The sequence below is a fragment of the Nonomuraea sp. NPDC023979 genome (genome assembly GCF_040639085.1).
GTDB lineage: Bacteria > Actinomycetota > Actinomycetes > Streptosporangiales > Streptosporangiaceae > Nonomuraea > Nonomuraea ceibae.
Map to the genome: position 1 here is coordinate 56,249 of NZ_JBEZZG010000033.1, position 56,069 is coordinate 112,317.

General features: G+C 73.5%; 54 protein-coding genes and 1 riboswitch (1 of these 55 cut by a window edge). Of the genes, 35 read left to right on the plus strand and 19 right to left on the minus strand.

Annotated features, from left to right (window positions below; all coding sequences use genetic code 11):
• The 3 genes in view from AB0G11_RS38910 to AB0G11_RS38920 are tightly spaced (at most 33 nt apart) and all read right to left on the minus strand, a layout consistent with a single transcriptional unit that may run on beyond the window.
• Window positions 1-861, minus strand: partial view of a glycosyltransferase family 39 protein gene (locus tag AB0G11_RS38910; protein ID WP_357591666.1) — the 5' portion only. It extends 576 nt beyond the left edge of the window; only the first 861 of its 1,437 coding nucleotides appear in the window; its start codon is at window positions 859-861; its stop codon lies beyond the left edge, outside the window.
• 33 nt (window positions 862-894) lie between these two features.
• Window positions 895-1,479 carry a TetR/AcrR family transcriptional regulator gene (locus AB0G11_RS38915; protein WP_219513774.1) on the minus strand — a complete coding sequence of 195 codons (585 nt, stop codon included), beginning with the start codon at window positions 1,477-1,479 and terminating at the stop codon, window positions 895-897.
• Window positions 1,476-2,651 carry a cytochrome P450 gene (locus tag AB0G11_RS38920; protein WP_357591668.1) on the minus strand — a complete coding sequence of 392 codons (1,176 nt, stop codon included), beginning with the start codon at window positions 2,649-2,651 and terminating at the stop codon, window positions 1,476-1,478. Before AB0G11_RS38920 ends, AB0G11_RS38915 begins: the two co-directional genes overlap by 4 nt.
• A 220-nt stretch (window positions 2,652-2,871) precedes the next feature.
• On the opposite strand from AB0G11_RS38920, the gene AB0G11_RS38925 reads away from it, so the two are divergent.
• From AB0G11_RS38925 to thyX, 4 genes are all read left to right on the plus strand, one after another.
• The gene (locus AB0G11_RS38925) at window positions 2,872-4,998 is read left to right on the plus strand and encodes an anthranilate synthase component I (protein ID WP_357591670.1); all 2,127 of its coding nucleotides are present in this window, start codon (window positions 2,872-2,874) and stop codon (window positions 4,996-4,998) included.
• A 59-nt stretch (window positions 4,999-5,057) separates the two neighbouring features.
• On the plus strand, window positions 5,058-6,203 hold the full coding sequence (locus tag AB0G11_RS38930) for an amidohydrolase family protein (RefSeq protein WP_219513756.1): 1,146 nt from the start codon (window positions 5,058-5,060) through the stop codon (window positions 6,201-6,203).
• 874 nt (window positions 6,204-7,077) lie between these two features.
• Entirely contained in the window at window positions 7,078-9,687 is a 2,610-nt protein-coding gene (locus AB0G11_RS38935) for a M4 family metallopeptidase (RefSeq protein WP_357591672.1), read from the plus strand.
• A 100-nt stretch (window positions 9,688-9,787) separates the two neighbouring features.
• On the plus strand, window positions 9,788-10,498 hold the full coding sequence (thyX, locus tag AB0G11_RS38940; protein ID WP_219510481.1) for an FAD-dependent thymidylate synthase: 711 nt from the start codon (window positions 9,788-9,790) through the stop codon (window positions 10,496-10,498).
• 6 nt (window positions 10,499-10,504) lie between these two features.
• Here the strand turns inward: thyX and AB0G11_RS38945 are convergent, their stop codons facing one another.
• Window positions 10,505-10,813, minus strand: coding sequence for a hypothetical protein (locus AB0G11_RS38945; RefSeq protein ID WP_053174846.1), 309 nt, complete (start codon window positions 10,811-10,813; stop codon window positions 10,505-10,507).
• A gap of 3 nt (window positions 10,814-10,816) precedes the next feature.
• Window positions 10,817-11,896 carry an exo-alpha-sialidase gene (locus AB0G11_RS38950; RefSeq protein WP_357591673.1) on the minus strand — a complete coding sequence of 360 codons (1,080 nt, stop codon included), beginning with the start codon at window positions 11,894-11,896 and terminating at the stop codon, window positions 10,817-10,819.
• Between the two features lie 185 nt (window positions 11,897-12,081).
• Between AB0G11_RS38950 and AB0G11_RS38955 the strand changes: the two genes are divergently transcribed.
• Complete coding sequence (locus AB0G11_RS38955; RefSeq protein WP_357591675.1) at window positions 12,082-12,831, plus strand: helix-turn-helix transcriptional regulator; 750 nt, start codon at window positions 12,082-12,084, stop codon at window positions 12,829-12,831.
• Between the two features lie 3 nt (window positions 12,832-12,834).
• Here AB0G11_RS38955 and AB0G11_RS38960 read toward each other — a convergent pair whose 3' ends face one another.
• The gene (locus AB0G11_RS38960) at window positions 12,835-13,962 is read right to left on the minus strand and encodes a globin domain-containing protein (RefSeq protein WP_357591677.1); all 1,128 of its coding nucleotides are present in this window, start codon (window positions 13,960-13,962) and stop codon (window positions 12,835-12,837) included.
• A gap of 435 nt (window positions 13,963-14,397) precedes the next feature.
• On the opposite strand from AB0G11_RS38960, the gene AB0G11_RS38965 reads away from it, so the two are divergent.
• The 3 genes from AB0G11_RS38965 to AB0G11_RS38975 are packed head-to-tail and all read left to right on the plus strand — an operon-like array spanning window position 14,398 to window position 16,785.
• Window positions 14,398-15,084: a gamma-glutamyl-gamma-aminobutyrate hydrolase family protein gene (locus AB0G11_RS38965; protein ID WP_219510476.1), complete on the plus strand. Its 687-nt coding sequence runs from the start codon at window positions 14,398-14,400 to the stop codon at window positions 15,082-15,084.
• A 10-nt stretch (window positions 15,085-15,094) separates the two neighbouring features.
• The gene (locus AB0G11_RS38970; protein WP_219510475.1) at window positions 15,095-16,009 is read left to right on the plus strand and encodes an alpha/beta hydrolase; all 915 of its coding nucleotides are present in this window, start codon (window positions 15,095-15,097) and stop codon (window positions 16,007-16,009) included.
• Window positions 16,006-16,785 (plus strand): enoyl-CoA hydratase/isomerase family protein, encoded by a 780-nt coding sequence (locus tag AB0G11_RS38975; RefSeq protein ID WP_219510474.1) that lies wholly within the window; start codon window positions 16,006-16,008, stop codon window positions 16,783-16,785. Before AB0G11_RS38970 ends, AB0G11_RS38975 begins: the two co-directional genes overlap by 4 nt.
• Before the next feature lie 120 nt (window positions 16,786-16,905).
• Here the strand turns inward: AB0G11_RS38975 and AB0G11_RS38980 are convergent, their stop codons facing one another.
• Window positions 16,906-18,087 (minus strand): acyl-CoA dehydrogenase family protein, encoded by a 1,182-nt coding sequence (locus tag AB0G11_RS38980; RefSeq protein WP_219510473.1) that lies wholly within the window; start codon window positions 18,085-18,087, stop codon window positions 16,906-16,908.
• A complete protein-coding gene (locus AB0G11_RS38985; protein ID WP_219510472.1) occupies window positions 18,087-18,704 on the minus strand; it encodes a methyltransferase domain-containing protein in 618 nt (205 codons plus the stop codon). Before AB0G11_RS38985 ends, AB0G11_RS38980 begins: the two co-directional genes overlap by 1 nt.
• 128 nt (window positions 18,705-18,832) lie before the next feature.
• On the opposite strand from AB0G11_RS38985, the gene AB0G11_RS38990 reads away from it, so the two are divergent.
• From AB0G11_RS38990 to AB0G11_RS39050, 13 genes are all read left to right on the plus strand, one after another.
• Complete coding sequence (locus tag AB0G11_RS38990; protein WP_246646164.1) at window positions 18,833-20,434, plus strand: histidine kinase; 1,602 nt, start codon at window positions 18,833-18,835, stop codon at window positions 20,432-20,434.
• Window positions 20,431-21,129 carry a response regulator transcription factor gene (locus AB0G11_RS38995; protein ID WP_219510471.1) on the plus strand — a complete coding sequence of 233 codons (699 nt, stop codon included), beginning with the start codon at window positions 20,431-20,433 and terminating at the stop codon, window positions 21,127-21,129. Before AB0G11_RS38990 ends, AB0G11_RS38995 begins: the two co-directional genes overlap by 4 nt.
• Before the next feature lie 59 nt (window positions 21,130-21,188).
• On the plus strand, window positions 21,189-21,632 hold the full coding sequence (locus AB0G11_RS39000) for a hypothetical protein (RefSeq protein ID WP_246646163.1): 444 nt from the start codon (window positions 21,189-21,191) through the stop codon (window positions 21,630-21,632).
• A gap of 117 nt (window positions 21,633-21,749) precedes the next feature.
• On the plus strand, window positions 21,750-22,343 hold the full coding sequence (locus tag AB0G11_RS39005; RefSeq protein WP_219510470.1) for a phosphoribosylanthranilate isomerase: 594 nt from the start codon (window positions 21,750-21,752) through the stop codon (window positions 22,341-22,343).
• A 159-nt stretch (window positions 22,344-22,502) separates the two neighbouring features.
• Window positions 22,503-23,264 carry a GNAT family N-acetyltransferase gene (locus tag AB0G11_RS39010; RefSeq protein ID WP_357591679.1) on the plus strand — a complete coding sequence of 254 codons (762 nt, stop codon included), beginning with the start codon at window positions 22,503-22,505 and terminating at the stop codon, window positions 23,262-23,264.
• 376 nt (window positions 23,265-23,640) lie between these two features.
• On the plus strand, window positions 23,641-24,222 hold the full coding sequence (locus AB0G11_RS39015) for a CDP-alcohol phosphatidyltransferase family protein (protein WP_219510468.1): 582 nt from the start codon (window positions 23,641-23,643) through the stop codon (window positions 24,220-24,222).
• A 4-nt stretch (window positions 24,223-24,226) separates the two neighbouring features.
• A complete protein-coding gene (locus AB0G11_RS39020) occupies window positions 24,227-26,731 on the plus strand; it encodes a mannose-1-phosphate guanyltransferase (RefSeq protein WP_219510467.1) in 2,505 nt (834 codons plus the stop codon).
• A 237-nt stretch (window positions 26,732-26,968) separates the two neighbouring features.
• A complete protein-coding gene (locus AB0G11_RS39025) occupies window positions 26,969-27,481 on the plus strand; it encodes an FHA domain-containing protein (RefSeq protein WP_219510466.1) in 513 nt (170 codons plus the stop codon).
• 23 nt (window positions 27,482-27,504) lie between these two features.
• The gene (locus AB0G11_RS39030; protein WP_246646162.1) at window positions 27,505-28,131 is read left to right on the plus strand and encodes a MerR family transcriptional regulator; all 627 of its coding nucleotides are present in this window, start codon (window positions 27,505-27,507) and stop codon (window positions 28,129-28,131) included.
• Window positions 28,132-28,237: 106 nt separating this feature from the next.
• Entirely contained in the window at window positions 28,238-28,708 is a 471-nt protein-coding gene (locus AB0G11_RS39035; RefSeq protein WP_082310546.1) for a bifunctional nuclease family protein, read from the plus strand.
• Window positions 28,709-28,855: 147 nt separating this feature from the next.
• Window positions 28,856-29,476: a MerR family transcriptional regulator gene (locus AB0G11_RS39040; RefSeq protein ID WP_357591681.1), complete on the plus strand. Its 621-nt coding sequence runs from the start codon at window positions 28,856-28,858 to the stop codon at window positions 29,474-29,476.
• Between the two features lie 203 nt (window positions 29,477-29,679).
• Window positions 29,680-29,772: riboswitch (glycine riboswitch) on the plus strand.
• Between the two features lie 166 nt (window positions 29,773-29,938).
• Window positions 29,939-32,758, plus strand: a complete 2,820-nt coding sequence (gcvP, locus tag AB0G11_RS39045; protein ID WP_219510463.1) for an aminomethyl-transferring glycine dehydrogenase — start codon at window positions 29,939-29,941, stop codon at window positions 32,756-32,758.
• A 138-nt stretch (window positions 32,759-32,896) separates the two neighbouring features.
• Window positions 32,897-33,730, plus strand: a complete 834-nt coding sequence (locus AB0G11_RS39050; protein ID WP_219510461.1) for a tetratricopeptide repeat protein — start codon at window positions 32,897-32,899, stop codon at window positions 33,728-33,730.
• Window positions 33,731-33,941: 211 nt separating this feature from the next.
• Here the strand turns inward: AB0G11_RS39050 and AB0G11_RS39055 are convergent, their stop codons facing one another.
• Window positions 33,942-34,298, minus strand: a complete 357-nt coding sequence (locus AB0G11_RS39055; protein WP_357591683.1) for a hypothetical protein — start codon at window positions 34,296-34,298, stop codon at window positions 33,942-33,944.
• A gap of 82 nt (window positions 34,299-34,380) precedes the next feature.
• On the opposite strand from AB0G11_RS39055, the gene AB0G11_RS39060 reads away from it, so the two are divergent.
• The gene (locus tag AB0G11_RS39060; protein WP_219510458.1) at window positions 34,381-34,974 is read left to right on the plus strand and encodes an alpha/beta family hydrolase; all 594 of its coding nucleotides are present in this window, start codon (window positions 34,381-34,383) and stop codon (window positions 34,972-34,974) included.
• Window positions 34,975-35,023: 49 nt separating this feature from the next.
• Here the strand turns inward: AB0G11_RS39060 and AB0G11_RS39065 are convergent, their stop codons facing one another.
• The gene (locus AB0G11_RS39065; RefSeq protein WP_219510457.1) at window positions 35,024-35,221 is read right to left on the minus strand and encodes a DUF5999 family protein; all 198 of its coding nucleotides are present in this window, start codon (window positions 35,219-35,221) and stop codon (window positions 35,024-35,026) included.
• Window positions 35,222-35,419: 198 nt separating this feature from the next.
• On the minus strand, window positions 35,420-35,980 hold the full coding sequence (locus tag AB0G11_RS39070) for a TetR/AcrR family transcriptional regulator C-terminal domain-containing protein (protein ID WP_219510456.1): 561 nt from the start codon (window positions 35,978-35,980) through the stop codon (window positions 35,420-35,422).
• Window positions 35,981-36,110: 130 nt separating this feature from the next.
• On the opposite strand from AB0G11_RS39070, the gene AB0G11_RS39075 reads away from it, so the two are divergent.
• Window positions 36,111-36,509: a hypothetical protein gene (locus AB0G11_RS39075; RefSeq protein ID WP_219510455.1), complete on the plus strand. Its 399-nt coding sequence runs from the start codon at window positions 36,111-36,113 to the stop codon at window positions 36,507-36,509.
• Between the two features lie 63 nt (window positions 36,510-36,572).
• Here AB0G11_RS39075 and AB0G11_RS39080 read toward each other — a convergent pair whose 3' ends face one another.
• The 3 genes from AB0G11_RS39080 to AB0G11_RS39090 all read right to left on the minus strand — a co-directional run bounded on the left by AB0G11_RS39080 (window position 36,573) and on the right by AB0G11_RS39090 (window position 39,575).
• Window positions 36,573-37,886: an RNA polymerase sigma factor gene (locus AB0G11_RS39080; RefSeq protein ID WP_219510454.1), complete on the minus strand. Its 1,314-nt coding sequence runs from the start codon at window positions 37,884-37,886 to the stop codon at window positions 36,573-36,575.
• A gap of 152 nt (window positions 37,887-38,038) precedes the next feature.
• Window positions 38,039-38,383: a hypothetical protein gene (locus AB0G11_RS39085; protein ID WP_357591685.1), complete on the minus strand. Its 345-nt coding sequence runs from the start codon at window positions 38,381-38,383 to the stop codon at window positions 38,039-38,041.
• Between the two features lie 46 nt (window positions 38,384-38,429).
• Entirely contained in the window at window positions 38,430-39,575 is a 1,146-nt protein-coding gene (locus AB0G11_RS39090) for an AMP-binding protein (RefSeq protein ID WP_219510451.1), read from the minus strand.
• Window positions 39,576-39,623: 48 nt separating this feature from the next.
• On the opposite strand from AB0G11_RS39090, the gene AB0G11_RS39095 reads away from it, so the two are divergent.
• Both AB0G11_RS39095 and menD read left to right on the plus strand, forming a co-directional pair.
• A complete protein-coding gene (locus AB0G11_RS39095; RefSeq protein WP_308126022.1) occupies window positions 39,624-40,550 on the plus strand; it encodes an o-succinylbenzoate synthase in 927 nt (308 codons plus the stop codon).
• On the plus strand, window positions 40,547-42,211 hold the full coding sequence (gene menD, locus AB0G11_RS39100) for a 2-succinyl-5-enolpyruvyl-6-hydroxy-3-cyclohexene-1-carboxylic-acid synthase (RefSeq protein WP_219510449.1): 1,665 nt from the start codon (window positions 40,547-40,549) through the stop codon (window positions 42,209-42,211). The genes AB0G11_RS39095 and menD overlap by 4 nt, the downstream gene beginning before the upstream one ends.
• Before the next feature lie 50 nt (window positions 42,212-42,261).
• Here the strand turns inward: menD and AB0G11_RS39105 are convergent, their stop codons facing one another.
• From AB0G11_RS39105 to AB0G11_RS39120, 4 genes are all read right to left on the minus strand, one after another.
• On the minus strand, window positions 42,262-42,618 hold the full coding sequence (locus tag AB0G11_RS39105) for an STAS domain-containing protein (protein WP_357591687.1): 357 nt from the start codon (window positions 42,616-42,618) through the stop codon (window positions 42,262-42,264).
• A 106-nt stretch (window positions 42,619-42,724) separates the two neighbouring features.
• A complete protein-coding gene (locus AB0G11_RS39110) occupies window positions 42,725-43,465 on the minus strand; it encodes a GntR family transcriptional regulator (protein ID WP_357591689.1) in 741 nt (246 codons plus the stop codon).
• Window positions 43,466-43,475: 10 nt separating this feature from the next.
• Complete coding sequence (locus tag AB0G11_RS39115; RefSeq protein ID WP_357591691.1) at window positions 43,476-44,204, minus strand: HAD family hydrolase; 729 nt, start codon at window positions 44,202-44,204, stop codon at window positions 43,476-43,478.
• A gap of 4 nt (window positions 44,205-44,208) precedes the next feature.
• Window positions 44,209-44,874, minus strand: coding sequence for a GntR family transcriptional regulator (locus AB0G11_RS39120; RefSeq protein WP_246646161.1), 666 nt, complete (start codon window positions 44,872-44,874; stop codon window positions 44,209-44,211).
• A 58-nt stretch (window positions 44,875-44,932) separates the two neighbouring features.
• Here AB0G11_RS39120 and AB0G11_RS39125 point away from each other — a divergent pair, with 58 nt between their 5' ends.
• The gene (locus AB0G11_RS39125) at window positions 44,933-46,120 is read left to right on the plus strand and encodes a CoA transferase (RefSeq protein WP_219510444.1); all 1,188 of its coding nucleotides are present in this window, start codon (window positions 44,933-44,935) and stop codon (window positions 46,118-46,120) included.
• Complete coding sequence (locus tag AB0G11_RS39130) at window positions 46,117-46,971, plus strand: CoA ester lyase (RefSeq protein ID WP_357591693.1); 855 nt, start codon at window positions 46,117-46,119, stop codon at window positions 46,969-46,971. The genes AB0G11_RS39125 and AB0G11_RS39130 overlap by 4 nt, the downstream gene beginning before the upstream one ends.
• A gap of 13 nt (window positions 46,972-46,984) precedes the next feature.
• On the opposite strand, the gene AB0G11_RS39135 is transcribed toward AB0G11_RS39130, so the two are convergent.
• Window positions 46,985-47,617, minus strand: coding sequence for a TetR/AcrR family transcriptional regulator (locus tag AB0G11_RS39135; RefSeq protein WP_246646160.1), 633 nt, complete (start codon window positions 47,615-47,617; stop codon window positions 46,985-46,987).
• Between the two features lie 124 nt (window positions 47,618-47,741).
• Here AB0G11_RS39135 and AB0G11_RS39140 point away from each other — a divergent pair, with 124 nt between their 5' ends.
• The 8 genes from AB0G11_RS39140 (at window position 47,742) to AB0G11_RS39175 (ending at window position 55,918) form a co-directional block, all read left to right on the plus strand.
• Complete coding sequence (locus AB0G11_RS39140) at window positions 47,742-48,719, plus strand: sugar ABC transporter substrate-binding protein (RefSeq protein WP_357591695.1); 978 nt, start codon at window positions 47,742-47,744, stop codon at window positions 48,717-48,719.
• Window positions 48,716-49,738: an ABC transporter permease gene (locus AB0G11_RS39145; RefSeq protein ID WP_357591697.1), complete on the plus strand. Its 1,023-nt coding sequence runs from the start codon at window positions 48,716-48,718 to the stop codon at window positions 49,736-49,738. Before AB0G11_RS39140 ends, AB0G11_RS39145 begins: the two co-directional genes overlap by 4 nt.
• The gene (locus tag AB0G11_RS39150; RefSeq protein WP_219510438.1) at window positions 49,735-50,490 is read left to right on the plus strand and encodes an ATP-binding cassette domain-containing protein; all 756 of its coding nucleotides are present in this window, start codon (window positions 49,735-49,737) and stop codon (window positions 50,488-50,490) included. The genes AB0G11_RS39145 and AB0G11_RS39150 overlap by 4 nt, the downstream gene beginning before the upstream one ends.
• Window positions 50,491-50,573: 83 nt before the next feature.
• Window positions 50,574-50,942 (plus strand): nuclear transport factor 2 family protein, encoded by a 369-nt coding sequence (locus AB0G11_RS39155; protein WP_357591699.1) that lies wholly within the window; start codon window positions 50,574-50,576, stop codon window positions 50,940-50,942.
• A gap of 134 nt (window positions 50,943-51,076) precedes the next feature.
• Entirely contained in the window at window positions 51,077-52,384 is a 1,308-nt protein-coding gene (locus tag AB0G11_RS39160) for an MFS transporter (RefSeq protein ID WP_357591701.1), read from the plus strand.
• Window positions 52,381-53,304 (plus strand): hypothetical protein, encoded by a 924-nt coding sequence (locus AB0G11_RS39165; protein ID WP_357591703.1) that lies wholly within the window; start codon window positions 52,381-52,383, stop codon window positions 53,302-53,304. The genes AB0G11_RS39160 and AB0G11_RS39165 overlap by 4 nt, the downstream gene beginning before the upstream one ends.
• A complete protein-coding gene (locus AB0G11_RS39170) occupies window positions 53,301-54,365 on the plus strand; it encodes a DUF917 domain-containing protein (RefSeq protein ID WP_357591705.1) in 1,065 nt (354 codons plus the stop codon). The genes AB0G11_RS39165 and AB0G11_RS39170 overlap by 4 nt, the downstream gene beginning before the upstream one ends.
• Window positions 54,366-54,403: 38 nt before the next feature.
• Window positions 54,404-55,918, plus strand: a complete 1,515-nt coding sequence (locus AB0G11_RS39175; protein WP_219510432.1) for a helix-turn-helix domain-containing protein — start codon at window positions 54,404-54,406, stop codon at window positions 55,916-55,918.
• Window positions 55,919-56,069: the final 151 nt, after the last annotated feature.

Sequence of the window (56,069 nt, forward strand, 5' to 3'; positions counted from 1 at the left end):
GAACCGGCCGCCGCTGATCAGCGTCAGCCCCGCCGCCACCGGGTAGGCGACGGCCGGCGCCCGCACCCGCCGGTCACGCCACAGCCGCACGAACCCGAACGCCGCCATCACCGCGACCACCGGCCCGAACAGGACGACCTGCATGGGCACGAACAGCGCCCGCATCTCCGCGCCCTTGTTCTCGCTGAGCGCCGCCGCCATCTCCAGCTGCGGCCACCCGTGGGTGATCTGGTAGACCAGGTTCGGCGCCGCCAGCACGGCCGCCACCAGCGCGCCCGCCCACAGCCACGGGCTCGCCAGCACCCGGCGCGGCCCGGCCATGACCAGTCCGGCCGCCAGCCCCAGCACGAGCAGCACGATCAGGTGCTTGTTGTAGCTCGCCACCCCGATCACCGCGCCCGCCGCGAGCCACCAGCGCGGCTCCGCGCGCAGCAGCGCCCGCAGCGCGAACAGGATCGCGCCCGACCACAGCGCCAGGTCGAAGCTCAGCGTCAGCAGCACGTGCCCGGCGATGAGCGTGAACGCGCCGCCCGCCGTGCCCAGCGCCGCCATCGTCTGCGCCGCCGCCCCGCCGCCGAGCTCGCGGGCGATCAGCGCCACCAGCACCACCAGCAGCGCCACCGCCAGCGCGGGCGGCACCCGCAGCGCGGTCAGCGTGTCGCCGAACGCCCAGATGGCCAGCCGGGCCATCATCGGCGTCAGCGGCGGCTGGTCGACGTAGCCCCAGTCGGGGTGCTGTGACAGTACGCGGAAGTACAGCTCGTCACGGTGGTAGCCGTAGCCGCCGCTGACCGCCAGCAGAACGCCGGACAGCAGGACCGCGATCACGGTGATCGACCGCCACGCCAAGGGCCGCTCCATGACTGCCCAACCTAGATCCTTACGGCGCTCCTGTCAGGTGGTCCGGTATCCCACCTGTTCCAGCATGCCGACCAGATACGCCTTCATCTCGGCTGGTTCGCCGCCGTCGGGATGAAAGCCCAGGTGGTGCAGGATCGCCCCGTTGAGCAGTTGCTGGACGGCCGTCAGGTCGCGCTCGGGCGGCAGCCGCCCCGACTCGGCCGCCCGCCGCAGCGTCTCACGCACCGCCGAGGCCCGCAGGCCGCCGTTGGCCGCCAGGTAGGCCGACAGCAGCTCCGGGTAGTCGTCCACCGACCCGTACAGGCGGCGCAGCAGGCGGCGGTGGCGCGGCACCGACAGGTAGGCCGCCCAGTCGGTCAGCATGTGGTCGACGTCGCGCCACTCGGGCGGCGGCTCCTCGTCGTGGTGGGCCGCCACGATCGCCCGGACCAGCAGCTCGGTCTTGCCGGGGAAGCGCCGGTAGACCGTGGCCCGGGTGACGCCTGCCTGCTGGGCCACCCGTTCGATGCTCGTCTCGCCCGCGCCGCGCTCGATGAGCAGGTCGAGCGCGGCGGCGAGGATGGCGGCGTCGGCCTCCTGGCTGCGCGGCCGCCCGGCCGGCCGCTGGACGCCGCTCACTCCCACGTCACCGGGAGCGCGTGGACGCCGTAGATGAGCATGTCGGTGCGCAGCGGCACCCGCTCCGGGGCCACCGCCAGGCGCAGCCCGGGGAAGCGCTCGAACAGCGCCGGCAGGCCCGCCAGCAGCTCGACGCGGGCGAGCTGCTGGCCCAGGCACTGGTGGATGCCGTGCCCGAACGCCAGATGGCCGCCCGCCGCGCGGCCCAGGTCGAGCAGGTCGGGCTCGGCGAAGCGGAGCGGGTCGCGGTTGGCCGCCTGGATCGACACCGTCACCGTCTCCCCGGCCCTGATCGTGTGGCCGTCCAGCTCGACGTCCTCCAGCGCCACCCGCAGCAGGAACGGGATGACGCTCAGGTAGCGCAGCAGTTCCTCGACGACCTCCGCCGGGTTCGTGCGCAGTGCCCGCGCGCGTGCGGCATCGGGGTCGGACAGCAGCGCGAACACGCCGAGCGCGAGCTGGTTGGCGGTCGTGTCGAGCCCGGCGCCGAGCAGCGTGAAGCCGACGCCGGCCAGCTCGTCGTCGGTCAGGTCGCCGGCCGTCAGCCCGCTGAGCAGGTCGTCGGCCGGCGCCGCCCGCTTGGCCGTGACCAGCTCGCGCATCATCTCGCGCAGCTCCAGGTAGGCGGCGACCTGCTCCTCCCGCGTCACCTCCAGGCTGGACAGCGCGCGGGCCTGCCGCTGGAAGCGGTCGCGCCCGGAATCGGGCACGCCGAGCAGCTCGCAGATCACCAGGGCGGGCAGCGGCCCGGCGAACGCCGCCACCAGGTCGGCCTCCTTGCCGCCGGCCTCCATCGCGTCCAGCAGGCCGGTGGCGAGCTGCTCGGTGCGGCTGGTGAGCTGCCGCATGCGGCGCACGGTGAACTGGCCGGTGAGCAGGCGGCGGTAGCGGGTGTGGTCGGGCGGGTCCATGGAGGTGAACATGCCGGGCGGCGAGGGCTGTCCCGTCCCGCCGGCGGCCGGGCCGGGGACGGGGTGGTGGCGCAGCTCGGGCCGCGAGCTGAAGCGCGGGTCGGCCAGCACGGCGCGCGCCTGCGCGTGGCCGGTGACGAGCCAGCCCTCGTGGCCGTCGGGGTAGGCCAGCCGCGTGACGGGCCGCTCGGCGCGGATCTCCGCCAGCGCCTCGGGCGGGTCGAACGGGCTGGTCCGGGTGGTGGGCAGCGTGCCGATCATTCCAATACAGTACAACACTGTATTGTAAATGCAAGGCGTGTCGCATTGCGCGATCTTGATGGGACGGAGTAGCCTGTTCCCCATGCGAAATCGCGCCCGGCTTCAGTGGTGGCGCCGCTCCTAGGCGGCGCGGGATTCGCATACCTCAAACGGACGGCCGCCCCGGTTGGCGGCCTTTGTCGTGTTCGCCCCGGGGCTTGTGACATTCAAAGGGGCAGCAGTGGAGACGAGCGGATATACCACCGCCGGGGGCGTCGGCGTCGAGCGCGAAGTGCGCGAGGTGTCCGAGGACGCGCTCGAAGAGATCGTGACGGCCCTCGGCGAGCGGCGCGGCGGCGCCTTCTCCTCGGGCATGGACTACCCGGGCCGCTACAGCCGATGGGCCTTCGGCTACGTCGACCCCTGCCTGGAGCTCGTCGCCAAGGGCCGCGTCATCTCGGCCAGGGCGCTCAACGAGCGCGGCCGCGTCGTGCTGCCCGCCGTCGCCTCCTGCCTGCTCGCCGCGGGCAAGCCCGTCGAGGAGCCCACCGCCGACCTCGTCCAGGTGCACGTCCCCGAGTCGGAGGACCTGCTGCCCGAGGAGATGCGCAGCCGCCGCCCCACCGTCTTCACCGCCATCCGCGAGGTCATCGCCGCCTTCAAGGGCGACGACCCGCACCTCGGCCTCTACGGCGCCTTCGGCTACGACCTGGCCTTCCAGTTCGAGCCCATCAGGCAGCAGCTCGTCCGCCCCGACGACCAGCGCGACCTCGTCCTGCACCTGCCCGACCGGCTCGTCGTCATCGACCGGCAGCGCGAGACCTGCCGCGAGCTGCGCTACGAGTTCACCGTAGACGGCGCCACCACCCGCGGCCTGGAGCGCACCGGCGAGACCACGCCCGCCGTCGCCCCGGGCGAACTGCCCCCCGACCCCGTCAAGGGCGAGTACGCCAAGGTCGTCGCCGCCGCCAAGGAACGTTTCAAGCGCGGCGACCTGTTCGAGGTCGTGCCCGGCCAGATCTTCCACGCCACCTGCACCGACCCCGCCGCCTTCTACCGCGGCCTGCGCAAGAGCAACCCCGCCCCGTACGAGTTCATCATCAGCCTCGGCGAGGGCGAGCACCTCGTCGGCGCCTCACCCGAGATGTACGTGCGCGTCAGCGGCGACCGCGTCGAGACCTGCCCCATCTCCGGCACCATCGCCCGCGGCAGCAACCCGGTCGAGGACGCCGAGGCGATCCGCACCCTCCTGTCCAGCGTCAAGGAGGAGTCGGAGCTGACCATGTGCACCGACGTCGACCGCAACGACAAGTCGCGCATCTGCGTCCCCGGCACCGTCAACGTCATCGGCCGCCGCCAGATCGAGCTCTACTCCCGCCTCATCCACACGGTCGACCACATCGAGGGCAGGCTGCGCCCCGAGTTCGACGCGCTCGACGCCTTCCTCACCCACATGTGGGCCGTCACCGTCACCGGCGCGCCCAAGACCTGGGCCATGCAGTTCATCGAGGACCACGAGGCCACCACCCGCCGCTGGTACGGCGGCGCCATCGGCTTCATCGGCTTCGACGGCTCCATGAACACCGGCCTCACCCTGCGCACCGCCCAGATCAAGGACGGCATCGCCATCGTCAGGGCCGGCGCCACACTGCTGTTCGACTCCGACCCCGAGGCCGAGGAGCGCGAGACCGAGCTCAAGGCCAGCGCCCTGCTCGGCGCGCTCGCCGCCGTCAACCGGCCCGGCGCCGAACCGGTCGCCGAGCCCAGGCCGCAGCCGGGCCAGGGTATGAAGGTGCTGCTCGTCGACCACGAGGACTCCTTCGTCAACACCCTCGCCGACTACTTCCGGCAGGACGGCGCCGACGTCGTCACCCTGCGCCACGGCTTCCCGCCCGCCATGATCGACGAGATCGGGCCCGACCTCGTCGTGCTCTCGCCCGGCCCCGGCTGGCCCACCGACTTCGGCATATCGGCGCTGATCGACCAGATCTACGCGCGCGACCTGCCCGTCTTCGGCGTCTGCCTCGGCCTGCAGGCCATGGTCGAGCACGCCGGCGGCTCCCTCGAACTGCTCGACTACCCCGAGCACGGCAAGCGCGGCCGCGTCTCCCGGCTCGGCGGCAGCGCCCTGCTCGACGGGCTCCCCGAGGAGTTCACCGCGGCCCGCTACCACTCGCTGCACGCCAAGGTGCCCGGCGTCGTCGGCTTCACCGCCACCGCCGTCACCCCCGACGGCAACGTGATGGCCCTGGAGGACACCGCCAACCGCCGCTTCGCCGTCCAGTTCCACCCCGAGTCCATCCTCACCGCCGAAGGGGGCGCGGGCGCGAAGATCATCGCCAACGTGCTGCGGCTTTCCCGCAGGTGAGGCCCTTTCGTCGGTAAAACGTCCACGGGGGCGTGCGGAGAACGCCTAGAGTTCCCCGCATGCTCCCCGTAGACCTGCCGGACACGGTGCGTGAGGCCCTGCTCGCCCCGCTCGTCGACCACGCCTGCCACGGGGTGCGCCGCGACGAGCTGTCCCGGGCCCGCTTCGAGCTGCTGATCAACGACGACACCAGCCCAGCGCCGCCCGGCACCACCCACTTCGACACCCCCGCCGGCGCCGCCATCCGCCGCTGGTGCGCCCCCGTTCTCGGCCTCGAACCGCACGCCGCCCCCTCCCTCTACCTCGCCCGCCGGGCCGAGCTCGGGCCCGCCGAGGCCAACCGGCTGCTCCTGCGCGCCGCCGGCATCGTCGCCTTCCTCGTCGAGAGCGGCGCCGAGAACCTCGGCCTGCTCACCGCCGGCGAGATGGGCCGCGCCGGCGCCGCCGCCGCCGACGAGATCCTCCGCGTCGAACACGTCGAACAGGACGTCGCCGAGACCGCGAGCGTCGCCCTCGACTACCTCGACAGCCTCGCCGACGAGCTCGCCGCCCGCGCCGGCCGCGCCGTCGGGCTCAAGACGACCGCCGCCGCCCGCCTCGGCCTCGCCTTCGAACCCGCCCGGCCCAGCCGCGGCTCCGTCATCGCCGCCGCCAACCGCCGCCTGTCCGACCCCAAACAGCCGCTCACCGAGCCGGTGCTGCTGCGCCACCTGCTCTGGACCGCCGCCGACCTGGCCCGCGAACGCGGCCTGCCCCTGCAGTTCCACACCGGCGCCGCCGACGCCGGCACCCCCCTATGCGGTGCCGACCCGGCCGCGCTCACCGGCTTCATCCGAGCCCTCCAGCCCACCGGGGTGCCGATCGTCCTCCTCAACTGCTACCCCTACCAGCGGCACGCCGGCCACCTCGCGCACGTCTTCCCGCACGTCTACCTCGACGCCGGCCCCGCCCTCGCCCGCACCGCCTCCGGCTCCGGCCGCATCCTCGCCGACCTGCTCGAACTCGCCCCCTTCCACAAGATCCTGTACGGGTCGGGCACCCGGGGCGTCGCCGAGACCTGCCTGCTCTCGGCCGTCTACTTCCGCCTCGGCCTCGCCCGCGCCCTCAAGGAGCGCCTGGACGACGGCGAATGGAGCCCCGCCGACGCCGCCCGGATCGCCTCCATGATCGGCTCCGGCAACGCCCGCCGCATCTACCGCCTCTAACCCACCCCACCCGCCCCGAGGCCCCCAGCCCGAGGCCCTCCACCCCAGGCCCCGCCCGCCCCCAGGCCCCGGCCCCAGCCAGGGCCCCCGTCCCAGCCCCAGGGCCCCGCCGCGTCCGCCGCACCCCAGCCCGCCAGGCCACCCCCGGGGACCGCCTCGGGGGCACTTCTTCCACAGAGTCACCCCTCCCTCGACAACCAACGCCCGTCCCACGAGCGACCCCGGGGGCGCGCTCCCGGGGCACCGCCCCACGACGGTCCCGAGGTTGCCGCGCAATCCGCCCCGGTGCCCTTGGCGGGGCCCGCTCCCCGCGAAAGCCCGCCGCCGTGGAGGCGCGCCCCGCCCTGGAGGCGGCCCCCGCGGTGCGCCCGCTGCGGCCCCTCCGTGAGGGCCGCCTGCGGGGCCACTCCCGGGAGGGGGCTCGACGGGAAGGCCGCTCCCGTGGGGTAGGCCCACCCGTGAGGGCCCCAAGGCCGCCACAGGATGCGCCCACACCGGCCTTCGCGGCCCGCCCCCGCGAGAGGCTGCCGCCGTGAGGCGCGCGGGCTACCACCCCAGCGGGCCGCCCCGCGGTGCGCCCGCGCGGCCCCTCCGTGAGGGCCGCCTGCGAGCCGCGCCCGGAGGCGCGCCCGTCGGGGCCGGTGCCCATGAGAGGCGCCCGCGGGGGGCCTGCGCCCGTGAGGGGCGCCTGCGGGGGCCGCGCCCGTGAGGAAGCTGGGCGGGGAAGTGCGCTCCCGTGGGGGGTGCGGGTTCGGTGGGGCGGTTTGGTGAGGGGAATTTCCTGATTTGGGTGATCGAATCGTTATTTGTCTGATCGTCAAGGGCGCGGTCATGATCGAGGGCGCCAGACCCCTACGCCACACCTGGAGGTGTCGTGTCCTGGCGTCCCATCACTCTCCTGGCCGCGCTGACCGTCGCGCTGGCCGTACCCGGAACGGCGCACGCCGACGATCCGCCGCCGCCCGCGGTGGAGCCGCGCGCCGGCACCGAGGCTCCCGCCGAGGTGAGCGGGCTCGCCGAGCCCGCCGCGGCGGGGGACCCGGTGGCCGCGGCCAAGGCGCACCTGGCCGATCCGCGGTATCACCTGAATCCCACCGACCTGGTGCACTTACGCACGGTCAAGGATGGCAAGGACGAGACGGTCAGGTTCGCCCAGCGCTACCGGAACCTGCCGGTGCTGGGCGGCCAGTACCTGGTCCACTTCCGCACCGAGAACGGCGTGCGGACGGTCACCGGGGCGGGCGGCCGGTTCCTCACAGAGCTGAAGGTCGACCCGGTCCCCACGGTCGGCGCGGAGCTGGCCGGGCGGCTGGCGGTCGCCACGCTGGTCCGCGACCGGACGGACCGGCGGACGGTGAAGGCCGGCGCGGGCGAGCTGGTCGTGGTGCCGCGCGGCGCAGGCGTGCTGGCCTGGCGGGTGCCGCTCAGCGGTGTGACGGCCGGGCGCCCGTTCGTGCGCGACGCGTACGTGGACGCCCGTTCCGGCCGCCCGCTGTTCGCGGTGGACCGGCTGCACTTCGCGGCCCCCGAGGGGCCGGTGGAGGCGAGCGGCGCGACCTCGGACGGCCGCGAGGTGACGTTCCCCGCCTTCCGGCGCGCCGACGGCGCGCACGAGCTGCGTGACCGCTCCCGCCCGATGTGGAACGGGACGACCGGCGAGATCCTCACCTACGACGCCGCGGGCCGGGACGTCACCGAGTTCCTCGGCGGCGGCGTCCCCGCGGACGCGAAGCTCGCCGAGTCGGCCACCGCGCGGTTCGGCCCGCAGCACACCGCCAGCGGCGCGGTGGACGCCCACTGGGGCGCGGGCCAGGTGTACGCGTTCTACCGCGGCCTGGGCCGTGACGGGCTCGACGGCGCGGGCGGCAGCATGTACTCGGTCGTCAACGTCACCCTCGAGGGCCAGCCGTTCGCCAACGCGTTCTGGGACGGCACCAAGATGGTCTACGGCGGCGGCGGAGCCGACTACCACTCGTTCGCGGCGGGCTTGGACGTCGTCGGCCACGAGATGACCCACGGCGTCATCACCAACAGCGCCGACCTGGTCTACCTGGGCCAGTCGGGTGCGATGAACGAGGGCCTGGCCGACTACTTCGGCAACGCCGTGGAGGTCGACGCGCTCGGCATCCCCATGTCCGACCCGGACGCGAGCCTGCTGGGCGAGCGGCTGTGCAAGACTCTGCCGCCGGCCCAGTGCGCGATCCGCGACCTGGACGACGGCCGCGACGCCGCCGAGGACTACATCGGCGTGACCGTGAGCCTGGACGGCGGCGGCGTGCACCTCAACTCGACGATCTTCTCCGGCGCGCTGTGGGACATCCGGGAGAAGATCGGCGGAGCCAAGGCCGACAAGCTCGTCTACAAGGCGCTGACGGAGTACATGACGCCGCTGGACGAGTTCCTGGACGGCCGCCGCGCCGTGGAGTCGGCCGCCCGCGCGGCGGGCCTGCCGGCGCGTGACCGGCTGGCCGTGGCGCTGGCGTTCGACCGGCACGGCATCAAGCCGGGCTGGGACCGGCGCATCCGCACCGACAGCCGCGTCGTCGCCGACGGGCTGACGGAGGCGTTCTTCGCCCCGGACCTGGCCGGCGGCCGCTACGTGGTGATGAACAACAGCGCCTCCGCGGATGAGCCCAGCTCCGTCCACACCGGGCGGCTGCGCGGCGGCGCCCTGGTCAGGCTGTCGCAGAACGCCGAGTGGAACTACATCCCCGTCACCGACGGCGAGCGGGCCGTGTGGGGGTCCTTCGACGACGCCCAGACCCGGTTCCGCATCCTGTCGAGGCCGCTGGATCGCGGCGCCCCCGAGACGACGGTGCACGAGACGACCGGCTACCTCGTGCAGCTGGCCGTCGAGGGCGACGTCGTCGCCTGGGAGGAGCAGGACCTGGCCACGCAGCGCAGCGAGATCTGGGTCAGGCGCGGCGGCGCGGCGCCGGTCCTGGTCACCGCCGCCGAGGACGTGACCGGCGTGTTCCCGTCGCTGAAGGACGGCAGGCTCGGCTACGTCCGCGTGCGCGGCGCGGAGCGCGTCCCGGCCGTGTACGACGTGGCGACCGGGAGGGAGACGGTGCTGCCGGTGCCCGGCTCGCGGGCCGGCATGCTGGTGCTGACCTCCCGGTACGCCGTCTGGACGCACAACGAGGACGGCGACTACACCGCCGGCCTGAGCCGGGCGGGCCTGGACGGCACGGGCGTGACCACACTCGTCCCGGACGGCCCCGACGCGCCGATGTCCTACTGGCTCGACGCCAGCGACGGCTACGTCACGATCGCCGAGCAGATGGGCTTCGGCCTGACGAACGACGACCTGCCCAAACTGTTCCAGCTGCCGATCGCGGGCGGCGAGCTGGAACGGGTCTCGTGCAACCGCGGCGACCAGTACCTGTTCGCCGCCGGCGAGGACCGGCAGGTGCTGTGGCTGGACGGCACCGCGGCCGACACCGACCTGGTCACCCGCCACCGGCCGGCCGGCCGCTGCTGACGGGCTGACCTGGCCCACGTCCGCCCGCCGCGCTCCGGAGGGGGGCGCGGCGGGCGTACGATGGCGGACGGCCTGTGTCGAGACGAAGGGGGATCCTCGAGTGCGGTTTCTGGACGACGTGACGGTGGAGCTGGTCAAGCACAGCGCGTCCGACACCGACGTGCTGTGGGCGGCGCGCGTGTCCACGGCCGGCGAGCAGTCGCTGGCGGAGCTGGAGAAGGACCCCGAGCGGTCCAAGGGGCTGATCAACTATCTGATGCGCGACCGGCACGGCAGCCCGTTCGAGCACAACTCCATGACCTTCTTCGTCAGCGCGCCGATCTTCGTCTTCCGCGAGTTCCAGCGCCACCGGGTGGGCTGGTCCTACAACGAGGAGAGCGGCCGCTACCGCGAGCTGCAGCCGTCCTTCTACGTGCCGGGGGAGGACCGCAAGCTGGTGCAGGAGGGCAAGCCGGGCCGCTACGTGTTCGTCGACGGCACCGCCGAGCAGCACAAGCTCGTCACGCAGCGGATGGAGGAGTCCTACCGCCAGTCCTACGCCGCCTACGAGGAGATGCTGGAGGCCGGCATCGCCCGCGAGGTGGCCCGCGCGGTGCTGCCGGTCGGCCTGTTCTCCACCATGTACGCCACCTGCAACGCCCGCTCGCTCATGCACTTCCTGTCGCTGCGCACGCAGCACGAGCAGGCCCGGGTCAAGTCGTTCCCGCAGCGGGAGATCGAGATGGTGGCCGAGCGGATGGAGGCGGTGTGGGCGGAGCTCATGCCCCTGACCCACGCCGCCTTCGTCGCCAACGGCCGCGTCGCCCCGTAGGCGGGCTCAGGCCAGGGCGGGCAGGACGTAGACCTCGGCGCCCGGCGGCAGCGCGCAGTCGAGGCCGCCGAGGCCGCGGGAGTTCTCGCCGCACACGATCATGCTGATGTGGCGGCGGATGCGCCCGTAGTCGTCGCGGATCCGCTCCTCCAGCAGCGGATGGGTGCGGCGCAGCATGTCGAGGGCCGAGCCCAGCGTGGGCGGCGACTCATGGTCGGCGCCCACCGCGAACACCTTCACCTCGGTACGGCCGCTGACCCAGCGCCGCAGCGAGGCGGGCAGCACGAAGACCACCATGGTCACGGACTTGGCCATGGATCACAGCACCGCCGCGCGCACGGTCAGCACGTCGGGCAGGTGCCGGGCGACCGGCTCCCAGGTCTCGCCGGCGTCGCGCGAGCCGTGCACCTCGCCGTCGCGGGTGCCGAAGAACAGCCCGGCCTCGGAGAACGTCATCGCGTCGCGCAGCACGGTCGCGTAGACCGGCCCCTCGGGCAGGCCGCGCTCCAGCGGGCGCCAGGCGCCGCCCGCGTCGTCGCTGCGGTAGAGGCGGTAGCGGTGATCGACGGGCGTGCGGTCCACGTCGGCGTGCAGCGGCAGCACGTACACGCTGTCGGGCTCGGCGGGGTGGGTCACGATCGGGAAGCCGAAGTCCGACGGCAGCGCCGAGCCGATGTCGTGCCAGGTGCCGCCGAAGTCGTCGCTGCGGTAGACGCCGAAGTGGTGCTGCAGGAAGAGGCGGCCGGGCTGGGACGGGTGCATGGCGACCTTGTGCACGCACTGCCCGAACTCGGGGTACTGCTGTCCTTCGGGCAGGAACGGCGCGCGGATGCCCTGGTTGGCGGCCTCCCAGGTGAGGCCGCCGTCGGCGGTGCGGTAGAAGCCGGCGGCCGAGACGGCGATCGCCATCACGCGCGGGTCGGACGGGTGGCAGACGATCGTGTGCAGGCACAGCCCGCCGCCGCCCGGCTGCCATTGCGGGCGGTGCGGGTGCTCCCACAGGCCCTCGACGAGGCTGTAGGTGACGCCGCCGTCCTCGGACCTGAACAGCGCGGCCGGCTCGGCGCCCGCCCAGACCACGCCGGGCTCCGACGGCGACGGGGTGAGCTGCCAGACCCGCGTGAGCGTCGCCCCGGTGTCGTCCGGGAAGGCGACCGGCGGCCGGTCGGCCTCCTGCCAGGTCTTGCCGAGGTCGTCGGAGTAGAGCACCGACGGGCCGAAGTGGCCGTACTCGATGCCCGCGAATAGGCGGGGGGTCGTGCCGCGGGTGTCGATCGCCACCGCGTGCACCGCGACCGTGGAGAACTGGATCGGCTCGATCTCGAACGCGCTCCCGCCGGAGGAGCGGGCGAGGAACAGGCCCTTGCGGGTGCCGATCGCGAGCATTGCGTCAGTCATGGCATCGCTCCCATGTTCGCTTCCGGCCATCGTGCCACGTGGTTCCCTGCCGTGCGCGGGCACTGGCGAGGACTGGGCGATTTGCCGCACGATTACCCAGGAGGTAATCGAGACACTTCCCGCGAAGCGCTACGGTGCCAGACATGGGAGCCATTGCTATACAAGATGAGACTTTTGGTGATTTGTTGCGCTCGTGGCGGCAGCGGCGCCGGGTGAGCCAGCTCGACCTGGCGATCGAGGCGGACGTCTCCTCCCGGCACGTGAGCTTCCTGGAGACCGGGCGGGCCAAGCCGAGCCGCGAGATGGTCATGCGCCTGGCCGAGGAGCTGGAGGTGCCGCTGCGCCACCGCAACCGGCTGCTGGTCGCCGCCGGCTTCGCGCCGGTGTTCCCCGAGCGCGAGGTGCGCGCGCCGGAGATGGAGTCCGTACGGCTGGCGCTCGACAAGATCCTGGCCGGGCACGAGCCGTACCCGGCGCTGGTCGTGGACGCGAACTGGGACCTGGTGGCCGCCAACGCCGCGGCCGCGATGTTCATGGCGGGCGCGCCGGCGGAGCTGCTGACCGAGCCGGTCAACGTGATGCGGCTGTCGCTGCACCCCGACGCGATGGGCGGCAGGCTGGTCAACCTGCCCGAGGTGCGCGCCCACCTGCTGCACCAGCTGCGCAGGCAGGCCGAGATGTCGGGCAGCGGGCGGCTGGCCGAGCTGCACGACGAGCTCGCCGCCTACACCTACCCGGGCGTGGACCTCAACGTGGTGCGCGCGCCCGGGCCGGCCGACATCCTGATCCCGCTGCGCATCCGGGACGGCGACCGGGTGCTGTCGATGTTCACCACGATCGCCACCTTCGGCACGCCGGTGGACGTGACGGTCTCCGAGCTGGCCATCGAGACGTTCTGGCCGAACGACGAGGAGACCGCCGCCGCCTTCAGGTGACGCTCAGGCGATCCACCCCTCCCCGTGCACCACGTCGCGGTGGATGCGTGACAGCGGCACGCCGTCGCCCTGCAGCCGCCGGACCGTCTCGTTCACCATCGGGGGCGGGCCGCACACGTACACCTCGTGCTCGGCCCAGGAGTGGAAGCGCTGCGTGACCTCGGGCAGCCGCCCGCGCAGCCCGTCGTAGCCCGGCTCGTCCGACACCACCGGCAGCACCCGCAGCCACGGGTACGACGCCTCCATCCTGATCAGGTCGGGCAGGTCGTACAGCTCGCCGGAGGTCCGGGCGCCGTACAGCAGGTGGACGCCGCGGCGGCCGCCGGAGGCGATCACCTGCTCGATGATCGCCTTCAGCGGCGCCAGGCCGGTGCCGCCCGCCACGAACAGCAGGTCGCGCGTGCCCTCGCCGGGCGGCGCCAGCGTGCCCATCGGCGGCCCCAGCATGACGGTGTCGCCGATGCGGGTGTCGCGGTTGAGCGTGGTCGAGACCCAGCCGCCGGGGACCGAGCGCACGTGCAGGCAGACGGTGTTGTCGGGACGCGGCGCGTTGGCGATGCTGAACGTCCGCCACACCCGGGGCCAGCGGGCGGTCTGCACGTTGACGTACTGCCCGGCGGTGAACGGGAGGTGCTGCGTGGGGCGCAGCGTGACGACCGCGATGTCGGGGCGGCGGCGTTCGTGGTCGACGACCTCCGCCAGCCACCACGCGGGTGACACCCCGGCGTCGGCCTCGGCCGACTCGATCATGAGCGTGGCGGCCGCCTCGTAGGCCGCGACCCAGGCGGCCTCGATCTCGGCGGTCCAGACGGCGGCGGCGAAGCGCCGCACGGTGGCCAGCAGAGCCGAGCCGATGGCGCTGTAGTGGTCGGCGACGACGCCGTACTTGCGATGGTCCCTCCCTAGTTGCCCCAGGTATGACGCCATGCTGTCCGGGCTGTCCAGGCTCCACACGATGCGGGTCAGCGCATGGAAGAGCCGGTCCCGCTGCACGTCCATCGAGGGCGGGAACATGCCCCTCAGGTGCGGGTTCTCGGCGAACAGGCGGCCGTAGAAGTAGGCGGCCGCCTTGCCGGCCACCGGTTCGATGATGGAGAAGCTCTCTTTGACCAGGCGCGGATTCAACGACATATACCCAACCCGTCCTATTGACCGGAAACGCATTCCGGTCGTGTCGTCCCACCTCCCTGACGGCTCCGGGTGACGAGCGTCCGGAGTACCCCGGCACGTCCGATCGCTCGAAATCCAGTGTTACACCACCTCCTGGACCTCACAACCGATTCACCCCAATGAGGTGCGGATCTGAACTATCCGTAACTGGAGGGTTATTAGCAGCATTCAGCGTCAATGGGATTTAGGCCCCGTTAATGTGAATGATAATTCTCTTCATATCTCCCCTCCCACGTGCGGCGCGAGAGTGCCGCCGGACCCGGAGAACGTCAGACGGGCAGGAGCGAGGAGATCTGTGGGAGAAGCGACATAGGCGAAATGGAGTGCGCCATGATGGGCCTGTGGCTGCCGCGACCGGCGACGCCACACCGGAGAGAGCGCCCCCTGGAGATCGCCATGTCCCGACCGCTGATTGGCATCACCGCCTACTTCGAAGCCGCCCGCTGGGACGTCTGGGTACGCGAGGCCGTGCTCTCACCGCCGGCCTACGCCAAGGCCGTCGAACGGGCCGGCGGCGCGCCCGTGGTGCTGCCCCCGCTCGCCCCCCACGCGGTCGACGACTACGTACGCGGTCTGCGCGGCGTGGTGCTGACCGGCGGCGTCGAGGTCGCCGCGTCGGCCTACGGGGATGAGCAGGACGAGCGCGCCCCCGCCCCCCAGCCGCAGCGCGACCGCTTCGAGCTCGCCCTGGCCCGAGCGGCCGTGCGGGCCGACGTGCCGGTCCTCGGCATCGCCCGCGGCATGCACGTGCTCAACGTCGCCCAGGGCGGCACCCTCATCCCGTGGCTGCCGGAGATGCTGGAGAGCGACCGCCACGGCGAGGCCGGCGCCCGCCACCGCATCCAGGTCAGCGTCTCCAGCAAGCTCGGCAAGGCGGTCGGCGACCACGTCGAGGTCGTCGCCCCGCACACCCAGTCGGTGCGCCGCCTGGGCACCGGCCTGCTGGCCGTCGCCTGGGCCGAGGACCAGGTCGTCGAGGGCGTCGAGCTGCAGGGCCACCGCTTCGCCGTCGGCGTGCAGTGGCACCCCGAACGCGGCGACGACAACGGCCTGTTCGATGCGCTCGTGGAAGCGGCCCGCTAGGCTTCGGATCATGCCGCTGCACCCCCAGGCGCAGGCTTACGTCGCCGCCTACCCGTCGGACCTCAACACCGACCTGGCCACGCTCGACCTGGAGAAGATCCACGAGCTGCGGGCCGTCGACGGGTTCGCCGAGCAGCGCGGGCCGCTGCCGCAGCTGCCGTTCGTCCGCGACGAGACGGCCGAGGACGTGCCGATCCGCATCTACCGCGCCGACCGGGGCGACGAGCCGCTGCCCGTGCTCGTCTACTTCCACGGCGGCGGCTGGGTGTTCGGCAGCGTCAAGCGCAACGACGCCCTCGGCCGCGACCTCGCCATCCGCACCGGCGCGGTCGTCGTCTCGGTCGACTACCGGCTGGCCCCCGAGCACCCGTTCCCGGCGGCGGCCGACGACGCCTGGACCGTGCTGCGCGACATCTTCGCCCGGCCCGCCTTCTACCAGAGCACCGGCAGCGTGGCGGTGATCGGCGACAGCGCGGGCGGCAACCTGGCCGCCGTGGCCGCCTGGCAGGCCCGCGACGCCGGGCTGCGGCTGGCCCACCAGGTCCTCGTCTACCCGGTCCTCGACGCCGCCCTCGACACCCCCAGCTACCGCGAGTTCGCCAAGGGCTACGGCCTCGACGCCGCCGAGATGGACTGGTACGTGCGGCAGTACGCCGGCGACGCCGACCGCGCCGACCCGCGCCTGGCGCCGCTGCGGCTGGAGTCGGCGGCCGGGCTGCCGCCCGCCACCGTGGTCACGGCGGGCTGCGACGTGCTGCGCGACGAGGGCGAGCGCTACGGCGAACGGCTGGCCGAGGCGGGCGTGCCGGTCGAGGTGCGCCGCTTCGAGGGCGCGGTGCACGGCTTCTTCGGCCTGCCGCGCCTGTTCGACCAGGCCGCCGAGGCGCGCGACTACGTGGCCGGGCGGCTGAGGGAGTTCCTGTGACCTACGAGCGGCTCACCACCGACACGCCCGCCGACGGGGTCCTGCGCGTCACGATCAGCGCGCCCGGCAAGCTCAACGCCGTCGACGCCACCGGCCACCGCGAGCTGGCCGGGATCTGGCGCGACATCGACGGCGACGACTCCGTGCGCGCCGTCGTGGTGCGCGGCGAGGGCGAGGCGTTCTCCGCCGGCGGCGACCTGTCGATGATCGAGGACATGACCCGCGACCACGCCACCCGGATGCGCGTGTTCGCCGAGGCCCGCGACCTCGTCTACAACGTGATCAACTGCTCCAAGCCGATCGTCTCCGCCATCCAGGGCCCCGCCGTCGGCGCCGGGCTCGCCGTCGCCCTGCTGGCCGACATCTCCGTCGCCGGCCGCACCGCGCGCGTCATCGACGGCCACACCCGGCTCGGCGTCGCCGCCGGAGACCACGCCGCGATCGTCTGGCCGCTGCTGTGCGGGCTGGCCAAGGCCAAATACCACCTGCTGCTGTGCGAGCCCGTCACCGGCGAGCAGGCCGAGCGGATGGGCCTGGTCAGCCTCTGCGTCGACGACGACGAGGTGCACGAGACCGCCCTCGGCCTCGCCGTCCGGCTCGCCGCCGGCGCCCAGGAGGCCGTCCGGCTCACCAAGTACGCGCTCAACAACTGGCTGCGCCTGGCCGGGCCGTCCTTCGACGCCTCGCTGGCCATGGAGTTCCTCGGCTTCACCGGCCCCGACGTGGCCGAAGGCGTCCGTGCGCTGCGCGAGAAGCGTCCCCCGTCGTTCGGCTGAACAAGTGGTTTCGCCCCCGCCCCGCGGGTAGGCGGAGAGCGGAGCGGGGCGACAGACCCAGGGCCTGTCTGCCGGGGCCGAGAACGCCGCCCGGGGGGACGAAGCAGCGGCCCGCGAGGGTCAGAAGCCGCGGGGCAGGCCGAGCACCTGGGTCGCGAGGTAGTTGAGCAGGAGCTCCTCGGTCACAGGTGCCACCTTCCCGATCCGGGCGTCGGCCAGGAGCCGGGCCACGGGATACTCCAGCGAGTAGGCCATCCCGCCGTGCGTCTGGAACGCGGCGTCGGCCGCTTCCCAGGCGGCCTGCGACGCGGTCAGCTTGGCGATGTTGGCCTCGGTGCCGCACGGCAGCCGCCGGTCGAACGACCACGCCGCCTTGTAGATCATCAGGCGGGCCAGCTCGATCTTCGCCTTGACCTGGGCCAGCGGGAACGCGATGGCCTGGTTGGCGCCGATCGGCCGGCCGAACACCTCGCGCTGCTTCGCGTAGTCGACCGCGACGCGCAGCGCCACCTCGGCCCCGCCCAGCGCCGAGGCGGCCAGCAGGACGCGCTCGGGGTTGAGGATGTCCCACAGCACGGCCGCGCCCTCGTCCGGCCGCCCCACGACCCGCGAGGCGGGCACCCGCACGCCGTCCAGGAACACCAGGTTGGACGGCGTGGTGTTGGCGCCCATCTTGGGGATCGGCCGGTAGGTGAGCGTTCCCGCCGCGACCGCCTCGGGCACGTTCACCAGGAACACCGTCAGCCCGGCGCTGCGCGGGCGCGCCTCGGCCGCCGGGATCGTCCGGGCGACCAGCAGCATCCAGGTGGCCCGCTGCACCCCGGTGATCCAGATCTTCTGCCCGTTGATCACGTAGTCGCCGCCGTCGCGACGCGCCGACGTCGTGATCGCCAGCGCGTTGGACCCGGCGTCCGGCTCGGTCAGCGCGAAACACGTCTCCACCTCGCCCGTCGCCAGCGACGGCAGCAGCTCCGCCTGCTGCTCGGCGCTGCCGTGACGGCTCAGCGTCAGCGCCCCGAACCCGGGCGTGAGCACGTACGTGAACGCCGACCCGCCCGCCGCGCCCGAGGCCGCGATCGTCTCGGTGGCCACGGCCAGCTCCAGCAGCCCCTGCCCGCCGCCGCCGAACCGCTCCGGCACCGCCAGCCCCAGCCAGCCGCCCTTGGCCAGCTCGTCCCACACCTCCTGCGGCCAGCGCTTGTCGCTCTCGCAGCGCTGCCAGTAGTCCAGGTCGTAGCGGGAGCAGATGGCGGCCACGCCGCTCCGCACGGCCAGCGCGGATTCGGGGAGGGTGAAGTCCATCACATCATCGTAGAAGGAAGTTCTGCCGGCGGGCGAGGGCGCCGCGCGTGGAAGACGAACGCCGGGGGAGCGTTGCGCCACACCGTGCGCCCCGCCACCACCTCCTCGAACCGCTCCGACAGCAGCGACCGGAACCGGCGGGCCGAGCTCATCGGGATCGCGTGGATGTAGGAGAACGTGGTGAACGCCCCCGCCGGGCTCATCGCCGCCGTCACCGCGCCCAGCAGCGCGAGCTGCAGCTCCGTCGGGAAGGCCGCCCACGGCAGCCCGCTCACCACCACGTCCGCCTGCCGCAGGCCGCGCTGCGACAGCAGCCCAGTCAGCTCCGCCGCGTCGCCGTGCACCACGTCCACCGCCGGGAACCGCTCGGCCAGCAGCGCCGCCATCGGCTCGTTCAGCTCCACCGCCAGGTGGTGCCCCCGCCCGGCCAGCCGGCGCTGAATCTCCGCCGTGAACGGGCCGGTGCCCGGTCCCAGCTCGACGACGGTGGGCTCGCCGCGCTCGGGCACCGGCGCGCAGACCGCCGAAGCCAGCCGCTGGGAGCTGGGCGCGAACGCGCCGATGGTCGCCGGGGCACGCAGGAACTGACCGAGGAACAGTGCGCTGTCGTTGGGCATGCACCGACGGTAAGTGCGAAGATCGTGTACGGGAGTCCGTCATCGGGCCGGGGATCCGGCCAGTAGGAGGAGAAGCCATCCTCCGCCGGGAGGACTGTCCACGAGTGCCACCTGGATACCTTTGACGCATGAGTTGGCGTTGGCGTGGCGCGCCCCTCGACCTGCTCCTCGCCGCCGCCGGAGTCAGCCTCGACCTGCTGATGTCCGGCCAGGCGCGGATCGGCGACCTGCCGCCCGCATACACGGTCGGACCCTTCGCGCTGCTGGTCGGCGCGCCCATGGGGTTCGTGCGGCGCTGTCCGCTGCCCACCGCGCTGTGGTTGTCGGTCGCGCTGATCTGCACCGACCGGCTGGACGCCTTCAGCTCCAACACCGCCCAGGTGCTGCTGCTCGTCGCCGTCGGCGTCACCGCCTACAGCGCCGGCTGGCGATCGGTGATCATGGCGATGGCCGCCAGCGGCGTCGCCACCGGGCTCAACCTCGCCGACCCCGGCATCGCCTTCACCAGCACCTCGCTGATGTACGCCGCGGGCATCACCGTCTTCCCCGTGATCGTCGGCGGCTACCTGCGCGGCTCGATAGGCGAGCTCGAACACCGCGACGTCACCCCTGACGTGCTCCTGGCCGCCGGCGGCGTCGCCCAGACCGTCCTCAGCACCTGGACGAGCTGGCACAGCGGCGGCCACCCCGCCTGGGTCATCGGCCTGTTCGCCGTCGGGGCCGGGCTCGCGCTCGGCGTCGCCAGGCGGCTGCCCGGCCTCGTCTTCCTCCTCCAGGGCATCGTGCTCGTCGCCGCCGACAGCTACCTGCCCGAGGTCGTCAACAGCTGCCTGGTGCTCACGCTCATCGCCCTCGGCGTGTTCGCGATGCGGGTCGCCTCCTGGACCTGGACCGTCGTCGCCTACCTGGCCACCTGCCTGCTCGCCGCCATCGCCGTCGTCGGGCCCGGCACCGAGGTCACCGGCTTCCGCGCCGCCGTGCTCTGCGCCCTCGTCATCACCCCCGTCGCCATCGGCCGCTACCTGGGGATGAAACAGGCCGCCGCCGCCGCCGAACGGCTGCGCGTACGGGAGTCCACCCGGCTCACCGTGGCGCAGGTCCGCGCCGACCAGCTCGCCGAACGCGAGCGCATCGCCCGCGACGTGCACGACATCGTCGCCCACCACGTCGGCGCCATGGTGCTGCGGGCCAGCGCCGCCCGCTACACCGCCCCCGACGGGCCCGTCGCCGACGCCCTCACCGACATCCGCGAGACCGGGCACCAGGTGCTGGAGGACCTGCGCGGCCTCATCGACCTGCTGCGCGACCCCGACCGCCAGCCCGACCTGCTCGCCGACCCCGCCGACGTGGTCCGCGAGGCCGCCGAACGGATGTCCGCCGCCGGGCTCCTCGTCGACCTCGACCTCGACCCCGCCACCGACCACACCTCGCTGCTCGCCCGCACCTCCGCGGCCCGCATCGTCCAGGAAGGCCTCACCAACGTGCTCAAACACGCAGGACCCGGCACCGAGGTCCGCGTCCGCGTCCGCGCCGACGGCGACAGCCTCGCCGTCGAGATCCGCAACGGACGCCCGCCCACCGGCATCGAACGGCTGCCCTCCTCCGGGCGTGGCCTGGCGGGCATGCGCGAGCGCGTCAAGACCCTCGGCGGCACCCTCACCGCCGGGCCCGACGAGGACGGCGGCTGGCTGCTGGCGGCCAGCCTGCCCGCCGCCAGGGGCAACGCGTGATCCGCGTCCTCATCGCCGACGACCAGGTGCTCGTCCGCGCCGGCGTGCGGATGCTGCTGCAGGCCAACAGCGACATGGAGGTGGTCGGCGAGGCCGACGACGGCGCCGAGGCCGTCCGGCTGGCCGAACGCCACCTGCCCGACGTCATCCTCATGGACCTGCGCATGCCCCGCGTCGACGGGCTGGAGGCCATCCGCCGCGTCCTGGCCGCCCGGCCGTCCACCCGCATCGTCGTCCTCACCACGTTCGCCGAGGACTCCAACGTGTACGCGGCCCTGCGCGCCGGCGCCGTCGGCTTCCTCGTCAAGGACGACGAGCCCGAGCGCATGGTCGACGCCGTCCGCCGCGCCCACGCCGGCGAGCAGCTCCTGGCCCCCTCCGTGCTGCGCCGCGTCGTCGACCGCTTCCTCGACGCCGAGGAGCAGGCCGCCGCCCCCGCTCCGCGCGGCCTCACCGAACGCGAGATCGAGGTGCTCGCCCTCGTCGGCACCGGCCTGTCCAACGCCGAGATCGCCGAGGAGCTGCACGTCGGCGTCACCACCGTCAAGACCCACATCGCCGCCGCGATGGAGAAGCTCGGCCTGCGCAACCGCATCCAGGCCGCCGTCGTCGCGCACCGCGCCGGCCTCGTCGACGCCTCCTTCCGCACCGTCCGTCCGCCGCGTGGCGGACCGGCGGGTAGCCCGTCAGGCTGACGACCGGGGGAGGGGGCGGGCGCGATCCTTCTGCTCTCACCACCGACGGAAGGATCGCCATGTCCGACTCCACCTACGACACGACCACGCGCGCGGGCGCCCGCCCCGGACCGGCCCCCACGGGCGGCCGGGTGTCCCCGGGACTCCTGTACGCGCTCCGCGTGGCCGTCGTCGCCCAGGCGGCGTCGCTGCTGGTCGCCGCCTCCCTGGCGGGCCAGGCGGTCGCCTCGGACGGCGCCATGGCCGAGGCGCACGTGATGGCCGGGCTCGCCGTCCACCTCGTCGCGCTCGTCCAGATCGTCCTGGCCGTGCTCGTCTGGCGGCCCGGCCGGGGCGCCGGCTGGCCCGCCCTGGCCAGCGTCGCCCTGTTCGTCGTCGGGATGGGGCAGCACTTCACCTGGCTGTGGCTCGGCGCCCACCTGCCCAGCGGCGTGGTCCTGTTCGGCCTCGTCACCGCGATGCTGCTGTGGTCCTGGTCCCCCACCGCCTCCCGCCGCCGCTAGCACCCCGGGTTCCGGGGTCGGGGTGTCTTCCCGGCCGGCCCGCCAGGGTCCGGGCGTCTGCCCGCCGGCCCGTCAAGGTTTGGGGTGTCTCCCCTCCTCTCCGCTAGGGTTTGGGGTGTGTATGTGAAGATCTGCGGTCTCAGTGAGCCCGAGCACGTGGCCACCGCGGTCGAGGCCGGCGCCGACGCGATCGGCTTCGTGCTCACCCGCAGCCCGCGCCAGGTCACCCCGGAGCGGGCCGCCGAGCTGGCCGCCCTGGTGCCGGAGCACGTGCTGACCGTCGGCGTCTTCCGCGGCGAGGACCCCGCCACCGTGCGGGCCGCCGCCCTCACCGCCGGTGTCCGCGCCATCCAGCTGCACGGCCGCCACCCGCACGGCGACTTCACCGCGCTCAAGGACCTCGGCCTGACGCTCGTCCGCGCCGTCGACGCCAGCGCCGACCTGCGCTGCGGCGCCTTCGACGAGAGCATGCTCATCGTCGACGCGCCCCGGCCGGGCTCCGGTGAGCCCTGGGACTGGGCCGCCGTCCGCGACCGCCCCTCGGGCCACTGGCTCCTCGCGGGCGGCCTCGACCCGGCCAACGTCGCCGAGGCCGTCGCCGCCGCCCGCCCCTGGGGCGTGGACGTCTCCAGCGGCGTCGAGACCGCCCCGGGCGTGAAGGACTCCGCCCTCATCGAGGCGTTCCTCGCGGCCTCCCGCGCCGCCGCCTGACCACCCTGAGCAACCCCGAGCGCCCCGAGTGCCCTCGGGGGCCAAGGGGTCACGCCAGAGCCGTCCCGGAGCGCGTACGGGCGTCCGGGTTTCCTGCCGCCTGCCCCGGACCCCCGGGAGGGCCGGACGTTCGACGACCGAGTGACGGAGGGGCCGGACATGGGCCGAGAGGACGTGGAGCTGCGGCGGGCGCTGGAGTTCGTGCGGGGGTTCGCGCGGCGGCGGGCGCCACGGGTCGTGGACGTGCCCGGCGGGTTCGCGGTGCTCGACGACCGCTACCCGGGCTCGTACGACGACAACAAGCTCGTCGTGTGGGCCGGTGACGACCCCGGCGTGGTGCTGGAGGCGGCGGAGCGGGTGCTCGGCGGGAGGGGGCACCGGCAGGTCAACGTGGACGACGACGCGCTCGGCGCGGCCTTCGCGCCCACGTTCGCGGCGGCCGGGTACGAGCACGAGGAGACCCTCGTGATGGTCTTCCGCGGAGCCCCGCCGGCCGGGCCGCCCGAGGCCGAGCGCCTGGAGGTGGCCGAGCTGCTGCCGGTGGTGCGGGAGAGTTGGCGCGCGACGCTGCCGGAGGCGTCCGAGGAGGTCGTCGACGGGCTGGCGCGGCGGATCGAGACCCGGCTGCGGGGCGCCGACCGGGTGGGGTTCCGGGGCGTACGGGCGGCGGACGGCGGCCTGGCCGCGTACGCCGACCTGTACGCGCACGAGGGCGTCGCGCAGATCGAGAGCCTGGTCACCCTGGCCCGGCACCGGGGCAACGGCCACGCCCGCGCCCTCATGCGCTCGCTGCTGGCCGAGACGGCGGGGGCTGACCTGGTCTTCCTGCTGGCCGACGCCGCCGACTGGCCCAAGGACTTCTACGCCCGCCTCGGCTTCGAGACGGCCGGACGCACGCACTCCTTCCTGAAGACCCCGTAGCGGCGCCCCCCGGCCCCGCAACGCCCCTCCGACCGTCCACCCTCCGACCGTCCACCCTCCGGCTGGGAAATCGGAGGGTACGTCCGCCCGCACCTGTCGCCCCTGAGCCGCCGAGCGTGCCGTCCGCCGGGGATGACCCGGAGGTGGGGGAATCGGGGGATACCGCCGCCCCGCCCCCGACAACCCCGAGGTTGCCCCAGCGGGCCGTCCGGCCGTCTGCCGAGGTGACCCTGAGGTGGGAATCGGGGGATGCGGCCGCCCCACCCCCTGTCGGCCCTGAGCCGCCGTCCGGCCGTCGCCGGGGGCGACCCTGAGGTGGGGAATCGGGGGATCGGGGGCCGCTGGGCAGGAAGTTTGACGCAGTAGGGTCTGGGGCGTGAGTGAAACTTCCGCCGAGGACCGAATCTGGACGGTTCCGAACCTGCTGAGCTTCCTGCGCCTCCTCGGCGTGCCCGTGTTCCTCTGGCTGGTTCTGGGCCCGAAGGCGGACGGGTGGGCCATCGCGATCCTGGCGGTGGCCGGCTTCACCGACTGGCTCGACGGCAAGATCGCCCGGGCGTTCAACCAGACCAGCAAGCTGGGCCGGATCATCGACCCGGCGGCCGACAAGCTCTACGTGTTCGCGACGATCCTGGCGCTGCTCGTGCGGGAGGTCATCCCGTGGTGGCTGGCGGCCGTGATCCTGGCGCGGGAACTCTTCGTCGCGTGTTTCATCCCCGTACTTCGCAAACATGGCTATAAGGCACTTCAAGTGCATTTTCTGGGCAAGGCAGCCATGTTCAACCTCATGTACGCCTTCCCTCTGCTCTTCCTTGCCTCCCATGACGGGTGGTATGCCGATATAACCCGCATTGTCGGGTGGGCGTTCGCGCTCTGGGGAACGGGCCTGTACTGGTGGGCAGGCGTGTTGTATGTGATACAGGTGCGCCGGCTCGTAACCGCGACCACGAAGGAGTGATCGGGTGAAGGCGGTCGTCATGGCGGGCGGTGAGGGCACCCGGTTGCGTCCGATGACGGCCAACCAGCCCAAACCCCTGCTTCCCGTGGTCAACCGCCCGATCATGGAGCACGTCCTGCGGCTGCTCAAGCGGCACGGCGTCACCGAGACCGTGGTGACGGTCCAGTTCCTGGCGGCGCTCGTGCGCAACTACTTCGGCGACGGCGACGAGCTCGGGATGAGCCTGCAGTACGCCACCGAGGACGTGCCGCTCGGCACGGCGGGCAGCGTGAAGAACGCCGCTGCCCGGTTACATGACGATCGTTTCCTGGTCATCTCCGGCGACGCCCTGACGGATATCGACTTATCCGACATGGTCCGCTTTCATCGCGAAAATTCGGCACTTGTCACCATCGGCTTGAAGCGCGTCCCGAACCCCCTCGAGTTCGGCATCATCATCGTCGACGAGTCCGGCCGGGTGCAGCGCTTCCTGGAGAAGCCCACCTGGGGCCAGGTCTTCTCCGACACCGTCAACACCGGCGTCTACGTCATGGAGCCCGAGGTCCTGGCGCACGTGGCCGCCGGCGAGCCCGTCGACTGGTCGGGCGACGTCTTCCCCCGCCTCCTGGAGCGCGGCGCCCCCATCTACGGCTACGTGGCCGCCGGCTACTGGGAGGACGTCGGCACCCACGAGAGCTACCTCAAGGCCCACGCCGACGCCCTGACCGGCAAGGTCAGGCTGGACATCGGCGGCTTCGAGGTCTCGCCCGGCGTCTGGGTGGCCGCCTCCGCCTCCGTCGAGCCCGACGCCGTGCTCAAGGGCCCGCTGTTCATCGGCGAGTACGCCAAGGTCGAGGCGGGCGCCGAGCTGCGCGAGTACACAGTCCTGGGCAACAACGTGGTGGTGCGCGAGGGCGCGTTCCTGCACCGGGCGATCGTGCACGACAACGTCTACCTCGGCCCTGGCACCCACCTGCGCGGCTGCGTGATCGGCAAGAGCACCGACGTGATGAGCGGCGCCCGGATCGAGGAGAACGCGGTCGTCGGCGACGAGTGCGTCATCGAGCCCGAGGCGTACGTCTCCAGCGGGGTGCGGGTCTACCCGTTCAAGACCATCGAGGCGGGCGCGGTCGTCAACACGAGCGTCATCTGGGAGTCGCGCGGCCAGCGCAGCCTGTTCGGGCCGCGCGGCGTCAGCGGGCTGGTCAACGTGGAGATCACCCCCGAGCTGTGCGTGCGGCTGGCCAGCGCGTACGCGACCACGCTGAGCAAGGGCGCGAACGTCGTCACCTCGCGCGACTCCTCGCTGGCCGCGCGGGCGCTGAAGCGGGCGGTGATCGGCGCGCTGACCGCCAGCGCCATCAACGTGCTGGACCTGGAGGCCGCCCCGCTGCCCGTGGCCCGCTTCCACGCCACCCGGGGCACGGCGGCGGGCGGCATCGCGCTCCGCACGACGGCCGGCGACCCGCAGAGCGTCGACATCGTCATCATGGACGACCGGGGCGCCGACCTGCCCCCGGCCGCTCAGCGCAAGCTGGAGCGGGTCTTCTCCCGGCAGGAGTTCCGCCGCGCCTTCCCCGGCGAGATCGCCGAGCTCACCTACCCGGCCAGGGCCGTCGAGGACTACGCGCACGAGCTGCTGCGCCGGGTGGACATGACGGGCGTACGGGACATGAAGGTGGTCGTCGACTGCGCGGGCGGCACTTCGTCGCTGGTGCTGCCCCGGCTGCTGGGCCGGGCCGGGATCGAGGTGCTGACGGTCAACGCCGTCCTGGACGACCTGTCGCCCACGGAGACGATCGCCGAGCGCCGCCGTGACCTGCAACGCCTCTCCGAGCTCGTCAGCTCCTCCAGGGCGGCCTTCGGGGTCCGCTTCGACCCCGTGGGGGAGCGCATCGCGCTGGTGGACGAGATGGGCCAGCTCATCGGCGAGGAGCGGGCCCTGCTCGTGGTGCTCGACCTGGTGGCCGCCGAGCGGCGCGGCGGGCGGGTGGCGCTGCCCGTCACCACCACCCGCGTCGCCGAGCAGGTGTGCCGCTTCCACGGCGTCGAGGTGGAGTGGACCTCGACCGCCGTGGACGCCCTCACCTCGGCCGCCGCCGGGCCCGGCATGATCTTCGCGGCCGACGGCCGGGGCGGCTTCGTGGTGCCGGAGTTCAGCCCGGCGCTCGACGGCCTGGCCGTGTTCATGCGCCTGCTCGGCCTGGTCGCGCGCACCCGGCTCTCGCTCAGCCAGATCGACGCCCGCATCCCCGAGGTCAACCTGCTCAGGCGGGCGATCCCGACGCAGTGGGCGGTCAAGGGCGCGGTCATGCGCTCGGTCATCGAGGCCGCCGAGGCCGCCCGCGACGGCCACCGCGTCGACACCACCGACGGCGTGCGGGTGGCGGGGGAGGACGGGAGCTGGGTGCTCATCCTGCCCGCGGCCACCGAGCCGGTCACCCACCTGTGGGCCGAGGCGGCCGACGTCGACACCGCGCAGCTCCTCCTGGAGCGCTGGGCGCGCGTGGTGGAGCGGGCGAGCACCTGATCCCGGTGATTTGTCGGGATGGCGGGCAAGATCGTAATGTTGGAAAGGCGCGGCGGCATGGACCTTCGGGCGGGGGCGGCGGTAACTTTGTCAGCGTCCAGCCTGTCGTCCAGCGCCCCGCCTTGACCTTTGCCGCTGATCAGCGTAAGTTGCGGCATTCGCAAAATCTTGAGAGCGAAGCGAGGCGCGCCCCGAGCACCGTTGCCGCGTCTTCGCGGTAGGAGGCCGAGCCGATCGATGCCGAGCGTCTACTGCACGCAGTGCGGGCACGCCAACCCCGAGGATGCCCGTTTCTGTTCCCGTTGTGGGTCACCGTTGACCAGACCCGAGGTCTCAGGGGATACCACATCGACGATCTCCGTCGCGGGAATAGAGGCGTACGAGGCAGAGACCGGTGACATGCTGCTGGCCGAGCGGGCGCTGGTCGAGCAGCTTCCGCCCGGCACGGCGCTGCTGACCGTGACCAGGGGGCCCAACCAGGGCAGCCGTTTCAAACTCGACAAGGACCTCACCACCACCGGCCGCCATCCGGAGAGTGACATCTTCCTCGACGACATCACGGTCTCGCGCCGCCACGTCGAGTTCTACCGCCATCGCGGCGGCCAGTTCTCGGTGCGCGACGTGGGCAGCCTCAACGGCACCTACGTCAACCGCGAGCGCATCGAGGAGGTTCCGCTCCATTCAGGCGACGAGGTGCAGATCGGCAAGTTCCGGCTCCTGTTCCTGATGCGGACACCCGCCGGCACATGAGTTCGCAGGCGGCACGCTCGCACATGAGCATCGGGGAGGTGCTCGCCCTGCTGCAGGGCGAGTTCCCCGACGTCACCGTCTCCAAGATCCGGTTCCTGGAGGGCGAAGGGCTCATCGAGCCCGAGCGCACCCCGTCCGGCTTCCGCAAGTTCACCCACCTGCACGTCGAGCAGCTGCGCTACATCCTCACCGAGCAGCGCGACCACTACCTGCCGCTGCGGGTGATCAAGGACAAGATGGCGGAGGGCTTCGGCCGCCCGCGCGCCCTCCAGGACAAGCAGGAGGTCCGGCTCAGCCGCGCCGAGCTGCTGGAGGCCGCCGGGATCGACGAGGAGACGCTCACCGAGCTGGAGGACTACGGCCTGCTCGCGGCCAAGGCCAGGCGCTACGACGAGGACGCGCTGAAGGTGGCCCGCAGCGTCGGCGCGCTGGCCAAATTCGGCCTGCACGCCCGCCATCTGCGGGCGGTCCGGGCGGCGGCCGAGCGCGAGGCGGGGCTGGTGGAGCAGACGGTGGCGCCGATCCTGAAACGGCGGGCGCCCGGCGCGATCGGGGAGGCCGACGAGACGGCCAGGGAGCTGTCGGCTCTGCTGCTCGACCTGCACGCGGCGCTGCTGCGCACGGGTGTGCGGAGCGTTCTGGGGCGATGAGCGGCCCGCGGGACATTCAGGGCTCCCCGGGTGTTACGTTGAATTGCAGAAGCGGACCAGCGATGACCTGTGCCGGGCCACCGGCCAGTCGAATATGGAGCAGCCCGTGTTGCAGATGGAGGTCGTGGGCGTTCGCGTAGAAATGCCTACAAATCAACCGATCGTCTTGCTCAAGGAGGCACACGGGGAGCGGTTCCTGCCGATCTGGATCGGCATGACCGAAGCGACGGCCATCGCCCTGGCCCAGGCGGAGGAGCCTCCCCCGCGGCCGCTCACCCACGACCTGTTCCGGGACGTGTTGAGCGCGCTCGGCGTGGGCCTGCGCGCGGTCAACATCGTCGCGCTGCGTGACGGCATCTTCTTCGCCGACCTCGTGTTCTCCAACGGGGTGGAGGTGAGCGCCCGGCCGTCCGACTCGATCGCGCTCGCCCTGCGCACCGGGGCCCGCATCTTCGCCAGCGAGGAGGTGGTCCAGGAGGCCGGCGTGATCATCCCGGACGACCAGGAGGACGAGGTGGAGAAGTTCAGGGAGTTCCTTGACACGATCTCTCCCGAGGACTTCGGCAGGGCGGGGTAGGTATTTCAGTGCATTTACGCTTCACGACGCGCCGAGCCGGATCGTTGACTGAGCATGGTCACGGTCCTACGGTGCAAGTGAAACCCGCGGTCGCCTTTTACGAACCCCCAGATCAGGCCGCGGGATGAGAGAAAGCCGGAGGTCCGCGTGGCGGTCAGCAGCGGCGAGGGAAAGACGGCCGGCCAGGAAGATCCGGTGCGGCGCGAGAGCGCGCGGCAGCGTGCCGGGGAGCAGGGTCTGCTCTTCGACGAGCAGCCCGCCACGCTTCCCGACGACATCGGATACCGCGGGCCGACGGCCTGCGCGGCGGCCGGCATCACCTACAGGCAGCTTGACTACTGGGCGCGCACCGGACTGGTGGAGCCCACGATAAGAGCCGCCCAGGGCTCGGGATCGCAGCGGCTCTACAGCTTCCGCGACATCCTGGTCCTCAAGGTCGTCAAGCGGTTGCTCGACACGGGAGTCTCGCTCCAGCAGATCCGCACCGCCGTGCAGCATCTGCGTGACCGCGGGGTCGCCGACCTCGCGCAGATCACGCTGATGAGCGACGGGGTCAGCGTCTACGAGTGCACCTCGGCCGACGAGGTGATCGACCTGCTCCAGGGCGGTCAGGGCGTGTTCGGCATCGCGCTCGGCCGGGTCTGGCGCGAGGTCGAGGGCTCCCTCGCGGAGCTGCCGGGGGAACGCGCGGCGGTCGCGGACACCGTCCCGGCCGAACATCCCGCTGACGAGCTGGCCCGGCGGCGCCGCGCACGGCGCACAGGGTGACCACGACGCACAGGTGACCACCGCGCACAGGTGACCGCGACGTACAGGTGACCACCGCGCACAGGGCGGCGGGGAACACGGGGCGACGGGGAACACCGGGTGACGGGAATCACCGGGTGACGGGGAGCGACTCTCCCGGCGTGCGCATCAGGCCGCCTGCGGTGGGGTTGCCGGACAAGGCGTAGTAATCTGGGACATGCTGTCGACCCCGTGCGGGAGAGACCCCGGCTGGCCCGGGGCGCCGAAGGAGCAACCCTCCCCGGAATCTCTCAGGCATCCCGTACCGCTCGGGTGAGGCAACTCTGGAAAGCAGGTGCGCCCGCCAGGCGCGCTTCACCGACGGTGCAAGCCCCGCCGGGGCGAAGCTCTCAGGTCGCGATGACTAGCGCGCGGTGACAGAGGGGGAGATCCGGCATTCGCCCGCGCCCAGCGCCGGTCTCCAAAGCCTCGGGAGGCATCTCCATGACAGATCTGTCAGCACCGCCGTTCTCGGCCCGGCACATCGGCCCGTCCGCGGCCGAGCAGCAGCGCATGCTCGAGGCCGTCGGCTTCGAATCGGTGGCGGACCTGGTCGCCGTCGCCGTCCCCGAGTCCATCAGGGCCAAGGACCGGCTCAAGCTGCCCGCCGCCGCGAGCGAGACCGAGGCGATCGCCGAGCTGCGCGCCCTGGCCGGCCGCAACCGCGTCCTCACCTCGATGATCGGCCTGGGCTACCACGACACGGTCACGCCCGCCGTCATCCGCCGCAACCTGCTGGAGAACCCGGGCTGGTACACCGCCTACACGCCCTACCAGCCGGAGATCTCGCAGGGCCGGCTGGAGGCGCTGCTCAACTTCCAGACCGTGGTGTCCGACCTCACCGGCCTCCCCGTCGCGGGCGCGTCCCTGCTGGACGAGGCCACCGCCGCGGCCGAGGCCATGACGCTGGCCCGGCGCGCCGGCAAGGCGAAGAGCGACGTGTTCGTCGTCGACGCCGACGCCCTCCCGCAGACCAAGGCGGTGCTGGCCACCCGCGCCGAGCCGCTCGGCATCACGCTCGTGGAGAGCGACCTGGAGGGCGAGCTGCCCGAGTGCTTCGGCGTGCTCGTGCAGTACCCCGGCGCCTCCGGCCGGCTGCGCGACTTCCGCGCCGTGGCCGGGCGGGCGCACGAGGCGGGCGCGCTCGTCGTGGCCGCCGCCGACCTGCTCGCGCTCACCCTGCTCGCCGCCCCCGGCGAGCTCGGCGCGGACATCGCGATCGGCTCCTCGCAGCGGTTCGGCGTGCCGTTCGGCTTCGGCGGCCCGCACGCCGCCTACATGTCCGTACGCGACGGGCTGCAGCGGCAGATGCCCGGCCGCCTCGTCGGGGTGTCGGTCGACGCCGACGGCGACCCCGCCTACCGGCTGGCCCTGCAGACCCGCGAGCAGCACATCCGCCGCGAGAAGGCCACCAGCAACATCTGCACCGCCCAGGTGCTCCTCGCCGTGATCGCCGGCATGTACGCCGTCTACCACGGCCCCGACGGGCTGCGCCGCATCGCCGCCCGCGTCCACCGCCACGCCGCCACCCTGGCCGAGGGGCTGCGCCGGGGCGGCGTCGAGGTGGTGCACGGCGAGTTCTTCGACACCGTGCTCGCCCGCGTGCCCGGCCGCGCCGCCGAGGTCGTCGCCGCCGCCGCCGAGCGCGGCGTCAACCTGTGGCAGGCCGGCGACGACCACGTCTCGATCTCCTGCGACGAGAAGACCGGCGCCGCCGAGCTGGCCGCCGTGTGGGCGGCGTTCGGCGTCGAGCCCGCCGGGGAGGCCGCCGACGCGCTGCCCGCCGCCCTGCTGCGCGAGTCCGACTACCTGACCCACCCGGTCTTCCACGAGCACCGCTCCGAGACCGCGATGCTGCGCTACCTGCGCAAGCTCCAGGACAAGGACATCGCGCTCGACCGCTCCATGATCCCGCTCGGCTCCTGCACGATGAAGCTGAACGCGACCACCGAGATGGAGCCCATCACCTGGCCTGAGTTCGCCGCGATCCACCCGTACGCGCCCGAGGCCCAGGCCGCCGGCTACCGTGAGCTGATCGAGACGCTGGAGGGCTGGCTGGCCGAGGTCACCGGCTACGACGCCGTCTCCATCCAGCCGAACGCCGGCTCCCAGGGCGAGTTCGCCGGACTGCTGGCCATCCGCGCCTACCACCGGGCCAACGGCGACACCGAGCGCGACGTCTGCCTCATCCCGTCCTCGGCGCACGGCACCAACGCCGCCAGCGCCGTCATGGCCGGCATGCGGGTCGTCGTCGTGGCCTGTGACGACGACGGCAACGTCGACCTCGCCGACCTCGACGCCAAGATCGGCAAGCACCGCGACCGGCTCGCCGCGATCATGGTCACCTACCCGTCCACGCACGGCGTGTACGAGGAGAGCATCACCGAGGTGTGCGCCAAGGTGCACGAGGCCGGCGGCCAGGTGTACGTCGACGGCGCCAACCTCAACGCGCTCGTCGGCCTGGCCAAGCCGGGCGAGTTCGGCGCCGACGTGTCCCACCTCAACCTACACAAGACGTTCTGCATCCCGCACGGCGGTGGCGGCCCCGGCGTCGGCCCCGTCGCGGTCCGCGGCCACCTGGCCGCCTACCTGCCCGGCCACCCGCTGCGCGACGGCAGCGCCGTCGGCCCCGTCTCCGCCGCCCCCTACGGCTCGGCCGGCATCCTGCCGATCTCGTGGGCCTACGTCCGGATGATGGGCGCCGAGGGCCTGACCGCCGCCACCGAGCAGGCCATCCTGTCGGCCAACTACCTGGCCAGGCGGCTCGCCCCGCACTACCCCGTCCTCTACACCGGGCGCGGCGGGCTGGTGGCCCACGAGTGCATCGTGGACCTGCGGCAGATCACCAAGGAGACCGGCGTCACCGTCGACGACGTGGCCAAGCGCCTCATCGACTACGGCTTCCACGCGCCGACCATGTCGTTCCCCGTCGCGGGCACGCTCATGATCGAGCCGACCGAGAGCGAGGACCTGAACGAGCTCGACCGGTTCGTCGACGCGATGATCGCCATCCGCGGCGAGATCGCCAAGGTGGCGTCCGGCGACTACGACAAGTCGGACAACCCGCTGCGCAACGCCCCGCACACCGCCGAGGCGGTCACCGCGGACGAGTGGCCGCACCCCTACACCCGGACCGAGGCCGCCTACCCGGTGCCCTCGCTGCGCGACGGCAAGTACTGGGTGCCGGTGCGCCGCATCGACCAGGCGTACGGGGACCGCAACCTGGTGTGCTCCTGCCCGCCGCTGGAGGCGTACGAGGACTGACCGGACCGTTCGGCCGCCCGGAGGACCCCGCCCGCGCAGGGCGGGGTTCTCCGCTTTCCAGGCCGGCTGGGTCAAGTGAGCAGACATGATCGTCAGAAGTGGTTAAGCTCGGTGCGATCGCCGCGCGAAGGAGCTCTCTTGACGTCCTCAGAGCTGCAGACCCCGCCCCTCGACACCGCTCGCCGGCTGGCCGAGCACGGTGACCTCGACGGCGCGGCGGCCATTCTCGCCGACCTCGCCGCCGCCGACGGGCCCGACGCCGCGCAGGCCGCCGTGGGGCTCGCCGTCGTCCTCGACGAGGCGGGCGACGTCGAGGGCGCCCGCGCCGCCGCCCGCGCCGCGCTCGCCACCGGCCATCCCGAGTTCGCCGCCCAGGCGGCCTGCCACCTGGCTCAGGGCTTCGAACGCGAGGGCCGCCTCGGCCAGGCCCGGGGCGCCTGGCAGGCCGTCCTCGGCGTCGGGACGCCCGCGTACGTGCCGCTGGCCCACCTGGCGCTCGCCCGGCTCGCCCTCGACGCCGACGACCCCGACGAGGCCGAGTCCGCCCTGCGCGCCGCCCTCGACACGGCGGGGCCCGCCGACGGTGAGCCGCGCGCCGGGGACGCCCCTGAGGGTGCGACCGACGTGCGGATGCACGCCGTCCAGCAGCTCGCCGACCTGCTCATCGAGCGCGGCGACCCGGGGGAGGCCGCCGACCTGCTGCTCGACGCCCTCCGCGACGCCTCCGGTGACGACGCCGCCCGGCTGCGCGTCCAGCTCGGCATCGCCCATCTGGAGCTCGCGTGCGCCGAGTTCGCGGGCGCGGTCGAGGACGGCGGCGAGGCCCAGACGAGCGCGCTGGCGATCGAGCTGCTGGCCCGCACGCTGCCGCTGCGCGGCCGGGCCGACGACGCCGACCACGTGTGGGCGTACGGCCTGGACCACGAGGACGAGACGCTCGCCTCCGAGGTCCGCCTCCGCTACGACCGCTGACCCGCACCCACAGCGACCGGCAGCGGCGACGCACGGCAGCGGCCGGCGGACGGCCACGGGCGGCCCCGGCATCCGGCGGCCACGAGGGAGCGGCAGCGCCTCCTGCGGCAGGCGGCCCCGCAGGGCGGCGGCCGGGCTCCTGGGGGTGGCTACGTCCCGCAGCGGCGGGTGGCTGGGGCGGTCCCGTGTGGCAGGGCCACGGGGGACGGGGTCAGGGGCGGCGGATGATGGCCGCCGCGGCGGCGACGTTGATGACGACGATGGCGATCCAGGTGATCAGCAGGCCCGCGATGCCCGCGCTGCCGGCCGCGATCGCCGTCAGGGGGATGCCGATGCCCATCGAGCCCAGCGCGACGGGGATGATGCCGGTGCCGCTGGGCTTCTGCTTGGGCGGCTTGCGGGGGGCGACGCCCTGATACTGCAGCTCGGCGGCGACGCGGGCGGCGATCGTCGCGTCGATGCGCTCGACCAGCGAGTCGACCAGCGCGGCTTCGTATTCGGGCCCGAGGTCGCGGCGGGCGTCGAGCGTCGCCTGAAGATCTTCGCGCATGGGACTCGTCTCTCGCATGCTGGCCATCCTGCACTCCGGGCGGCGCGCCGTCATCAGACCTGAGAGCCATCTTCGCCTCATCCCCAGGTACGGTGCTGCCATGGAGATCATGACGGCGCGGGGCCCGGCGCGCGTCGAGATCGACGAGGCGGAGCGCGCCCGGGTGCTGCTGGTGCTGACGCACGGGTCGGCCGGGGGAGTCGACGCGCCCGACCTGCTGGCGGTGCGGGACGCGGCGCTGGGGGCGCGGGCGCACGTGGCCCGGGTGACGCAGGCGTTCCGGGTGGCGGGGGCGCGGGCGCCGGGGTCGGCGGAGCGGCAGGACGAGGCGTGGCTGACCGTGCTGGGGGAGCTGCGGGCGCGCTGGCCGGAGCTGCCGCTGGTGCAGGGCGGGCGGAGCAACGGCGCGCGGGTGGCGTGCCGGACCGCGAAGGCGGCGGGGGCGGCGGCGGTGGTGGCGCTGGCGTTCCCGTTGCACCCGCCGGGCAGGCCGGAGCGTTCCAGGGCGGAGGAGCTGCGGGGCGCCGGGGTCGACGTGCTGGTGGTGAACGGGGACCGGGATCCGTTCGGGGTGCCGGAGGCGGCGGACGCGGCGCGGCTGGTGGTGCTGCCCGGGGAGGGGCACGACCTGAAGAAGGACCCCGCCCGGGTGGGTGAGGTGGTGGCCGACTGGGTGAAGCTCTACTGGAGGTAGCTGGGGCCCCGGCCCGTGAGGGGCCGGTGGCCGCATGAGGAGCGTGCGGTCAGGCCGCGCCGACCATGGGTTCGGGCCGGTGCGGGGCGATGGCGGTGCCGCCAGGAAGGAGCTCCCCGGTGTCCTCGAACAGGACGACGCCATTGCAGAGGAGGCTCCACCCCTGCTCGGGGTGCCAGGCCAGGGTGCGTGCGGCCTCGCGGTCGGGCGCCTCGGCAGACGGACAGGCCGGGTCGTGCGGGCACATCGGCGTGCCTCCGATATCTCGTGGGTGGCTCCCGGTGGGGGCGGGAGCGGCTCGGGTATTCGTTTCCAGCAAGTGTGCGACGTATGTCACATGTTCCGACATAGTCCGTTAGGACGGTTGGAGGAGGATGCACTTTGGCGTGTGACCTTCGACACAGCGTGCCTTATGCAGGATAACGGTCCAAGCGAGACACGCACACTACGTTTCCAAGCCTCGGAGCAATGCGTCGAGACCGCGTTCGAAGTCGGCGTCGGCCCGTTCGTCGCGCCGGATCCACTCGTCCGCCTCGGGGTCGGCCCAGCCCGACTGCTGCACCTCGACCGCCACGCTGCCGAACACGAACGCCCGCAGCGACCGTACGGCGTCGGCCGCGTCGGGCAGGCCCGCGTCGGCGAGCTGGGAGATCTGCTCGCCGATCGCCACGGCGGTGCCGCCCTTGGGCGGCTTGGTGAGCGCCAGGGCCAGCACGCCCGGGTGGTCGCGCAGGACCTCCCGGCTGGCTCGGCACCACGCCCTGGCGGTCTCCTGCCAGGTGCCGGCGGGCTCCACCTGGACGGCGGTGACATGCTCGGCCAGCGCGTCCATCAGCGCCTCCTTGCCGCGGGGCAGGTGGTGGTAGATGGCCATCGCCTCGACCTCCAGGGCGTCGCCCAGGCGGCGCATGGTGAGCCTGCGCAGGCCCTGGGTGTCGGCGATGTGCAGCGCGGCCTCGATGATCCGCTCGCGCGAGAGGGGGACGGGTGGTCGCTTGGCGGGCATGGAGATCATCTTACTATGTAAAGGGCGCCGGCCGGGGGACGTCCGGTTGCCGGGCGTGGCGCCGGACGGCGTACGCTTGTCGCTGGTAAGAGCCGACAGTGCTGACGACAGTGGTGAAGGGCAGAGTTCGATGGCGTTTTTCCGTCCGCGGGTCAGCCGCGAGGCCGAGGTCCGCTTCCACGCGGATGTGGAGATCTCCAAGAGCTACCCCGCGCTGCTCGACAAGGCCCGTGAGGCCGAGAGCACGCTGCGCGACCTGCGGGCCGCCGACGCCGACGACGTCGAGCTGATGGCCGCCGGGATCGCGTTCGACCAGGCGCTGACCGAGGCGCTGCGCGCGGCCGAGGCGGGCCAGCGGGCGACGTTCGGCGTCAAGGCCTACGACGACCGGATCGCCCGCCGCAAGGCCAAGGCGACGCCGGCCGGGGCCATGTGGACCGCAGAGGTGGAGCGGCTGCGCACGCTGCGCGAGAACAACCGCATGTGGGGCATCCCGCGCGTCCCCCGCCCGGTCCCGGCCGTCCGCTGACGCTTCCGCAGACATGAGAAAGCCCCGGCCGGGTGGCCGGGGCTTTTCCTGGTGGGTGGCGGGTCAGCTGGCCCAGTCGAGCAGCGGGCGCGTGTTGCTGGGGTGGCGCAGCTTCGACAGCGACTCCTTCTCCAGCTGCCTGATGCGCTCCCGGGTCAGGCCCATGTGCTTGCCGATCTCGTCGAGCGTGTGCGGCTTGCCGTCCACCAGGCCGAACCGCAGCGCCATGATCTTGGCCTCGCGCGGCGACAGGTTCTGCAGCACGCCCCGGAGCTGGTCGCCCAGGAGCTGGCGGTCGACGATCTCCGACGCCTCCGGCGAGTCGACGTCCTCGATGAGGTCGCCGATCGTGGTCTCGCCGTCCTCGCCGATGGTCGCGTTCAGCGAGATCGGCTGGCGGCTGGTGCGCAGCAGTTCCTCGATCTGGTCGGGCGTCTTGTCCAGCTCGACGGCCAGCTCCTCCGGCGTGGGCTCGCGGCCCAGCCGCTGGTGCATGTCACGCTCGATGCGCGACAGCTTGGAGAGCATCTCCAGCACGTGCACGGGCAGCCGGATGGTGCGGGCGGAGTCGGCGAAGCCGCGCTGGATGGCCTGCCGGATCCACCACATGGCGTAGGTGGAGAACTTGAAGCCCTTGGTGTAGTCGAACTTCTCCACGGCCCTGATGAGGCCCAGGTTGCCCTCCTGGACGACGTCCAGCAGGGACATGCCGCGGTCGGTGTACTTCTTGGCCACGGACACGACCAGCCGGAGGTTGGCCTCCAGCATGTGGTCCTTGGCGGCCTTGCCGTCCTCGACCACCATGAGCAGGTCGTCGCGGGCGGCGGGGGACAGGTCCTCGCCGATCTCCAGCTTGTACTCGGCGTACAGCCCGGCCTCGATGCGGCGGGCCAGGTCGACCTCCTGCGCGGCGGTGAGCAGCGTGCGGCGGCCGATCGACTTGAGGTAGGTGTGCACCGAGTCGCCCATGACCGACTGGTTGTCGTCCAGGTCGAGGGGCTCGCTCTCCAGCTCGGCCTCCTCGGCCTGCAGGACCAGCTCGTCGGGCACATCCTCGTCGCCGGTTTTTGCGTTGGCGGCCCCGGAGTCGGTAGTCTCGGGACTCGAAGCCTTCTTCCTGGTGGAGCGCTTGGCGGCGGGCTTCCTGGCGGTCTTCCGGGCCTGGGCGGGCGCCTTGGCGGGCGGCTCGTCACCGGCGGCCAGGCTCACCCCGGCGTCGGTCAGCTCGCGCAGGATCGACCTGCCCTCGGCGGGGCTGATGCCCGCGTGGGCGAATGCGTCACGCAGGTCCGCGAGAGAGAGGTGACCCTGGGCTCGCCCTCGGTCAATCAGCTGCTCGAGGGTTGCGGGTGGGGTCGCCACGGCGGTTCGGGGCATGAGGACACCTCCTCCAACGGAGTGGAAGCGATTCTGGGCGTTTTGGGTGGGGCGGCCCGGCTCCGGCCGCACGACTCACCAGTATCAATAACGCCGATCCGCGCTATTTGTTCCCGAGGGGTGAAAAACGCCCAAAAGGGTGACCGGTGGCGCTATTCGGCCAGCTCGAACTCTCCCTGCCTGACCTCCGGCATGGGCATCGGGTTGGCCTCCTCCAGGCGATCGTCCGTCCAGTAGCGGATGACCTCGTCGGGATCGGGGTTGACCTCGCTGGTCACCACGAGACCGTCGTCCGAGGGCCGCGCCGAGGGAAGCCCGGTCGGAGATGTGGACGGGGTGGGCTGCGCGGGCTGCACCACCGACTTCTCGATCACGGCCCGGGTCTGCCTGGCCTGGTCGAGCCTGCCCGCCGAGGCGGCCGCCGCGACGGAGACGCCACCGGCGATGATCACGCCGACGGCCACCGCGGATGCCCACATCTTGCGGGTCTGGTCCATGAACACTCCCTCCGTCTCTTCCCCACTATGACGCACGCACAAGTCATCAGGTTCCGGACTTGAGGCGGATCAGGTCGGTCTTCCCGTTCGCCAGCAGGGGCATGCTCGGCAGGAGCCGCAGGTCACGCGGCACGGCGTACGGCGGCAGCCGGTCGGCGCAGTAGGCCCGCAACTGGGCCAGCGTCGGCGGCGCGGCGGGGTCGGCGGGCACGACGGCGGCCACCACGAGCTCGCCCCACTCGGGGTCGGGGCGGCCCACCACGGCCACGTCGGCCACTCCGGGATGGGCGCCGATGACGGCGGCCACGGACGCGGCCGGCACCTTCTCGCCGCCGGAGTTGATGACGTCGTCGGCCCGGCCCAGCACGCGCAGCCGCCCGTCCGCCAGCTCGCCCAGGTCGGAGGTGACGAACCAGCCCCCGTCGAGCGGGCTCCCGGCACGGCCCCGGTAGCCGGAGAACAGCACCGGCCCGGACACCTCGATCCGCCCGTCCTCGCCGACCCGCACGTCCACGCCGTCGAGGGGCGCGCCGTCGTACACGCACCCGCCGCTCGTCTCGCTCATGCCGTACGTCGTCACCACCCGCGCGCCGAGCGCGGCCGCCTCGGCGAGCAGCCCCGGCCGGGGCGCGGCCCCGCCGAGCAGGACGGTGCGGAACCCCGACAGGTCGGCCCGCATCTCGACCAGCCGGTGGAGCTGGGTGGGCACCAGCGACACGTGGTCGGCGCCCGACTCCAGCACCGCCACCGGGTCGAAGCGCTCGTGCAGGATCGGCTCGCTCTCGCACAGCAGCGACCGGACGAGCACCTGGAGGCCGGAGACGTGGGAGACGGGCAGGCAGCACAGCCACCGCTCGCCCCTGGACGCGCCCAGGCGGCGCAGCGAGGCCGCCGCCGAGGCGCGCAGCGCGGCGGCGGAGAGCATCACGCCCTTGGGGGTCCCCGTGCTGCCGCTGGTGGCGATGACCACGGCCACGCCGGCAGGCACCCCGGCGCCGCCGGCGAGCCGCGCGCCGCCCGCGTGGGTGGGGCGCAGCGCCTCGACCGCGGCGGCCTCCTGGCCGGGGATCAGGGGCAGCACCGCGGGGCCGTCGCCGGACAGCGCGTCGCGGACCGCCGCGAACAGCCGCGGCCCGGCGGGCAGCGCGACCGCGTGCAGCGGGCGGTCCGGATGCGACGGGTTCCTCCACATGCTCGTAAGGTTAATGGCGTCAGATCGGGCAGCGGCGCAGGGAGGGTCGTGACGCGTTCTCCCGTGGTCTTCCGGATTCCGATGCGCACCAGGTTCCGGGGACAGACCGTCAGGGAAGGGGTGCTGCTGCACGGACCGGCGGGGTGGGGCGAGTTCTCGCCGTTCCCCGAGTACGGGCCGCGCGAGTGCGCCCGGTGGCTCGCGTGCGCGCGGGAGGCCGCCTTCGACGGCTGGCCCGCGCCGGTACGCGACGCGGTCCCGGTCAACGCCACCGTGCCGGCGGTCGGGCCGGAGCAGGCCCACGACCTCGTCCGGCGTTCCGGCTGCGGCACCGCGAAGGTCAAGGTGGCCGAGCCGGGGCAGCCGTTCTCGGCGGACGTGGCGCGGGTGGAGGCCGTGCGTGACGCGCTCGGCCCCTCGGGGCGGGTCCGGATCGACGCCAACGGCGCCTGGGACGTCGGCGAGGCCGTGCGGCGGCTCAAGGAGCTCGACCGCTTCGGGCTGGAGTACGCCGAGCAGCCGTGCGCCACGCTGGAGGAGCTGGCGGCCGTGCGGCGGGCCTGCGACGTGCCGATCGCGGCCGACGAGTCGATCCGCCGCGCCGAGGACCCGCTGCGGGTCAGGGCGGCGGAGGCCGCCGACATCGCGGTCGTCAAGGTGCAGCCCCTGGGAGGCGTGCGCGCGGCGCTGAGGGTAGTGGAGGCGTGCGGGCTGCCGGCGGTGGTGTCGAGCGCCGTGGAGACCTCCGTGGGGCTGGCCGCGGGCGTGGCGCTGGCGGCGGCGCTGCCGGAGCTGCCGTACGCGTGCGGGCTCGGCACGATGTCGCTGCTGTCGGGCGACGTGGTGGCCGATTCGCTCGTCCCCGAGGGCGGGATGCTGCCCGTACGCCGCCCGGATGTAAGTTTTGAGCATTTGTCGGATTTTGAGATTGATTGTCCGTCGTGGCTACGCCGGATGCAGGAGGCGTCACTGTGAACCCCGCTACCGCGCTGGCCACGGTCCTGGTCGACGAGCTGGTGCGCTGCGGCCTGACCGACGTGGTGATCGCGCCCGGCTCCCGCTCCGCCCCGCTCGCCCTCGCGCTGCACGCCGAGTCGCGCGTGCGCCTGCACGTGCGCATCGACGAGCGCTCGGCCTCGTTCCTGGCGCTGGGCCTGGCCAGGCGCTCCGAGCGGCCCGTCGCGCTGCTGTGCTCGTCCGGCACCGCCACGGCCAACTTCCACCCCGCCGTCATCGAGGCGAGCGAGTCGAACGTGCCGCTGCTCGTGCTCACCGCCGACCGCCCGCCGGAGCTGCGCGGCACCGGCGCCAACCAGACCATCGACCAGCTCAAGATGTACGGCACCGCGACCCGGTGGTTCGCCGAGGTCGGCGTGCCGGAGGAGCGGCCCGGCCAGGTGGCCTACTGGCGGTCGCTGGCCTGCCGCGCCTACCAGCGGGCGGCGGGCCCGGCCGACCCCGGGCCGGTCCACCTGAACCTGCCGTTCCGCGAGCCGCTGATCCCCGACGGCGACGACTCCTGGTGCGAGCCGCTCGACGGCGGCGCGGCCGGGCCGTGGGTGCGCGCCCGCGTGGCGCCGCCGCCCGTCGCCCTGCACATCGCGCCCACCCGGCGCGGCGTGCTCGTGGTCGGCGACGGCGCGGCCAACGTGCGCCGCTACGTGGCGGCGGCCGGGATGGCCGGCTGGCCGGTGCTGTCGGAGCCCAACGGCGGCGGACGCTATGGCGACCACGCCATCTCCACCTACCACTACCTGCTCGGCATGCCCGAGTTCGCCGACTCCCATCGGCCCGACGTGGTCGTCACGCTCGGCCGGCCCGGCCTGTCCCGGCCGCTGCTGTCGTGGCTGAAGCGGGCCGAGGAGCACATCGTGGTCTCGCCCGGCCTCGACCGCTGGCCCGACCCCACCCGCTCGGCCACGCAGGTGGCGCAGGCGGTGGAGATCCCGGTCGCGGCCGGCGACGACAGCTGGCTGCACGCCTGGCGGCAGGCCGACCAGGCGGCGCGCACGGCGCTCGACGACGTGCTCGACGGCTCCGGGCTGAGCGAGCCCCGGCTGGCCCGCGACCTGGCGGACGGGCTGCCCAACGGGTCGCTGCTGTTCTGCGGGTCCTCCATGCCGATCCGCGACCTGGACCAGGCGATGCGGCCCAGGCGCGGCATCAGGGTGCTGGCCAACCGGGGCGCCTCCGGCATCGACGGGCTGGTCTCGTCGGCGATGGGCGCGGCGCTGGCCCACAACGGGCCCTCCTACGCGCTGCTCGGCGACCTGTCGTTCCTGCACGACCAGAACGGGCTGATCCTCGGGCCGCGCGAGCCCCGGCCTGACCTGTGCCTGGTGGTGGTCAACAACGACGGGGGCGGCATCTTCTCGCTGCTGCCGCAGGCGGCGGTGCGCGACCCGTTCGAGCGGGTGTTCGGCACGCCGCACGGGGTGGACCTCGGCTACGTGACGGCCGCGACCGGGACGCCGTACACGCTGGTGCAGGACATCTCGGAGCTGCCGAAGGCGCTGCGCGGGCAGGGGCCGAGGGTGGTGGAGGTGCGCACCGACCGCGAGGCCAACGCGATCGTGCACGGCCACCTGCGCGAGGCCGCCCAGGAGTCGATCGCGACCTACCTCAAGGAGCTGTGAGCCCGCTTCCGGAGGGTCGGGGGCTGTGACCGCCTCCGGCCTCCGTGGGGTCAGGGGGCGGTGAGGCCGTCGTAGGGGCCCGGCGGGGCGCCGGCCCAGGCCGGAGGCAGGAGCTGGGCGTCGAGGCCGGTGATGCGCAGCAGGCGGGCCAGCGACGCCGGGACCTCGGCCAGGACCAGCGCGGTCCCGGCCGACTCGGCGTGCAGCCGGGCGGCCACCAGCGCGCCCAGCCCGGCCGCGTCGGCGAACGTCAGCCCGCTCAGGTCGAGCACCACCTCGCCGGGCCCGCGCGCGGCGGCCTCGCGCAGGCGGGCGCGCAGCAGGGGAGTGGTGGCGATGTCGAGCTCGCCCGAGACCACGACGGTCACGCGGCCGTCACGGAGGGTGGTCGTCAGGTGGAAGTCCATGGGCGTTCGCCGTTCTCGTGCCGGGGTGGAGAAAGGGCGGCCAGGCGAAGAATACTCCACGTCGCGCCGTGGTGACAGAATGAGACCTATCCGTAGCCATCCGCGGTCACCGTTCGATGAGCGTGACCTCCAGCGAGTAGTGCGAGGCCCGGTAGACGTGCGAGCCGTGCTCGACCGCCCGGCCCTGGTCGTCGTAGGTGGTGCGGATCATGGTCAGCAGCGGGGCGCCGCGCCGTTCGTCCAGCAGTCTGGCGTCGGCCTGGTTGGCGGCGCGGGCGCCGATGCGCTGGTTGGCCACCCGCATCCGCACCCCGGCGCCGCGCAGCAGCTCGTACAGGCCGCGCACCTCCAGGTCGGCGGCGGTGATCTGGGCCAGGCCGATGGGCAGCCAGTTGTGCATGAGCGCCAGCGGCTCGCCCGCGGCGAAGCGGAGCCGCTCCACGTAGAGCACCTGGCTGCCGGGCTCGACGCCGAGGATGGCCGCGATCTGCTCCTCGACCGGGCGGGGCTCCAGGGTGAGCACCTGGGTGGCGGGCTCCTGGCCGGAGCGGCGCAGGTCGTCGTAGAGGCTCGTCAGCTCGACCGAGCGCTTGACCTGGCCGTGCACGACCTGGGTGCCGACGCCGCGCTTGCGCACGAGCAGGCCCTTGTCGACGAGATACTGGATCGCCTGGCGGATCGTCGGCCGCGACAGCCCGAGCTTGTCGGCCAGCAGGATCTCGTTGTCCAGCCGGGATCCGGGCGCCAGGTCGCCCCGCCGGATCGCTTCGGCGATCTGCTCGGCCACCTGGAAGTAGAGCGGCACGGGGCTGGATCGATCCAGGTCGATCGCCAGTTTCGCGGTCATGCTGATCAGCTTAACCGAGGTCAGAATGTCCAGACAAATGCTCGCCGGACAGGAGTGCGGGCAGCTCGGCGAGCGTGGTGATGCGCGGGAATCCCGCGGGCGGCGGGGCGACGCCGAGGCGGTCCAGCCAGACCGAGCGCATGCCGGCCGCGGCGGGGCCGGTGACGTCCTTGGCCACGTCGTCGCCGACGAGCAGCACCTGCTCGGGCGGCAGGCCGAGCGCGGCGGCGGCCCCGGTGTAGCAGGCGGGGGCGGGCTTGTAGCAGCCGTCCAGCACCTCGCCGGTCAGCACCGGGCCGACCTGCCCGGCCAGGCCGATCGCGCGGACCTTGGCCTCCTGCATCTCCTGCGCGCCGTTGGTCAGCACGCCCAGGCGGAACCCGCGCAGCGCGGCCACGGCCGCCGCCGCGTCGGGGTAGGCGCGCCACGCCTCGCGGTAGCGGCGCGCGTACGAGGCGAAGGCCGTGTCGGGGTCGTCCGGCAGGTCCAGGCCCAGCTCCGCGCAGAGCGCCCGCACGCGGCGGCGGCGCTGCTCCTGCCAGGAGCACTCGCCCGCGTGCCAGGCCGCCAGGTGCGGCTCCTCCAGCGCCTCCCACAGCCGGGCGGCCTCGGCCAGGCGCGGGTGGCCGGGCGCGCGCTCGGCCACCCAGGCGGTGATGCCGGCGTCGGCGGCCGCACGGTGGTCGAGCAGCGTGCCGTCGAGATCGAACAGGACGCCCCGGACCGCGCTGGTGATCACACCGTCATCCTGCCACCGGGCCGCTCCCTCGGCGATGCTCGCCCGCCTGCCGGACGTGGTCGATCATGAGGCGTTCGGCGGCCGGGCCGTCGCCGGCCTCCAGGGCGGCCAGGATGCGCTCGTGCGCGTCGAGCTGGCGGGCCGCCTGGCCGGCGTCCAGCCACAGCGAGACGCCGGGCGGCACCGGGAAGCTGTTGCGCACGGCCCTGGCGTGCTGGCCGAGGAAGGCGGGGCCGCCGATGTCGGCGATCCGCAGGTGGAAGTGCCTGCTCTGCTCGGCCAGGCGGTCGAGCCTGCCCTCGGCGGCGTCGCGGGCCATCGCGGCGTGCAGCTCGCGCAGCCAGGCCAGGTCCTCGGCGGTGACGCGGGCGGCGGCCAGCCGGGCGCCCAGGCCCTCGACGACCGCGCGCAGGCCGTAGAACTCCTCCAGCGCGTCGTCGCCCAGGTCGACGACGGTGGCGCCGTGGTGCGCCTCGTAGCTGATCAGCCGGTCCTTCTCCAGGCGGCGCAGCGCCTCGCGCACCGGCGTCACGGAGACGCCGAGCCGCTTGGCGAGCGCCCCGGCGCGCAACGCGGTGCCGCCGGGGATCCGGGCCGTGCGGATCTCCTCCAGCAGGACGCTGTAGACGTAGTCGGCCTTGCTCATGGGCGGCCGGGGCTCGGTGGTCATGTGTTCCTCAGGGCCGGCGGAATTGACCTATGACATATTTCTTATAACTTACAGAACTATGACAAGCCTCGCAGACCTTCGGGTCATCGACGCCGCGACGCTGTTCGCCGGGCCCTCCGCCGCCATGATGCTCGGCGACTTCGGCGCCGACGTCGTCAAGATCGAGCACCCGCGCCGCGGCGACCCGTCACGGGGGCACGGGGCGTCGGCCGGCGGGGTCGGGCTGTGGTGGAAGTCGCTGTCACGCAACAAGCGGGCCGCCGCCGTCGACCTGTCGCGGGCCGAGGGGCAGGAGATCCTGCGCCGCCTGACCGCCCGCTCCGACGTGCTGGTGGAGAACTTCCGCCCCGGCACGCTGGAGCGCTGGAACCTGTCGCCCGAGGATCTGATCGCGGCCAACCCGAGGCTGATCGTGGCCAGGATGACCGGCTTCGGGCAGAGCGGGCCGATGGCCGGGCGGCCCGGGTTCGGCACGCTGGCCGAGGCCATGAGCGGCTTCGCCGCGATGACCGGCGAGCCGGACGGGCCGCCCACGCTGCCGCCGCTCGCGCTCGCCGACGGCATCGCCGGCCTGGCCATGAGCTACGCGATCATGGTCGCGCTGCACGCCCGCGAGCGCACCGGGCGCGGCCAGGTGATCGACATGGCCATCATCGAGCCCATCCTCGGCCTGCTCGGCCCGCAGATGACCGCCTACAAGGCGCTCGGCGTGGTGCCGCCGCGCACCGGCAACCGGTCCAGCAGCAACGCCCCGCGCAACACCTACCGCACCCGCGACGGCCGCTGGCTGGCCGTCTCCACCAGCGCGCAGCCCATCGCCGAGCGCGTCGTCACCCTCGTGGGCCGGCCCGACCTGGTCGAGCAGCCGTGGTTCGCCACCGGCGCGGGCCGGGTCCAGCACGTCGACGAGCTCGACGAGGCCGTCGCCGCCTGGATCGGCGAGCGCGACGCCGCCGAGGTCATCGCCCGCTTCGAGGAGGCGCAGGCGGCCGTCGCCCCCATCTACGACGTCACCGACATCGCCGAGGACCCGCAGTACGCGGCGCTCGGCACGTTCGTCGAGGTGCCCGACGAGGAGCTCGGCTCGGTCGTCATGCAGAACGTGCTGTTCCGGCTGTCGGACACGCCGGGCGAGGTGCGCTGGCCGGGCCGCCGCCTGGGCCGCGACACCGACGAGGTGCTCGGCGAGCTCGGCTACGCCGCCGCCGACCTGGCCCGGCTGCGCGAGAGCGGGGTGATCGCGTGACGGCCCCGCCCGTGCCGCCGCCCGTGACGCCGCCCGTGACCTGGCTGTACGTGCCGGGCGACCGGCCGGACCGGTTCGCCAAGGCCGCCGCGTCCGGTGCCGACGTGGTGATCATCGACCTGGAGGACGCCGTCACGCCCGCCCGCAAGGACGAGGCCCGCGCCCACGCCGTCGCCTACCTGCGCGGGCGTCCCGGCGACGGCGCGGTCCACGTACGGATCAACGACCTGGCCACCCCGCGCGGGCGCGACGACCTGGAGGCGGTCGGCGGCCTGGCGGGCGCGGTGCGGCTGCCCAAGGTGGAGCCCGGGACCCCGCTGGAGCTGGTGGAGCGGCTGGGGGCGCGGGCGTACGCGCTGCTGGAGTCGGCGGCGGGGATCGCGGGGGCGCGCGAGATCGCGGCTCATCCGAGCGTGGCGGGGGTCGCGCTCGGCGAGCAGGATCTCGCGGCCGAGCTGTCGATCACCGACGAGGGCGCGATGAACCACCTGCGGATGCGGGTGGTGCTGGCCGCGGCCGCGGCCGGGCTGCCGCCGGTGCCGATGTCGGTCTACCCGGACGTGCGCGACGAGGCCGGGCTGCTGGCCTCGTGCGCGGCCGGGCGGGGGATGGGCCTGTTCGGCAGGACCGCGATCCACCCCCGGCAGATCCCGGTGATCCGGCGGGCCTTCCGGCCGGGCGAGGAGGAGACCGCCAGGGCCGCCGAGATCGTCCGGGCCGCCGAGGAGGCCGAGGCCGCCGGGGCGGGCGCGGTGGCGCTGCCCGACGGCCGGTTCGTCGACGCGCCGATCGTCGCCCGCGCCCGCCGCACCCTGGAACTGGCCGCCCGGCTCCGCGACGACCTGCCCTGACGGCGGGCCGGGGTCAGGGCGTCCAGCGCGCGGAGAGCTCCTCGTCGGCGGCGGGCGGGCCGGGCAGCTCGCGGTGGGCCGGCGGGATGCGCAGCGAGTCCATCATCAGGGCCAGGTAGCGGTGGCGGAGCTGGGAGGTGCGCTCCTCGTCGCCCAGCTTGATCGAGGCGATCTGCTCGAACAGCAGCGCGAGGTCGGCCACCGTCACGTCGGGCCGCAGCACGCCCGCCTCGACCGCCCGGCGGTGCACCTCCTCGGCCACCTCGGCCGAGCGCACCGCGTCGTGGTAGAGCTCCTCCGTGGGGTGGAAGGTGCCCGCCAGCTTGATCGTCAGCGAGTTGGTGTCGGCGTCCACGATGCCGCGCATGTAGCCGGCGAACGCCTCCCACGGGTCGCCGTCGTCGGCGAGCGCCCGCTCGGTCACGGCGATGTAGAGCTTGAGCCCGTCGCCGCAGAGCTTCTGCAGCAGCGCCTCCTTGCTGGGGTAGCGCCGGTAGAGGGCGCTGATGCCGACGCCCGCCCTCTCCGCCACGGCCGCGATGGGGGCGCCCGGGTCGGCGGTGAAGACCGCCCTGGCCGCTTGGAGGATCAGCTCGTCGTTCCGTGCGGCCTGCGCCTTGCGGCCGCTCATGGGTGCGGTGGTCATGACCCCATCATACGGGAACGTACAATTCCGTTCTGACTCGCATGGCCGCTTGGTCCGCATGTCTATACATAGAGTTGATATTGAGGTACAACCGGGGCGAGGCCGTTGCTCATGGAGGTGTCCGATGAGACGAACCCCGATCGTGCTGGCCCTGGCGAGCGCGCTGGCGCTGAGCGGCTGCTCGGCGCCGGCCGGACAGCGGACGCAGGAAACGGCGGCCGCGACGGCGCCCCCCGCGTCCGGCGGCGGCAGCTACGCCGTCATCACCCACGGCGCCCCCGGCGACTCCTTCTGGGACGTGGTCAAGAACGGCGCCGAGGCCGCCGGCAAGCAGTACGGCGCGCGGGTCACGTACCAGGGCGACGGCGACCCCGCCAAGCAGTCCCAGCTCATCGACCAGGCGGTGTCGGCCAAGGCCGACGGCGTCGTGGTCTCCATGGCCAACCCCGACGCGCTGCGCGAGTCCATCGGCAGGGCCGTCGCGGCCGGCATCCCGGTCGTCACCGTCAACTCGGGCGCCGGCGAGTCCAAGGCGCTCGGCGCGCTCACGCACGTCGGCCAGTCGGAGGACGTGGCCGGGCGCGGCGCGGGCGAGCAGCTCAAGGCCGCCGGCGTGACCAAGCTCCTGTGCGTCATCCACGAGGCCGGCAACGTCGGGCTCGACCAGCGCTGCAAGGGCGCCGAGGAGACGCTCGGCGGCGCCGTCGAGCGGCTGCAGGTCGACATGAACAACCTGCCGGACGTGACCTCCAAGGTCGCCGCCAAGCTCCAGTCCGACCAGCAGGTCAACGGCGTGCTCGCGCTCAACCCGGCCGTCGCCGTCGCCGCCCGCGACGCCATCAGGGACGCCGGGTCGCAGGCCAAGCTGGCCACCTTCGACCTGTCGGCGGACGTGGTGACCGCCATCGGCGACGGCGAGATCCTCTTCGCCGTGGACCAGCAGCAGTACCTGCAGGGCTACCTGCCGATCGTCTTCCTGCACCTGTACAAGAACAACCTCAACACCGTCGGCGGCGGCCTGCCCGTCAACACCGGCCCCGGCTTCGTCACCAAGGACAACGCCCAGCAGGTGGCCGAGCTGGCCGGGGCGGGCACCAGGTGACGGACGAGCGGCTGGCCCGCGCCGGCGTGCTGCGCCGCCTGCTGATCCGGCCCGAGCTGGGCGCGGTCGTCGGGGCGATCGTGGTGTTCGCGTTCTTCGCCGCGCAGTCGCCCGTCTTCCGCTCGCTCGACGGCGTCGCCAACTGGCTCGACCCCGCCTCGACGCTCGGCATCATGGCGGTGGCGATCGCGCTGCTCATGATCGGCGGCGAGTTCGACCTGTCGGCGGGCGTGCTCACCGGCACGACCGGGCTGATCCTGGTCACGCTCGCCACCGAGTACGGCTTCCACGTGTGGCCGGCCATGCTGGTCAGCCTCGTGGTCGCGCTGGCCGTCGGGCTGCTCAACGGGCTCATCGTCACCCGCACCCGGCTGCCCAGCTTCATCGTGACGCTCGGCACGTTCCTCATGCTCCAGGGCGTCAACCTGGGCGTCACCAAGGCGCTCACCGGCACCGTCCAGGTCGGCGGGCTGCGCCAGGCCGGCGGCTACGCCTCGGCCCAGGCCGTGCTCGGCGGCACGGTCGAGGTCGCCGGCACCCCGTTCCGGGTGGCGGTCCTGTGGTGGCTGCTCGTCACCGCCGCCGCCACCTGGGTGCTCATGCGGTCACGGCCCGGCAACTGGATCTTCGCGGTGGGCGGCGACGAGCGGGCCGCCCGCGCCGCCGGGGTGCCGGCCGCCCGCACGAAGATCGCGCTGTTCATGACGACGGCGTTCGCGGCCTGGCTGGTCGGCTCCATGCTGGCGCTGCGCTACACGTCCGTGCAGGCCAACATCGGCATCGGGCAGGAGTTCATCTACATCATCGCCGCCGTGATCGGCGGCTGCCTGCTCACCGGCGGGTACGGCTCGGCCGTCGGCGCGGCGATCGGGGCGGTGATCTTCGGCATGGCCGACAAGGGCATCGTGTTCCTCGGCTGGGACGCCGACTGGTTCAAGTTCTTCCTGGGGGCCATGCTGCTGCTGGCCACGCTGGCCAACCGCCTGGTCCGGCGCTACGCCGAGGAGGTGCGGCATTGATCCTGGAGACCCGCGGCATCGGCAAGTCGTTCGGCTCGGTGCTGGCGCTGCGCGAGGTGTCGATGGGCGTCGAGGCCGGGCAGGTCACCTGCGTGCTCGGCGACAACGGCGCCGGCAAGTCGACGCTCATCAAGATCCTGGCCGGGGTGCACCGGCACGACTCGGGCGCGCTGCTCGTCGACGGGGCCGAGGTGCGCCTGTCCGGGCCGCGCGACGCGCTGGAGCGCGGCATCGCCACCGTCCACCAGGACCTGGCGATGATCCCGCTGATGTCGGTGTGGCGCAACTTCTTCCTCGGCGCCGAGCCGCGCCGGGGCCTGGCCTTCGACGTGCGCACGGCGCGGCGGGTTGCCAGGGAGGAGCTGCGCGCGATGGGCATCGACATCCGCGACGTGGACCAGCCGGTCGGCACGCTGTCCGGCGGCGAACGGCAGTCGGTGGCGATCGCCCGGGCGGTCCACTTCGGCGCGCGGGTGCTCATCCTCGACGAGCCCACCTCGGCGCTCGGCGTCAAGCAGGCCGGGGTGGTGCTGCGCTACATCGCGCGGGCCAGGGACCGGGGGCTCGGCGTGGTGTTCATCACGCACAACCCGCATCACGCCTACCCGGTCGGCGACCGGTTCCTGCTGCTCAAGCGGGGGACGAGCCTGGGGGAGTACGCCAAGGCCGACATCAGCAGGGAACGGCTGACCGCGCTGATGGCCGGTGAGGCGGAGCTGCGGGCGCTGGCCCACGAGCTGGAACGGGAGTGAGATCTACGTTGTAAAGGCGCCCGGCCGGACGAATACCCTTACGGTGACAAAACACCAAATATCACCGATTAGGGAGCTGTTTCGTGTCTCGTGAAGCCGTGTGGGCCGTCATCTCCGCGATGTACGCGGCCTATACCCGGGGGGACCGCGCGGGGATCGACCGCCTGCTGCATCCGGAAGCCACGATCTTCGACTCGGCCGCGCCCGACCTGATCACCAGCAGGCAGCAGCTCGACAAGGTACGCGACGCCCGGCCCGCCGACGGCCCCGGCGAGACCGGCCTGCACGCCTACGACGAGGTCGTGGACGTGTGGGGCGACACCGCGCTGGCCCGCTACCTGCTGCGCGTGGACTACGCCTCCGGCGAGCACGAGATCGTCAGGACGACCAGCGTGCTGCGCCTCGTGGAGGGCTCCTGGCTCATCGTGCACGTCCACGAGAACACCATCTGACCTGCGCGTATCCTGATACGGCAAGGCGGGGCGCACAGGCCGGGCGGCACGGCCCGGGCGGCGCGCACAGGAGAGCGGTGAGGGGGCGGCCCTATCGTGCGGCAAGACTTCACGCCCCCCTCCGAGGAGCCCCCATGACCGCCGTCGAGCAACGGACGCTGCCCATCGGCGCGGCGTTCGACCGGATGCCGTTCACCCGCAGGCACGTGCTGATCGCGCTGGCCCTGTTCATCGCCTTCGTGATCGAGTCGTGGGAACAGCTCGCGCTCATCTACGTCGCCGGCGACCTGGGCGCCCAGTTCGGCGTCGACGAGGCGGGCATCGGCCTCGTGCTGTCGGCCGTGGCCTTCGGCATGATCCCCGGCGTGCTGATCTGGGGGCCGGTGGCCGACCGGATCGGGCGCAAGCCGGCCGCGTTCTGGTCGCTGCTGGCCTACGGGGTGGTCGCGTTCGCCTCGGCGTTCTCGCCGAACCTGGAGACGCTGGTCACCCTGCGCGTCGCCTCCGGGCTGGCGCTGGCCGGCGTCTACACGATCACGTTCCCGTACTTCCTGGAACTGCTGCCGACCCGGCACCGCGGGCGGGCGGCGGTCTACCTGTCGATCGGCTGGCCGATCGGCATGCTCGCGGCGATCGGCGCGTCGGTCGCGCTGGGCTCGCTCGGCTGGCACGTCGTGGTGATCGCCAGCGCGGCGGCCGGGCTGTGGGCGTTCGCGATCCGGGCCTGGGTGCCCGAGTCGCCGTACTGGCTGGCGGCGCGCGGACGCCAGGAGGAGGCGCGGGCGGTGCTGCGCTCGCTCGGCAGCGCCGACGCCGACGCGACCTTCACCGTCTCGGCCACCCGGGTGGGCAACCCGCTCGACCTGTTCCGCGGGCGGCTGGCCCGCATCACCGTGCTGATGCTGGTGCTGAACTTCGCGTTCAACTGGGGCTACTGGGGGCTGCAGACGTGGCTGCCGACGCTGCTGCAGGAGAAGGGGCTCAGCCTGTCGGCCTCGCTCGGGTTCGCGGCCCTCAGCGCCGTGATGATGATCCCCGGGTACGTGAGCGCGTCGCTGCTGACCGGGCAGTTCGGGCGCAAGAAGGTCTTCCTCGTGTACGTGGTCGCCGCCGTGCTGGGCGGGCTCTGGTTCGCCACCGCCGGGTCGACCGTGGAGCTCTACCTGGGCAACTTCGTGCTGGCGTTCTTCAGCATGGGCGCCTGGGGCGTCTGGAACACCTGGAACGGCGAGTTCTACCCGACGGCGCTGCGCGGCACCGGCTACTCGTGGGCGACGGCCGCCCAGCTCGTCGCCACGGCGGCGGCCCCGTCGGCCGTGGGCGCGATGCTGGCCGGGGCGACCGGGTTCACCGCGACCATCCTCATCATCAACGCGTTCATGGTGGTGACGGCGCTGCTGGCGGTGCCGCTGCCGGAGACGGAAGGGCGCGAGCTGGAGTGATCCTGGGCGTCTGTCTCGGACGGCCGCCGTCGCCGGTGACGGTGGCCGTACGGGACGGCGTGCCCGTTCCCGCCCCCCGGGCCGCCCGGGGGGCCCGGGCCGTGTGCGTGGCCGTCGACCTGGACGGGGCGCCACTGGCCCCGGTGGCGGCGATCCGGGTGGGCGGCCCGTGCCCGGAGGTGCTGAAGCCGCTGGTGGGATGGCCCGAGGGGTCCGGCGTGGCGGCGATCGTGCGGGGCGGGCACAGCCTGACCGGGCGGCCGCTGGCCCCGCTCGACACCGAGGCGGTCCGGCGCTTCGCCGAAGGGTGCGGGCTGAGCGACTTCGCGGTCACGGCGACGGGCTCGCCGGTGCTGGCCGATCACGAGCTGGCCGTCGCCTCGATCGTCGCCGAGGCGGTGCCGGGGGCGCGGATCACGCTCTCGTATGAGTTCGGTGGCCGTGGGCTGCGCGAGCGGGAGCACGACGCGATCCTCAGCGCCGCGCTGGGCCCGCACGCCGGGCGGGTGGCCGACGAGGTGGCGGGCCGGTGGCCGGGCGTGCCGGCGTACTTCGCGCGTTCGGGCAGCGGCCTGGTGTCGGCGCACTACTTCCGCCGCTACCCGCTGGCGTGCCGGGCCGGGGCGACGGCGGCGCGCGGCCGGGGGACGGCGGCGGGGCTGGCGGGCGACGCGGCGGCCGCCTTCGGGGCGACGGCCGGCGGGCCGGAGGCGCAGGTCGAGCGGATCGTGCGGGCGCTGGGGCGGGCCGAGCTCGACCGGGCGCTGCGCGACGCCGAGGACGAGGTGCTGACCCGGGTCGTCAGCGCGGGCGCCGCGCCGGGGTCGGCGCGGGTGGTGGAGACGACGGTCAACCCGCTGTCGTATCTGCCCGACGGGCTCTACCGGGTCCGCGTGACCGCCGAGGGGGCGACGCCGTGACATCACCCAGCACGACGGGTTCCGGCGCCGCCGGGCGGATCGGCGCGGCGGAGCTGGCCGCGTACGTGGCGGGGTCGCGGCTGTTCGCCACCGGGGCCGCCGAGTCGGCGTTCAGCCTGGCGGCCGACTGGGCGGGATCGGTGATCGGCGACGGCGTCGAGGTGGTGGCCGCGGGCGACCTGCCGCAGGACGTGCGCTGCGTGGCCGTGAGCCTGGTCGGCTCGACGACCGCGCTGGGCGAGCTGCTGCCGTCGGGCGACGAGCCGGCGCGGGCCGTACGGGCGCTGGAAGGCCGGCTGGGCGGGCGGGCCGGGGCCGTCGTGGCGCTGAACCTGGCCGCCGAGAACGCGCTCATCCCGCTCGTGGCCGCGGCGGCGCTCGGGGTGCCGCTGGTCGACGGCGACGGGACCGGGCGGGTGTTCCCGCTGGTGGAGCAGACGACGTTCGCGCTGGGCGGGGTCCCGGCGACGCCGCTGGCGCTCGCCGGGGCCTCCGGCGAGGTCGTGGTGATCGACACCGCCGCCGACCGGGTGGAGGAGCTGCTGCGGCCGGTGGTGCTGTCCGTGGGCGGCTGGGCGGTGACGGCCTGCTACCCGATGTGCGCCGGCGTGCTGGCCCGCGTGCTGGTGCCCGGCACCGTGAGCCGGCTGCTGCGCGCCGGCGCGCCCGGGACCGCCCGCGCGGTGGCGGCGCCGTACGGGGTGCGGACGCTGTGCCGGGGCCGCATCCTGGCGGTCGAGGGCAGCACCGGGCACGGGGCCGAGCTGGCGCTGCCGTCGCTGCCGTCGAGCATCGTCGTCCGGGAGTCCGGCGGCCTCGGGCGGCTCGTCCGGCTGGAGGCGCACAACGAGATCGTCCTGGCGCTGGCCGACGGCGCGGCCGTGGCGATGGCGCCGGACCAGATCTGCATGATCGCCGCGGACGGCGGGACGGTGGTGGACGTGGACAAGGCGGCTCCCGGCATGGAGGTGGAGATCATGGTGGTGCGGGCGGCCCCGGTCTGGCACACCGGCCCCGGCCTGGCCCTCGGCGGGCCGCGCGCGTTCGGGCTGCCGCTGTGAGCGCGGCAGGCCGGGTGGGGTCCGGGTGGGAGGCCCCGGTGACGGTGGCCGAGCTGGTGGACGCCGGGCCGCTCGCGGGGGCGCGCATGTACGGGACCGGCGAGAACCCCGTGCACCGGGTGCGCATCGTGGACGAGCTGTCGGTGCTGTCGACGGTGACGCCCCACACGGCGGTGGTGCTGATCGGCGCGGCGGCCGGCGGCGGGTGGGCCGTGGAGATGGCCATGCGCCGGGCCTGGGAACAGGCGGCGGCGTGCGTGATCGCGCCCTCGGGCGGGCTGAGCGCCGGCTCCGGGGCCGTGCTGGCGGAACGGCTCGGCGTGACGTTGATTTTCGTGGACGAGGACCCGCTCGTGACCGCCGTACGGGTCGCGTCGGCGGCGTCGCGTCCCGAGGCGGCGCGCACGCAGCTCGTGGCCAGGTGCGCCACCCGGCTGGCGGAGGCGGGCACGTCGGCCCGGCGGGTGCTGGGCGTGCTCAACGCCGAGCTGCCGGGCACCTCGGTCGCCTTCGTGGACCCGTACGGCCAGCTCCTGGCGGGACGCGCCGCCGGGGCGGCGGGACACCGCCCGCGCGACGGCGGCCCGGCGCCCGAGGGGCGGGCCGGTGGCGGGGTGCTGGCGGAGGTGGCGGTGCCGGACCGCGACGGGGACGCGCTGGGGACGCTGGTCGCGGGCGGCGCGGCGCGTTCCCCCGGCTGGCCGTCCGTGGTGCGCGCGGTGCTGGGGCTGGCGGTGGCGCCGCTGGTGGCCTGGGCCGCCGCCGAGCGCCTGTCGGCCTCCCGTGACTTCGTCCACCAGGAGTCCCTGGCCGAACGCCTCCTGGCCCGGCACGCCCGCCCCCTGGAGGAGGGACACGGCCATGCACCGGAGAGCCCGCGGACGGCGGACGGCGAGGAGCCGGACGAGGTGCGGGGGCGGGCGGCGGCGCTGGGGTGGGCGGTGCGGGGGCCCGTGACCGGGTTCCTGGTGCTGCCCGCCGACGGGGTGACGGGGGCCGAGGCGGCGGGGCGGGCGCAGGCGGTCATCGCCGCCACCGTCGGGGAGGCGCCGGTGCTGCGGCGGGGCGGCGGCTGGGCCGGATGGTCGGCGGCGGCGCCGGACGAGCTGGCCGGGCGGCTGGCGCGGTGCGTGGCGGCGATGCCGTGGCCGTGCGCCGCCGGGGCCGGGGCCGCCGCCGTGGGGCTGGACGGGGTGGGGGAGTCGCTGCTGGGCGCGGAGGCCGCGGCGTTCGTGGCCGGGCCGGGCCGGGTGGCGCGGGCGGACCGGATGGGGCCCGCCGAACTGCTCGGCGCGCTCCCCGCCGGGGTGCTGAAGGCGCCCGCCACGGTGGTCCTGCGCCCGCTGCTCGCCGTGGACAAGGACGGCAGCCTGCTGGAGACGCTGGCCGCCGTCCTCGACGAGGGCGGCGCGCTGCGGGCGGCGGACCGGCTGGGCGTGCACCGCAACACCGTCACCGCCCGGCTGGAACGGGTCCGGGCGGCGGGCTTCGACCTGGAGGACCCGGCGTCACGGCTGGCCCTCCAACTCGCCTGCCACGTCGTGCTGCGCTGACCGGCCCCCCGCCGGCCTGGGTCAGGGCGGGCCGAGGTCGCCGGGAAGCCCCGCGTGGAAGGCGCGCTCGTACGCCTCGGGGGTGAGTGCCGCCCTGACGGCCCGCGTGACGCGGTCGACGTCGGCGCGCTCGGCCGGGGGCAGCGGGGCG

What these genes read in the sequence shown, in the direction of transcription:
- AB0G11_RS39065 (WP_219510457.1), bottom strand. Translation starts at nt 35,221, where the DNA reads ATGTGCCCGCACGACCCGGCCTGTCCGTCTGCCGAGGCGCCCGACCGC.
- AB0G11_RS39075 (WP_219510455.1), top strand. Translation starts at nt 36,111, where the DNA reads ATGGCGTTTTTCCGTCCGCGGGTCAGCCGCGAGGCCGAGGTCCGCTTC.
- AB0G11_RS39025 (WP_219510466.1), top strand. Translation starts at nt 26,969, where the DNA reads ATGCCGAGCGTCTACTGCACGCAGTGCGGGCACGCCAACCCCGAGGAT.
- AB0G11_RS38950 (WP_357591673.1), bottom strand. Translation starts at nt 11,896, where the DNA reads ATGACTGACGCAATGCTCGCGATCGGCACCCGCAAGGGCCTGTTCCTC.
- AB0G11_RS39120 (WP_246646161.1), bottom strand. Translation starts at nt 44,874, where the DNA reads ATGACCACCGAGCCCCGGCCGCCCATGAGCAAGGCCGACTACGTCTAC.
- AB0G11_RS39070 (WP_219510456.1), bottom strand. Translation starts at nt 35,980, where the DNA reads ATGCCCGCCAAGCGACCACCCGTCCCCCTCTCGCGCGAGCGGATCATC.
- AB0G11_RS39060 (WP_219510458.1), top strand. Translation starts at nt 34,381, where the DNA reads ATGGAGATCATGACGGCGCGGGGCCCGGCGCGCGTCGAGATCGACGAG.
- AB0G11_RS39160 (WP_357591701.1), top strand. Translation starts at nt 51,077, where the DNA reads ATGACCGCCGTCGAGCAACGGACGCTGCCCATCGGCGCGGCGTTCGAC.
- AB0G11_RS39125 (WP_219510444.1), top strand. Translation starts at nt 44,933, where the DNA reads ATGACAAGCCTCGCAGACCTTCGGGTCATCGACGCCGCGACGCTGTTC.
- AB0G11_RS38930 (WP_219513756.1), top strand. Translation starts at nt 5,058, where the DNA reads ATGCTCCCCGTAGACCTGCCGGACACGGTGCGTGAGGCCCTGCTCGCC.
- AB0G11_RS38965 (WP_219510476.1), top strand. Translation starts at nt 14,398, where the DNA reads ATGTCCCGACCGCTGATTGGCATCACCGCCTACTTCGAAGCCGCCCGC.
- AB0G11_RS38990 (WP_246646164.1), top strand. Translation starts at nt 18,833, where the DNA reads ATGAGTTGGCGTTGGCGTGGCGCGCCCCTCGACCTGCTCCTCGCCGCC.
- AB0G11_RS38945 (WP_053174846.1), bottom strand. Translation starts at nt 10,813, where the DNA reads ATGGCCAAGTCCGTGACCATGGTGGTCTTCGTGCTGCCCGCCTCGCTG.
- AB0G11_RS39090 (WP_219510451.1), bottom strand. Translation starts at nt 39,575, where the DNA reads ATGTGGAGGAACCCGTCGCATCCGGACCGCCCGCTGCACGCGGTCGCG.
- AB0G11_RS38920 (WP_357591668.1), bottom strand. Translation starts at nt 2,651, where the DNA reads ATGATCGGCACGCTGCCCACCACCCGGACCAGCCCGTTCGACCCGCCC.
- gcvP (WP_219510463.1), top strand. Translation starts at nt 29,939, where the DNA reads ATGACAGATCTGTCAGCACCGCCGTTCTCGGCCCGGCACATCGGCCCG.
- AB0G11_RS39000 (WP_246646163.1), top strand. Translation starts at nt 21,189, where the DNA reads ATGTCCGACTCCACCTACGACACGACCACGCGCGCGGGCGCCCGCCCC.
- AB0G11_RS39010 (WP_357591679.1), top strand. Translation starts at nt 22,503, where the DNA reads ATGGGCCGAGAGGACGTGGAGCTGCGGCGGGCGCTGGAGTTCGTGCGG.
- AB0G11_RS38960 (WP_357591677.1), bottom strand. Translation starts at nt 13,962, where the DNA reads ATGTCGTTGAATCCGCGCCTGGTCAAAGAGAGCTTCTCCATCATCGAA.
- AB0G11_RS39110 (WP_357591689.1), bottom strand. Translation starts at nt 43,465, where the DNA reads ATGACCGCGAAACTGGCGATCGACCTGGATCGATCCAGCCCCGTGCCG.
- AB0G11_RS39140 (WP_357591695.1), top strand. Translation starts at nt 47,742, where the DNA reads ATGAGACGAACCCCGATCGTGCTGGCCCTGGCGAGCGCGCTGGCGCTG.
- AB0G11_RS39135 (WP_246646160.1), bottom strand. Translation starts at nt 47,617, where the DNA reads ATGACCACCGCACCCATGAGCGGCCGCAAGGCGCAGGCCGCACGGAAC.
- AB0G11_RS39030 (WP_246646162.1), top strand. Translation starts at nt 27,505, where the DNA reads ATGAGCATCGGGGAGGTGCTCGCCCTGCTGCAGGGCGAGTTCCCCGAC.
- AB0G11_RS39055 (WP_357591683.1), bottom strand. Translation starts at nt 34,298, where the DNA reads ATGCGAGAGACGAGTCCCATGCGCGAAGATCTTCAGGCGACGCTCGAC.
- AB0G11_RS39085 (WP_357591685.1), bottom strand. Translation starts at nt 38,383, where the DNA reads ATGGACCAGACCCGCAAGATGTGGGCATCCGCGGTGGCCGTCGGCGTG.
- AB0G11_RS38980 (WP_219510473.1), bottom strand. Translation starts at nt 18,087, where the DNA reads ATGGACTTCACCCTCCCCGAATCCGCGCTGGCCGTGCGGAGCGGCGTG.
- AB0G11_RS38970 (WP_219510475.1), top strand. Translation starts at nt 15,095, where the DNA reads ATGCCGCTGCACCCCCAGGCGCAGGCTTACGTCGCCGCCTACCCGTCG.
- AB0G11_RS38985 (WP_219510472.1), bottom strand. Translation starts at nt 18,704, where the DNA reads ATGCCCAACGACAGCGCACTGTTCCTCGGTCAGTTCCTGCGTGCCCCG.
- AB0G11_RS39080 (WP_219510454.1), bottom strand. Translation starts at nt 37,886, where the DNA reads ATGCCCCGAACCGCCGTGGCGACCCCACCCGCAACCCTCGAGCAGCTG.
- AB0G11_RS39105 (WP_357591687.1), bottom strand. Translation starts at nt 42,618, where the DNA reads ATGGACTTCCACCTGACGACCACCCTCCGTGACGGCCGCGTGACCGTC.